The organism is Paenibacillus pectinilyticus (genome assembly GCF_001700435.1).
GTDB classification, from domain to species: domain Bacteria; phylum Bacillota; class Bacilli; order Paenibacillales; family NBRC-103111; genus Paenibacillus_E; species Paenibacillus_E pectinilyticus.
Window position 1 is genome coordinate 241,021 of sequence record NZ_LYPC01000020.1, and the last position, 57,671, is coordinate 298,691.

Consider the following 57,671-nt stretch of genomic DNA (forward strand, 5'->3'; position numbering starts at 1 on the left):
AGGCAAAAATATGGCGAAACCACTGGAACTAGATGAAGTTTGGGTAGGACGCATTAAACAAATTTTGGACGGATTAGAATATGGTTCAGTTCAAATTGTTGTTCATGATGGGAAGATCACACAAATTGATAAAACAGAAAGAAAAAGATTTGAGACCGCGGCAGCCCCGCAGGCTCAAGCTCCATTGCAAGCAGTTAAATCAACGAAGCAAAAAAGTAAAGTTTAGTTATCCTTTGCACTCATACAGGAGCCCTCTTTCTTCGGAAAGGGGGCTGTTTTCATGCGTCAGAAGACTTATACTAAACAGAGAAGGACAGTGGAATGTGGAAGGGGAGTCTTATGCGTAAGGGGCACTTTATTTGGGAAGATGCGCAGGGAATCAATCACTATGTGTACGAATGGCTTCCTTCAGAAGGCATCAACGTAAAGGGGATCGTACAAATTGCCCATGGCATGGCAGAAACAGCTGCCAGATATGAGCGATTGGCAAGTGTTTTAACGGATCAAGGGTATGCAGTGTATGCCAATGATCATTTGGGGCACGGTTTAACAGCAGGATCACCCGATGCAGTGGGCAAATATGGTAAGGACGGGTTTCATGCCATGGTGGCTGTGATGGGGCAAATCACGTTACAAATTCGTTCGCTTTTCGAAGATAAATGGCAATCTGGTGAGTCCACAGAACGAGGAATAGAGTCCAAGCACCTGCCTTTATATGTACTAGGGCATAGTATGGGGTCATTTTTGACACAGCATTATCTCGTATCTCATATGGAGAAGTATCCTGACCATGTTCAAGGCATTCTTCTTTCAGGGTCAAATGGCAAAGAAGGCGCCGCGCTGAATGCCGGTATTGCTATTGCAACCTTGGAGGCTGCTTTCCGAGGCGATCATTTTCGCAGCTTGCTGCTAACCGCACTTTCATTCGGTTCATTTAATAATCACTTTAAGCCGAATCGCACACCATTCGATTGGTTGAGCAGGGATGAGCAGGAAGTCGATGCTTATATCGATGACCCCTATTGTGGGGTTGTGTTTACTTCAGGGTATTTTCGAGATTTCTTCAAGGGACTGAAAGAAATTCATCAAGCCCAGCATGTGAATCGAGTTCGGAAAGATATACCGATTTATATTTTCTCAGGCGAGGATGATCCCGTTGGTGGACATGGCAAAGGTGTGCGAAAGCTAATTAAAGCCTATGAGGATCTTGGCGTTCAAGATCTCAGTTATAAATTGTACCCTGGTGGCAGGCATGAAATGCTGAATGAGATCAATCGGGCCGAGGTTATGCAGGATATTACAGCTAAGCTGGATGAATGGGTTGAGAAAAATAACAAGTAGCTAACACGAATAAAGCTGTTCCTTTGGGCAAAATGCCTGTGAGGGACAGCTTTTTTGTGTTGAAACGAGCTGATTACGATATGTATGGAAGACTCGACTGGGAAAGGGGAAAGGGGAAAGGGGAAAAAGGTGTAACTATTTCGCGTTACGCTCGAGTTGTACGCGAATACCTTCGCGGTCAATTTGTATCCAATACTCGACGATTCGCTCATTCGCGATACGATAAACGGCGCTGGCGATTTCGATAATTGTTTTCCCTGTCGGAGCATAGCCATCTACTTCTCCGATATGTGTACCTGTTTGTTTCCAACGGACATACACGCGATCCTCTTGTGCGAGCAGTTCCTGAATTTCTAACTGAAAGGAGCCGTAAGCTTCGATCATTTCTCTAACGTGATCAGCGTAATTCGTAGGCGAGCGATGTACGGTTGTTTCTTTCTCGGCTGTCATTTGATGGGCGAGAACTTGCTCTGCCATGTAATCGTGTGCTGCATCGGGCTGCTTGCCGGAACGAACGCGTGCGAAAAATTGATGAATGACTTCTTGTGGTGTTAGTGGCATCTAAGTTGCTCCTTCGAAAGTAGTTAATTTTGTTCGGTATGGACTTCTGAATTTCGGGCTACTCAATTGGCTCTATCTTTGTACTTTCCAGAGTGTACGACTTGAACCTTAACCGTGATTGTATCAAGGGAATTGGCATTCAAATGGAAATCATTTTCCTTGTTAAGTTCATGCCACTTTTTTGGGTATTTCCTATAAAGTCTTTCACCAAGTTGCAGCACATCTATCTTCTTTTTCAGTCCAATCGCGTATGTACTTCTAAGTTGATCCTCAATCACTTGCGCTGCTAACAACTCCATTTCTTTAATAGGGGTATCTTTTACAATTTCATCGATATAGGCATTAATGTGTAATTTAATCGTGTAGTAGACTTGACCATCCCGAATAACAGGAATTATACGCGACTTTGGCTTAATCAAGACAAGTGCCGCGACAGGATTATTCGAATCTGGAATATTAATGGAAGTACGCTGCAGTTTTTCTTCCAGCCATCGAAATCCTTGGAGCTCATGTTCAGACATCCAACCTAAATATTTGTCTTGTGAATAATAAAAAGCCCCGTCAATTCTATACATCGATTTGGGATGTTCGTCTTCGCTCCAGGCATGTTTATCAAGGGAGATGGAAGGCATCAAAGCGGATTGGCCGGCTTCATTGATCTCTGAAATCACCTTGAATCCCTCATGAGGTGTAATGTAGGAGCGCTGCGAATAAATTTGCGAAGGGCTGTCTAATAAAGAATCGATAGGTGATAAATTCAGGATTGATTTCTGTACAAATATATCCTTCATCGACTCTTTTGTACCATAAAACAGAACGTTATAGCGGATTTCTCGATACCTGTTTACCATATCATAAGCTTCTTTAACTCGATCCGTATTTTTTAGGAATCGCTCTGTGCAAACAATCGCCTTCACATGGCCCCAATACACGCGCAACTGAGAAGTTTCGTATATCGCATTAAAAGTTTCAGTAACCGTTACGCCTTCGCCTTTCCCAATCCATGAAGGGATATTTTTCCCCATCATGGCGGACTCGCTTTTGGCAAAACTAGCAAAATTGAGAACTTGTACATAAGTCACGTATTTACCGTTCTCGTAATCCATGCCAACCGCCGTTACATAGGCCATCGTTTGGATATCTTTTGAATTCCAGCAACCCGTCAACAGAAATAATTGTACCATAATGAGAATAAATAGACCTATTTTCCTCATTCTGTATCTTTTCCTTGATGATCTGAATCGAGCGTATGCAGCTCTTGAGGACGCGATTTCATTTTATCCCAAGGATACTTTAAATAACTCCTAAATACGTCTTTAAAAATAAGTGGAGACCACGGTGATAAGAAAGGGATACCGAATGATCGAAGTCTGGACATGTGCAAACCCAACAAAATCATGCACAAAATAAGTCCGTACATGCCAATAACGGCAGAAATAAGAAAGACAATCAGTCGAATGATACTAACAACAGTACCTAACGTCTGATTGACAAGCGTAGCTCCCATAATTGCCGTTATGGCTCCAACAACAACAACAGAGGGCGATACCAACCCTGCGCGTATCGAGGCATCGCCAATGACTAAACCGCCAATGACGGTTAAGGTTTGACCAATAGAGCTAGGCATTCGAACACCTGCTTCTCGGAAAACTTCAATGAGAAACAGCAAGGTGAACATTTCCATTTGCGCAGAAAAGGGCAACCCAATGCGAGCGAGTGATATCGTCGACATAAGCCGAAAAGGAATTTGATCTTGATGAAAGGCCGTGAGGGAAACCCAAAATCCAGGTAAACATACACAGATCCAAAAACTTAAAAACCGAATCACACGTGCGAATGCGACATATTGAAAGGGAAAATGAATATCCTCAGGAGATTTTAAAATTAAAGAAAAGGTTGCAGGTGCAATTAGAATCACGGGATTGCCATCGACAATAAGGACAAACCTCCCCGCCAGCAAAGAACTAACTGCATAATCGGGCCTCCCCGTCGTATCATTTAATGGGAATAGCGCATATTTCGAATCGGCAATGGCTTCTTCCAATTGGCTGATACTATAAATGCCATCGACATCGATTTTATTCAAGCGGGTACGGATCTTTGCTAGTATATCGGGAGCCAGAAGGTCTTGGATATACAGTATGCCGACTTTGGTTCGCGTTCTTCTGCCGAGGATGAAGGTTTCACAGCATAACGAATTACTCCGTATTCGTTTGCGAATCAGGGCAATATTCGTTGTCAAATCTTCAACAAACCCATCTTTTGGCCCTTTAATGGAGATTTCGATACTCGATTCCTCGGGTGATCGCTGTGGACGATTGCAAATATTAAGCTTGTACATCGCATCCGAAGCTAAAAAAATGAGCAGAAGATCCCCTTGAAAAACGGCATCTGTCATTTCTTGCTCCGATGCTTCTCCGTTATAGGAAATGAGCGGTAAGGCACCGAGTACATAGCCGTTCTGCAAATATTCGAAGCCATTTTCTTGATAAATCGCATTCAATTCTGGCAGGACGGTATTCCCTATTTGAACGGAATCGCACAATCCTTCGCCATAGATCATCATAACCATAGATGACGGATCATCTTCAGCGAAGAGGTGGACCTCAATTTGCACATCAGCGCAATTTGCAAATACTTGCCGCAGCATTTGCTCCCTGGTTATATCGTTTGTTCGTGTACCACTCATACGGTTCCCTCCTTCTCAGCTTTGCTCATCCATGCGAGGACAGTCAAAACGATCGTAATGATCATGCTGGTAGTCAAAAAAACAGGGAAATAGATTTTATACATCCATAAATAGAATGTAGTAAATTTTGTTACAATCAAAGAGAAAGCAAGATAGCAAAGTGATATAAGCAGAATGAAGCGACTGCGCTTGCTGGCGTTCTTAAATGAAAATAAATCGGCCAGCATAAACTGTGCTAGGCTTATTCGCACAGTTGCCCCAGCCAACCATTGATAGACCGACAAGAAATCGAGGTGCTCCATATACGAACCAATTTTGACAAGACGCCACTGTTCATAAGGGGAAACCATCTGTTTGGCTGCTTCTTGAGGGCCGAATTCCGTGATTGCACCGATCAGTGGTCCTAGTGTGATGAAGGCAAGAATGGCCCCTAGCAAGATCATTTGCCATACACGCATCTGCGATTTCAAACGGTGCTGGAGTATGAGCATCATGATGATTTCTACTAGTGCACCTCCACAATAGATCATTCCGTTCATCGCTGGTTTCCAACCATGCTCAAGAAATGGTTGAAGCAGTCGCCAATCTTTCTCTGAGGTATTGGCAATAGAAACGAAAAATCCCAGCATAACGACAGTGGGGAGCAAGATACCGGCACATATAGCGATCGTTTGAATACCATGCTTGGCTGAATAATAACAAACGAAGAGCAAGGCAATGATCAAAACATAGGGAGGAGTCGCAGGCAAATAATTCGTAATGGTCCAAATCTCTGTTTGAATAACGGTCATTCCCCCGATAAAAAACAACTCTAAACAGATTGGTGCTAAAATCAGCCAAGCGATCCAAGGCTTTGTTTGGTTCGACAGCCATGTCTGTAGCTGCTGTTGGCCTGATTTCTTCATAATATAAACAATAAGGGCACACCATGGGAGATAGACGACAGCCGTCAAGATGACAGTTATCCATGAATCTCTACCTGATGCATCCAGAATCAACGGATTAGCGATCACATGACTGACCATTCCATTGAACAGCATCATGACCATAATGATAGATACTAAACCGATTTTTCCTTTTGATTGATCCATATCGACTTCCCCATCTGTGCTATGAATAGCCTATTAATCCGGAAATATTTATGTAATATCTGCCTTTTATGCATATTTTATGCGTGTGTCACGATTAGTGGCTTTCCTCAAAAAGTACAATCACAAAAAGCCCATGCCATTGGCATGAGCTTTTTGTGATTGATGTGCTGATGTATTAGCTCAGCAGCTTCCTGAATTCTTCGGTCAGCAGCGGCACGACCTCGAACAGATCGCCGACGATGCCGTAGTCAGCAACTTTGAAGATCGGCGCTTCAGCATCCTTGTTGATGGCAATGATGACGCGCGAAGAGCTCATCCCCGCCAGATGCTGAATGGCGCCGCTAATGCCGCACGCGATGTAAATTTCCGGCGTCACAACCTTGCCGGTCTGGCCGATCTGCATCGCGTATTCGCAGTAGCCCGCGTCGCAGGCTCCGCGGGAAGCCCCAACCGCGCCGCCTAGGACGGCAGCCAGCTCTTCGAGCGGCTGGAACCCGTCGGCGCTGCGCACGCCCCGTCCGCCGGAGACCACGATCTTGGCTTCTGCCAAGTCGATGGCGCCGGACGTTTTCTTCACGACCTCTCGGATGATGCTGCGCAGGGAGGGGGCGGGATAGGCAACATCGATGATGGCAGCTTGGCGCGAAGCGTCAGGCTCGGCGGCTGCGATGTTGTTCGGTCTTACCGTGACGACCCATGGTGAAGCTGGGTCGGTAAACGCTTTCTTTTCGATCGCTTTGCCAGCATACATCGGTCGCGTAAACAACACGTTGTCGCCAGTCCGTTCGATGGCGGTAACGTCGGAGATTTGGCCGGCAGCCAGCGAAGCTGCGGCCAGTGGTGCAAGATCGCGGCCCACCGCGGTGTGGCCGAAATACAGAGCATTAGGCCCCGCAACCGCGACAACGGCCATTAACGCACTTAGGTATGCTTCCGAGCTATAGCTCTCAAGCTGCGCATCTTCAATAACATAGATCGTATCCGCGCCATAAGAGGCGAGCTCACCAGCCAAAGCTTTGCTACCGATGCCGCCAATGAGTACTGCGGCGAGAGAATCCCCGTCCTCAGCAGAAAGCTGCGCAGCACGTAACGCCTCAAAGGATACTTGACGAAGCTTGCCACTGCGAGCTTCTGCCACTGCGAGAAATTGTTTAGACATCGTTGTAGCCTCCCCTTACATTTTCATAGTTTCGGAGTAACGTTGATGAGTACGGTTAGATCACTTTGGATTCGTTACGCAGTGCTTGCACAAGTTCGGTTACTTGGCCGGCAAGCTCACCTTTGAGAATACGGCCAGCTTTACGCTCAGGTGGTAGGGATAAGGATAGACGTGCTGTTTTGCTGACAATGGCATCTGCACCAGCAATATCATCAAGAGTTAAGTGTTGAAATGGCTTTTTCTTCGCTTTCATGATGCCGGGGAGGGAAGGATACCGTGGTTCATTCAGCCCTTGTTGTGCTGTAAAGAGGGCAGGGAGGGGCACCTCAATGACTTCAATGTCGCCTTCGGCGTCGCGGTGAACGAGCGCTTTATCGCCAGTAATGTCCAATTTGGTAATCGAAGCAACGTGAGGCAGTTGGAGCAGGGAGGCAAGACGTATCGCAACTTGACCTGCGCCATTGTCGACGGAGAAATTTCCGCCTAACACAAGATCCACAGTCTGATCACGTAAATACTGTGCGAGTATTTCTGCTATTTCGTATTCATCGCCTTGGATGCGATCATCGGAAATTAAGACAGCTTCGTCAGCACCCATCGCTAGCGCTGTTCGAAGTGCTTCTGCGGTACGATCAGGCCCGATCGAGAGAAGAGTCACTTTACCGCCATGCTCATCGCGCAGCTGAATGGCTTGCTCAACCGCATATTCATCATAGGGATTGATCACAAACTTCGCACCATCTTCTTGTACGGCGCCATTCTGTAAGACGATTTTCTCCTCTGTATCAAACGTTTGCTTCAATAATACAAAAATGTCCATAGTGAGGCTCCCTCCTGAATATACATGAAATAAGAACGTTACATGGTTGTTCTTGCATCCATTTTCAGACTTCAATTCCTCTTAAGAAAAAATCAAGTGTAGGGCCAACCTGAGCCGTTAGTGAATATTTCTGGCCGGAAATGAGCCAAGAAGTAACGACTTCATCCATGCCGCCGAAAATAAGAAGCCTCACGAGTTTCACATCTAGATTGGGACGGAAGCTGCCATCCTTCTTACCTCTTTCTAATATATTTTCGATGAGGATAATATATCTCTTGAGGGCAAGCCCAATCTCTTTGCGTAGCTCCAAATCACTTTGGCGCAGCTCAATTTGTGTGAGGTAGGCCATATGAATGTTCGTTTCCAGCTCGCTGAAATGAATTTCACAGATTTTGCGAAGCGCATCCTTCGCGCTGGCGCTTTCATCTACGGCACGATTGAATTTCTCAACGAGCTCGCCTAATTTTTCCTGGAACAGACTAGTCAGGATATCCTCCTTCTTCTTGAAGTAAAGATAAATGGTACCATCAGCGACGCCAGCTTCTTTGGCAATGCGAGAAACTTGTGATTTATGGAAACCATTTTCTGCAAAAACCTTCATGGCGCCCTCCAGAATCGCGTAATACTTGTCTGGTTTTTTGCCACTTGTCAAGGAGATCACCTCGGTGTTAGAATACAGATATTGGTGAATGAATACTCATTCATTTCGTAATTTCATCATAAAATACGCAGTACGCCTTGTCAACGACTTATTCCGCTTAACCAAGCAAGTAGGGAGGTTTGTCGGCTTACTCTTCACAATGAAGCACGTTTCTACTCTTATTTGAAAAAGGGATGATGGAAATTTGCTTTTTTCTGATAGGGTGATGAAAGCGCTAACAATTAAATAATAAGGAGGCTCCTCCATGACCGGTACGCTGATTCAATTTCTCCTTTTTCTGGCGGTAACGGGTTTGGCGCTCTATGGGTTCGGCCGGGTCGTTTACCACCGATATTTATATATCCAGTTGGGGAAATCGGTGAATTTGAAAAAGGAAGCGAAGATACGGCTTCAAGGATTTATGGTTCAAGTGTTTGGCCAGACGAAGTTATTGAAGGATAAAAAGAGCGGCATTATGCATATCGTGATCTTTTATGGCTTCATTATTCTACAGCTAGGCGCGTTGGACCTTATTTTAAAAGGATTAATTGACCGAGGGTTACCGATACCGGGGTACAAATACTTCACCCTCATCCAAGAAATAACGGTTGGGTTGATCGTGCTGGCAATGGGATATGCAACCTATCGTCGATACGTGGAGAAGCTGAAACGTCTCAAACGTGGCTGGAAACCAAGTATTGTTGTGTTTTTCATTCTGTTTTTGATGTTATCCGTTGTCGTGAGCGGGGGCTTTGAACGGGTGCGGGAAGGTCTTCCGTCATCAGGCTACGCTCCGCTAACATCAGCTTGGGCAGCCATATTCGATGGGATATCTACATCTGCGGCAACTGTGGGTTTCTATACAGGCTGGTGGATGCATCTGATGATTCTGTTTTCTTTCCTCATCTATGTGCCGCAGTCCAAGCATTTTCACATCATTACGGCTCCAATCAATATCTTGCTTCGGCGTACGGAGCCGACTGGCAAGCTGACTTCACTGGATTTGGAGGATGAAGAGGCGGAGTCATTCGGTGTAGGTAAAATCGAGGATTTTACGCAAAAGCAGATGCTGGATTTCTACTCTTGTGTAGAATGCGGCCGATGTACGAGCGTGTGTCCTGCAAATACAACAGGTAAGCTGTTGTCACCGATGCACCTCATTACCAAGCTTCGCGATCATCTGACGGAGAAAGGTGCAGCCATTACTTCGAAATCTCCTTGGGTACCTGCGATGGTGTTCGCGCCAGAGTCACATGGAAACCCGTTAGAGGTCGAACTGATCGGCGATGTGATCACTGAAGAAGAGCTTTGGGCTTGCACGACTTGCCGGAACTGTGAAGATCAATGTCCTGTTGCGAATGAGCATGTGGATAAAATCATTGATATGCGCAGGCACTTGGTGCTAACACAAGGCAGTATGCCACATGATGGGCAGCGTGCACTGCAAAATATCGAGAGACAAGGCAACCCGTGGGGTATCTCTCGAAATGACCGTGTGAAATGGGTCAAAGAGGTGGACCCTGAAGATGCGCTTGAAGTAAGAACCGTCAAAGAAAATCCGTCGTTCGAGTATCTATTTTTCCTCGGCTCAATGGGAGCCTATGATAATCGCAGTCGCAAGATCACCCATGCATTCGTGAAATTAATGAAGGAGGCTGGTATTTCTTTTGCCATATTAGGAAATGAGGAGAGGAATTCCGGCGATACCCCGCGCCGTATGGGGAATGAATTCCTGTTTCAGCAGTTATGTGCAGATAATATTGCGACGTTCCAGAAGTACAAGGTGAAGAAGATCGTCACGACATGCCCGCATACGTATCATACGTTCAAAAATGAGTATCCCGATTTTGGCTTAACCGCCGAGGTTTTTCATCATACCGAACTGCTGGACCTGTGGGTCAAAGAAGGGCGCTTAACGCCGCAATTTGAGGTGAAAGAGCGCATTACGTACCATGATTCCTGCTACTTAGGCCGCTACAACGAAGTTTACGAGGAGCCACGGAATGTGCTGCGCGCTATTCCTGGCGTGGAACTTGTGGAACAATCGCGTTCGCGTGAGAACAGTATGTGCTGTGGTGCTGGTGGCGGCATGATGTGGATGGAAGAAACGGCGGGTACCCGAGTGAATGTGGCGCGTACGGAGCAGCTACTGAGTGTTCAGCCGACGATAATCTCCTCAGCGTGTCCCTATTGCTTAACGATGGTGGAGGATGGCACGAAGTTGAAAGAAGTAGAGGAAAGGGTAAAAGCGCGAGATATCGCGGAAATTCTTGCACAATCGGTGTTTGGCTTGACTGAAAAAACGGGATAGTGATTGCTTTTCGAAGCTAGTTTTTCCAAAGAAAAACGGAATGAATGCTTTCCAAGCTAGTTTTCTACCGAAAACTTTAAAGGAGATGTGCGCATGACAACTATTCGTACAGCAGCCGTCATCGGCTCCGGAGTGATGGGTTCCGGAATTGCGGCTCATTTGGCCAATGTAGGTATTCCTGTTTTATTGCTGGATCGTGTACCGGAGCAGTTAACGCCGCAAGAGGAAGCCGCAGGACTCACGCTTGATCATCCTAAAGTGCGCAATCGATTCGCGGTAAGTGCCTTGGAGAAACTTGCCAAAACGAATCCAGCTCCGCTGTACAGCGAAGCTTTTGCCTCACGAATCACGCCTGGGAATATTGAGGATGATTGGTCGAAGCTGAGTGGTGTGGATTGGATTGTTGAAGTGATCATTGAAAATTTGCAAGCCAAGCAGGAGCTCATCACGCGTATTGAAACTGTGTGGAAGCCGGGCACGATCGTCTCCTCCAATACTTCAGGAATTTCGATTAATGCCATGGTGGAAAACGCTGGGGCAGCTTTTAAGAAAAACTTTCTTGGGACTCATTTCTTTAATCCTCCGCGGTATATGAAATTATTGGAAATTATTCCGAATGAGGGAACGGATCCAGCAATTGTTGCGTTCATGTCCGAATTTTGTGAGAAAAAGCTGGGGAAAGGCGTCGTGCAAGCAAAAGATACTCCGAATTTCATAAGTAATCGGATTGGTACGTATGGGCTCCTCATTACACTTCGGGAAATGTTGACTAAAGGATATACGGTCGAAGAAGTGGATGCAGTCACGGGACCTGCCATGGGCCGGCCGAAAAGTGCGACCTTCCGCACACTGGATTTGGTTGGTTTGGATACTTTCGTTCATGTCGCGAACAATGTATTCGACCTTGTAACGGATCCAGTTGAGAAGGGTGTCTTTGATACACCGACCATTTTGAAAGAGATGGTAGCCAAAGGCTGGATTGGTGAGAAGCAAGGCCAAGGATTTTATAAAAAAGTGAAGTCAGCGGAAGGTAAGGAAATTCAGGCTTTGAATTTAACGACGATGGACTATGCGGCTAGTCGTAAAGTGACTTCGGCGTCTTTGGAAGCTTCGAAACAGGCGAAGGGAACGATTGCGAAGATCAAAGCGCTTCTGAGCGGGAAAGATCGTTATTCCGAGCTGGCGTGGAACATTTTGAAACCTGTACTCCTCTATGCCGCTGAAAAACGTGATGAAATCGCAGATCACATTGTGGACATCGATAACGCGCTCAAATGGGGCTTTAATTGGGAGTTAGGGCCATTTGAAACATGGGATGCGATCGGTTTGAAGCGTTCTGTGGAACGCATGGAAGCAGAAGGCGACACAGTCCCTGCGTGGGTAAAAGCTTGGATAGCGGCGGGCCATGATAGCTTTTATGAACGGAAAGAAGGCCGAACCTTTGCGATTCGACATGAGGAGCTTCGTGAAGTCGAATCAAGTCCTGAGATCATATCGCTAGCAGCGCTCAAACAGCAAAACAAAGTCATCCGTTCCAATAGCGGCGCGAGCTTGATCGATATCGGTGACGAAGTAGCTTGCTTGGAATTTAATTCACCTAACAATGCAATTGGTGCGGATATTCTGACGATGATTCAGCAAAGTGTGGATGAGGTTCGCAGTAATTACCGTGGGCTTGTTGTCGCTAATGAAGGTAAAAATTTCTGCGTAGGAGCCAATTTGATGCTGTTGCTGATGGAAGCGCAGGATGGTGAATGGGACGAAGTGGATGGCATCATTCGATTGTTCCAGAACGCGATGCTAAAGCTGAAAAGACTGGATAAACCGGTGGTTGCTGCTCCTCATAAAATGACACTTGGCGGCGGTGTAGAAGCGTGTATGCCGGCGGATCAAACGATTTTCTCGGCGGAAACATATTATGGACTCGTTGAAACGGGGGTAGGCCTGATACCTGCTGGCGGTGGCTGTAAGGAGCTGGCTCTTCTTGCCAGCCAACAAGTAAAAGACCCTGAGGTCGATCTGCAGCCTTGGATCAATGCGGTTTTCGAGACGGTGGCGATGGCCAAAGTGTCCACAAGCGGCCATGATACGAAACGGCTCGGCTACATGCGAGCGCAGGATTCGGTTGTTGTTAATCCGGATCATCGGATTTACGAAGCGAAGCAGGCGGTGCTTCGTATGGATGCAGCGGGATATACGCCACCGGCGCAAGAGAAGATTCGCGTCGTTGGCGAGAATGGGAAAGCGGTTATGCAGGTTGGCGCATACACGATGCGGAAAGGTGGCTATATCTCTGCGCATGACCAGCTGATTGCCAATAAGCTTGCGCATGTGTTGGCGGGAGGGAATATACCAGCGGGGACGTTAGTCAGTGAGCAATATATGCTCGATTTGGAGCGAGAGGCCTTCTTGAGCTTATGTGGGGAGCAGAAAACGCAGCAGCGGATGCAGTATATGCTTTCCAAGGGGAAAGCTTTGAGGAATTAGGTTGTTAGTAATGATGGGAGAGAGTTTCGGCGTGCAGTATAAAGCGAGTATTACGCAGTGATATGGAATTTATATCCAATTATTCCTGAAGAGGTGAGTTCGATGAAGGAAGCCGTCATTGTATCTATAACCCGTACCGCCGTTGGGCGCGCGAAAAAAGGCAGCTTCGCGCAAACACGCGCGGAAGATCTGGGCAAAGCCGTACTCGAAGAGGCAGTACGGCGTGTACCGGGACTCGACAAGGGTGATGTCGAGGACATTATCATTGGCTGCGCGATGCCCGAAGGCGAGCAAGGGCTGAACTTCGCCCGCACCATGTCGCTGTACGCGGGCTTTCCGGTGACCGTGCCAGCGATCACGGTCAATCGCTTCTGTTCCTCCGGCTTGCAAGCCATCGCATATGCGGCAGAGCGCATCATGCTCGGCCACGCCGAGGTGATCATCGCCGGAGGCGTGGAGAGCATGAGCCACGTCCCGATGACGGGCTTCAAGCTCTCGCCGCATCCGCGGCTGGTCGAGACCATGCCCGAGGTGTACATGGGCATGGGGCATACCGCCGAAGCCGTAGCGGAGCGCTTCGGCATCTCGCGCGAAGCGCAGGATGGCTTCGCGACGCGCAGCCATCAGAAGGCGGCGGCGGCCATCGCAGCCGGCCGCTTCGTCGATGAGATCGTGCCGGTGAGCACGAGCGTGAAGGGCGTTGACGAACGAGGCAAAGCCTACGTTCGGGAGTACGTGTTTGCCACGGATGAGGGTGTTCGCCCCGATACATCCGTGGAGACCCTGAGCAAGCTGAAACCAGCGTTCAGCTTGGGCGGTTCTGTGACGGCGGGTAACGCGTCACAGACGTCGGACGGCGCAGCGGCGGCCGTGCTGATGAGCCGTGAGCGCGCGGAGGCGCTCGGGCTGAAGCCGATGGCGACGTTCCTGTCTTTCGCCCTTTCCGGCGTGGAGCCGGAAATCATGGGTGTCGGACCCGTCAAAGCGATCCCTAAAGCGCTGCAGATGGCCGGGATTACCCAAGATCAAGTCGATCTCTTCGAGATCAATGAGGCCTTCGCTTCCCAATGTGTTCATATCGTGCGCGAGTTAGGTATAGATGAAGAGAAAGTGAACGTGAATGGCGGCGCGATCGCCCTCGGTCATCCGTTAGGCTGCACAGGAGCGAAGCTCTCGACAAGCTTGATATACGAGCTTCAGCGGCGAGGCGGCGGGTATGGCGTTGTATCCATGTGTATTGGCGGCGGCATGGGAGCGGCTGGCGTTTTTCAAGTGCATAGCCCCGAGTAGCGGCAGAAAGATCCTTTAGCATTAGCGTGTATCTCATCATGAACAGCGGATTCATCTCAATCAACCTTTATGCATAGAACCACCCCATTCAAAGGAGAGTTGACTCATGACGAACAAAATCGTTGGCGGAAGCTTTGTCATTTCAGACCTTGATTTTCAATCGATTGTAACGCCGGAGGATTTCACCGAAGAACATCGTATGATTGCCGAAACGACACGTGACTACGTGAACGGGGAAGTCTTGCCGAATGACGAACACTTAGAGAAGCTGGATTATGATTTAACCGTGAAATTAATGCGCAGCGCAGGCGATCTAGGATTACTCGGTGCAGATGTGCCTGAGATTTACGGCGGCCTTGGTTTAGATAAGGTCAGCTCCACCATCATAAGCGAGAATTTAGCCCGAGCTTCCTCGTTTGCCCTATCCATTGGTGCACACGTCGGGATCGGCACACTCCCAATCGTTTTCTTTGGGACACAAGAGCAGAAGAAAAAGTATTTGCCTGATTTAGCCACAGGTGCCAAAATCGCCGCTTATTGCCTGACAGAGCCAACCTCAGGCTCGGATGCCCTTGGAGCGAAAACAACAGCTCGCTTATCCGATGATGGGAAGCACTATCTGTTGAACGGATCCAAGCTCTATATTACAAATGCCGGATTTGCTGATATTTTCATCGTATACGCCAAAATCAATGGCACGGACTTCACCGCGTTCATCGTGGAAAAAGGGGATCCTGGCTTTACAATGGGCCCTGAGGAGAAAAAGATGGGGATTAAAGGCTCATCGACACGCCCGCTCTTTTTCGAAGATGTGAAGGTTCCTGTAGAGAACTTGCTCGGAGAAATCGGGAAAGGTCATCTGATTGCCTTTAATATTTTGAACATCGGACGCTATAAATTAGCCGTAGGCTGCCTCGGTGCATCCAAAGAAACGATTGAACTTGCCGTGAAATATGCGAATACGCGTCAGCAGTTCCAAACACCGATCTCACGTTTCCCTTTAATTGGTAAAAAACTGGCGGAAATGAATATCCAAACCTATATTCTTGAAAGCATGGTATACCGTACGACAGGTCTATTTGACAACATCCTTAAGGATATTGATCACACGAGTCCCGATGCAGGGAAGACGTCGGCCAAAGGCATTTCCGAGTACGCACTCGAATGCTCCATTAATAAGGTATTTGCTTCAGAAGTACTTGATTTCGTAGCCGATGAAGGGCTGCAAATTCATGGCGGTTATGGCTTTATTCAAGAATACAAAGTCGAGCGCATTTATCGCGATTCCCGTATTAATCGAATTTTCGAAGGAACGAATGAAATTAATCGCTTGCTCATTCCGGGGACCTTGGTGAAAAAAGCGATGAAAGGCGAGCTGCCTTTGCTGCAAAAAGCACAAGAACTGCAAGCGGAATTACTTTCATACCTGCCAGGTCAGACGTTCGAGGGTACGTTAGCCGAAGAGACGCATATGGTCAGTATGGCGAAGAAGGTATTTCTCATGGTTGGGGGGCTTGCTGTTCAGAAATATGGGATGGCTCTAGAGAAAAATCAAGAGGTGCTTAGTAATCTTGCGGATATGATGATCCAAATTTTTGCTGCAGAAAGCGGTTTGCTCCGTACGCAAAAGCTGATACACAAGAATGGCGAAGCCAAAGCGAACAATGCGATTCAGCTTACAACCGTGTTTGTTCATGAGGCTTTTGACAAAATAGAGGCATATGCGAAAGAAGCGCTCAGTACGATGGAAGAAGGAGATGTGCTTCGAACTCAGCTTTCTATGCTGAAGAAGTTGTCTAGACGGAGCAGTGTGAATACAGTGGGGTTGAAGCGCGACATCGCTGCACGTGTAATTCAGGGTGAGAAATTCATCGGATGATTCTCGTTGTCATGAACCTGAAGGGGATGGTTTTGTATGAGGGAGACAAAGCCTTGGCTGCGTCATTATCCATCGGAAGTGGCGCCGACTTACGAGTACCCGAAACATAATCTGGCACGTCTGCTGGTTGATTCCGCAAGTCAATATCCCGAACGGCCTGCTTTATATTTCATGGGAAAAAAAATATCGTATCGCGAGTTGCTCACCGCGTCTTATCAATTTGCCCACGTGTTGCTGGATCTTGGGGTACGTCCTGGAGAACGCGTATCGATTATGCTGCCGAATTGTCCTTCGGCGATTATTGCTTATTTCGGCACGCTGATGATGGGTGGCATTGTGGTCATGACGAATCCGCTGTATGTGGAGCGAGAGCTGGTTCACCAGCTCTCCGACTCGGAGGCGACGGTCATCGTGACTCTGGATCTGCTGTTCGATCGCGTACAGAAGGCGAAATCAAGAACGTATTTGCGTCATGTGATTGTTACATCCATCAAGGACTATTTGCCTTTCCCTAAGAATCTTCTGTATCCGATTAAAATGAAAAAAGATGGCGCTAAGCTCGATGTCGCCTATGGCGAAGGCGTGTATGCATTCAAGAAATTGCTGCGCCTAGCCTCCAAAATGCCCATCTGTGAGAATGTGAATGCGGACGAAGATATCGCACTTCTTCAATACACAGGAGGGACGACGGGGCTCTCCAAGGGTGTTATGCTGACGCACACGAATCTTATTGCCAATACCTACCAAACGAGTAACTGGTGCTATCGTGTACAGCCTCAAGGAGATCGCTTCCTAGGTGCAATTCCTTGCTTCCATGTCTTTGGATTGACTGTACTGCTGAATCAAGCGATCTATCGTGCGGGAATGCTCATTCTAATTCCGAAATTTGATATTGATTTGATTTTGGACACGATTCATAAGCTCAAACCGACGATTTTTCCAGGAGCTCCTACGATGTATGTAGCGCTGATCAATCATAAGCGAGTGAAGGATTTAGATATTTCCTCCATCAATGTTTGTGTAAGCGGTTCAGCGCCGCTGCCGTTAGAGGTTCAAGAACGATTTGAATCACTGACCGGAGGTAAATTAATCGAAGGCTATGGTCTGACGGAAGCTTCGCCCGTTACGCATGCGAATCCCATTTGGGGTTATCGTAAAATAGGGTCGATCGGCGTCCCGTTTCCAGATACGGACACCAAAGTGGTGGATTCCGCTACGGGTGAGGAACTGCCGATAGGTGAAATCGGTGAGATTATCATCAAGGGGCCTCAAGTGATGAAAGGGTACTGGCGCCGGGAACCAGAAACAGCTCTGACGATCAAAGACGGTTGGCTCTATACCGGAGATATGGGACGTATGGATGAGGATGGTTTCTTCTCCATTGTGGATCGGAAGAAGGATTTGATAATTGCGGGCGGATTTAATATTTATCCGCGGGACATTGAAGAGGTGCTCTACGAGCATCCAGCGATTCTGGAAGCGGCTGTTGCAGGCGTTCCAGATGAGTATCGCGGTGAAACGGTGAAAGCTTTTATTGTACTGCGTGAAGGCATGACGCTGACGGAGAAGGAATTAGATGTCTTTTGCCGAGAGCGATTGGCAGCTTTTAAAGTACCTCGCAAGGTGGAATTCCGCCAAACCCTGCCGAAGACAATGATTGGCAAGGTGCTGCGCCGTCAATTATTAGAAGAGGAAGCGAAAAAGTGAAGTGAGCCTCACTTCGCTTTTCGATAAAGGGGCAGCCCTTTACAAAGAAGTGGAGGGAGTCCAATGGATGATGGAAATGATCGTATAACGAGAAAATTGCAGCAGCTCGCCGCCGCAGCGGAGTCCACCTTCTGGGGGTATCTGGGCTGTGAATTTGTCAGCATGGAGGGCAATATCATTACAATTGCTTTAGATGCGAAGCCGCATCATCTCAATCCGATTGGGATGGTACATGGCGGTGTGACGTCTTCTCTTTTGGATACGGCGATGGGAATTATTGCGATGATTGCGAGACCCGAAGAGAAGGTGGTAACGACGAATTTGAGTGTTCATTTCGTATCCCCGCTCTATGAGGGAAGATTATTTGTAACAGCGGAGCTAGTACATCAATCGCGTAAAATGATCACAGCGCAGGCTCGTGTAGTTGACAGTGAAGGCAATCTAGGTACGATGGGCACAGGCTCATTTCGGGTGATTTAAGGCTACACGACATTGTGAAATGGAACCTTCGAAACCATGAGGTCTGTGGTGGTGAGGGTTCTTTTGCGTGCATTAATGTCATATTATATGACATCTAATAATGAAATTTCATGAAAATTTCATAAATACTTTGTAAATGTCATGTTTCATGACACAAACTCATTGACTGGACGTATCAGGTCATCCTATAATCGTTAAAAAGGCATAGGGGGGAAGCACGATGCATCTTACCATTCGTGAAGCGTTAGCGATTTATCCTTTAACAGAAGCAAAATTGGTGGCCGGCAAACAAGGGGAATCTCGTATCGTTAAATCAGTCAATGTGATGGACGCGCCGGATATTGCGGATTGGACTAAATCAGGTGAGATGTTGTTTACAACTGCTTTCGCCATGAAAGATAGCCCGCAAGAAACCGTCAACCTCCTGCGCAAATTAAATGACCGCGGAGCCGCGGGTCTAGGAATTAAGCTCGGGAGATTTTGGACGGAGCTGCCGCAAATTGTGATGGACGAAGCGGATCGGTTACATTTTCCAATTATTGAAATGCCGTTTCAATTTACCTTTTCCGATCAAATGAATGCGTTATTTAATGCGGAATACCGCCGAAATACAGAGCTGCTGCAAACCGTACTCGATAAGCAAAAGAAGCTGATGCAATTCGGTCTTAAGCAAGATAATATGCAATCGATGTTTCAACTTATCAGCGAAATTCTAGGCTATCCCATGGCGGTTGTCGGAGCAAGAGGGCAGATTTTATATAATACAAGTGCATGGAGTTCTGATCAATTAGCTCAGAATTGGCCGAAGAAACGGAAGTCAGGCTGGGTGTATGCAGGCAAAGACCGTGCGTATCGCGTTGGCTTGCAACAACAAGATGATGAGCCGTTAGGTCATTTGCTCATAATTCCAGATGCAGTGCTCCTAGCTACAGTGGAGGAAGGGCTTTTCCAACAAGCTGCCGATATTCTTACTTTTCATATGAGCTACACATTCCGCTCTCACGTTGAAGCATCCGCAGAGCGCGATTTGCAAAATAATCTGATCCGCTATCTCGACAAAGGAACATCTCTAGAGGAGTTTATGGAACAGGCTGAAGCGAGAGGCTTATTCATCTTCACGGGCGCGTATCAATGTGTCATCGGGAAAAATAAGAAAGAGAGTCTAGTAGCGGACTCGACGAACGAGAAGCTGAAGGATTTGAAGCATTACATGGAAGCTCATGCGAAAACAAGTAATTTGCGTGGTCACCATTTTATACTGAAGGATCGCATGTTCTCGATTTATTCAACGACGCAAGCGGATGGATTCCCTGAAGAAGAGCTGTCGCAGCTGTTAAGTAAATATGATGGAGATGCGGGGAGTATATCAGATGGGGATGGCATGGTGTTCTACACTTCTTCATTGAAAGTGAAACCAACTGCTTTGCGCGAAGCGTATCTGGAATGCGGCGAAACGCAGCGGATGTCCGATAAGTTGAATTTGCCGGATCGCGTTCTTCATTATGAAACGATCGAATTCGCTCATCTTTTTCAACATTTGTCTTCGTCCATGATGGAAGATTATTGTGCTAAGATTCTACGCCCGCTCTTGGAGAAAGACCCCGAGTATTCACAAGAAATGATTCGTACACTGGAAGTATTTATTCGTAACGACGGCCAAGTTAGTGAGGCTGCTAAGCAATTATTCATTCATCGTAATACGGTTACGTATCGGTTAGAGAAAATTAGTGATCTTCTGCAAGTGGATTTTAAAAAGGTTAATGATTTATTGAAGCTGAAGGCTGTCTTCCTTTTCCGTCAGTTCCTGCATGTGAGATAATCATCGAACGAACCCCTAAGTCGCCGCATTGGCGCTTAGGGTGTTTTTATTTCGATGACAATCGAAATAAGTTGCATAAGCCTAGTCATTACTTTATAATTTTAAAGAGTACAAGGAAGGAGATGACTGACATGTCTGCATGGAAAGAGCTAACAACGTTAACAGAATGGCAAGAAGTGCTTGATCGCTCCAGCGAAAAGCCTGCCGTCATTCTCAAACACAGTACAACCTGTCCAGTAAGTGCGAGTGCACTTGAGGAATATGAATCCTATTTATCCGGTACACATAACGAGGGTGTGGATTATTACTTGGTGAAAGTAATTGAATCCCGTCCCGTATCGAACCAAATCGCGGAAGATCTAGCTATTAAGCATGCTTCACCGCAAATTCTTTATTTCAAAGATAAAGAATCGATCTGGAATACATCGCATTGGTCCGTTACTACCAAACATATCACTGCGGTTTTGGACTAATCCTACCGTGAATACAACCCTTTGGTTTACCTGCATGTCGCGGGTGAAATCGAAGGGTTTTTCTTGTTTCTCAATTAATTGAACGCTGATCAAAAAACCATTGGCAACTGCAACTTCCTCCTATATACTTATTTGATGCTAACAAGAAGCAAGTTTTCATAGAAGGAGTACGTACGATGAATGCCATGAATAAAACGAAAATACCGATCCCCATATTTCTCCTAATCGGCATTATTGCCATTTCTTTCTCCTCCATTTTCGTCAAATGGTCAGATGCTTCGGCTTCCATTATTGCGATGTATCGGTTATTTATGACCAATATTTTAATGCTGCCCTTTATTTGGAATTATCGCAAAGAGTTTCAGAGAATCGCATTGAAAGATTGGCTGCGCACAGCGATTTCGGGGCTAATGCTGGGGCTGCACTTCTTATTTTGGATGGATTCACTGAAATATACAACCGTGGCGAGCTCGACCGCGATTTTGACCTTGGAGCCAATCTTTGTGCTTGTTGGCGCCTTTCTTCTTCATGGCGTACGGACAAGCCGTAAGGCGATAATTGCGATGTGTATCGCGATTGTAGGGGCGGTTTGCATCGGATGGGGCGATTTTCAATTTTCAGGCGAAGCGTTAAAGGGTGATGTGCTTTCCTTCGTAGGAACGATCGCGGTTGCCGTTCATATGTTACTTGGCAAAAGCTTGCGCGAACGGATTTCAGCCTATGTATACAGCTTTCTCGTGTTCTTATTTGCGGGGCTGACGCTGGCAGTTACGAATGTTTATACAGGTGAGGCATTCACGGGCTATCCGCTAAAAGAGTGGGGCATTTTCTTCCTTTTGGCCTTCGTGTCCACGATATTCGGACATTATGTTTTTAACTGGCTGTTGAAATACATGAAAGCCTCCTCCGTCTCGATGACGGTGTTAGGTGAGCCGCTCGGGGCGTCGATTTTGGCTTATTTCTTGCTGGGTGAAACGATTACAACGATCCAGTTGCTAGCGGGGGGACTGCTCTTGATCGGCGTTGCGTTGTTCTTGCGCAGTAATGAGAAGACATAACCTTCTCATTCCTTTTAATTGAACGATGGTAAATAATTGCAATTCCGTGAGCTGCTTTTCAAAATGAGGTGGAGAAGGAAGGAGGCTGCACATGAGGTTTCGAGATTTCCATTCCAATGTCCAGCTTCGAATTGGTCTTTCCTTTATTTCAGGTACAGCCAATAATATGGTGCTTCCCTTTATGTCGATTTATTTTTCGGGGAAATTAGGGGATACCCTTGCAGGTATGGTCGTCATACTCGGTATTCTCGCTGGCGTCGTTGCCGGCATCATAGGCGGTCATTATTCGGATCGGTTCGGACGGAAGAAGCTGATGCTTGGAGCTGAAATTGGCTGGATGATCTGTTTCTTGCTCATGGCGGCTGCGAATTCACCGTGGTTTGAATCTGCGGGACTAACATTTGTCCTCATGATCCTGGTTAGCATGTTCTGGGGAATACACGGTCCAGCGAATGAGGCCATGCTCTTGGATGTGACGGCTCCTGAGGAACGGAAATTTATGTATGCGATCATGTACTGGATGAATAACTTGTCTTTTGCCATTGCGGGAATCGCGGGTGCTTTCTTGTTTAAATCGTATTTGTTCGAGTTGTTTCTTGGTTTGGCCATAGTAGGTTTGCTATCCGTTATTATCACTTATTTGTTTATTCAAGATGAATATCAGGCGCGAATGGCGAAGAAAAACGAACTTGGCAGTCAGAGAAGCCAGCCTTCGATTTGGTCCAACTACCGCAAGGTGCTTCGCGATAAGACCTTTATGGTATTTACGATGGCGTCCTTGTTCCTTGTTTCTGTGGAATTTCATCTAGGGAACTATGTGTCTGTTCGGCTGGGGAAAGAGATGGCGGATGCGCCTTTTTTACCTTGGCTTACGAATGATTGGCGGATTGATGGGTTTAAAATGCTAGGGTTTATGCGAACGGAGAATACGGTGTTAGTCGTCGTGCTCTCTCTGTTTATGGGGATTATGATGCGGCGTTTTCCAGATCGGAAAGTGCTTTTCATTGGGTACACAGGCTATATTGCAGGCTACAGTTATTTGGCTTATAGCAACCAACCTGGTCTGCTTCTGCTTGCCATGTTTATTGCTACCGTTGGTGAATTGATGTATGTACCGATTAAACAAGCCTACCTTGGCAACCTTGCTCCTGACCATGCGCGCAGCTCCTATATGGCCTTATATGGCATGGTCTATAAAGGAGCTACGTTTCTAGGCGGAATTGGGGTTATCCTCGGCGGCATGCTGTCCTCATGGTTAATGGCCCTACTGATTGCAATTAGCGGGATCATTGGTATGGTAATGTTCTATACGATTCTCGCACAGCTGGAAGAACGAAAACATGGTCATTTTCCAGCCGCGAATTCTTCTTTAATCGACGCTAGTAAATCTGGATTAGAAAGCACTTCATAGGCTGTATAAGCCAGCGCTTTTGCGGTGAAGATCATGCTGTCTAAGGCAGGTTCATCTAGTGCAAGATCACGGAATTCCTTCGTATGAAGCAAATATCGCTCATTAACGACCTTCACGAACGGGTGAATGGTCGGACATTGGGTCGAGACATTGCCGAGATCCAAGGAACCGTGATCTTTGCCGATTTCAATTTCCTTCGGATCAACACCCAGTTCAAATAATTGTTCCGTGAACACGTTGGATAAGGCTTCGTTGGTACGAAGTTCGTCATAAGAATACTCGTAGAACGAAGTTTTTAGCGTGCAGCCCGTCTGGAGAGCTGCGCCTTCTGCGCAGTGAAGAACCTTCTGAACAAGCTCATTCGTGTAGGTCCGTGAGGCCGAACGTACATAGAAACGGGCGACCGCATGGTCCGGGATAATATTCGGCGCTTTGCCGCCTTCTGAGATAATGCCGTGGATGCGGGCATCGGTCTTGAGCTGCTGGCGCAGCGCGTTGATGCTGTTGAAAAGCTGTAACACCGCATCCAGCGCGTTGATGCCTTCATACGGCTGTGCAGCGGCATGTGCCGAGCGGCCGAAGAACTCGTACTCAATAGCGTCCATCGCCAGCGATTCGCCTGATTTCTCAAAGCTATGATAAGGGTGTGCCATGAGGGCGATATCGACATCCTGGAAAAGACCCGCTGCTGCCATAGGGACCTTGGCTCCTTTGGTTTCTTCTGCAGGCGTGCCATACACGCGGATGCTGCCGCCGGTTTCGGCTAGGACCGCTTTGAGGCCGATTGCAGCCCCGATACTCATCATGCAGATGAGATGGTGGCCACACGCATGACCGAGGTCAGGAAGCGCGTCGTACTCGGCCATGAAGGCAACGACAGGACCTGGCTTGCCGGAGTCGTAGGTCGCGATAAAGGCAGTAGGGATGTCTAAGACGCCGCGTTCAATTTGAAAGCCGTGAAAGGCTAATTCTTCGGTTAAACGGGCAAAAGCAAGAAATTCTTCATGCCCAAGTTCGGGGTTGGCTCCAATGAAACGGGAGATGTCTTTGAAACGGTTAGCATTGCTTTCTATGGTTTGAGAGATGATTGATTTCATGAGATGTGAGCTCCTTTGTTGAATGGTTCTTCACTCCATTGTAGTATATAGAAGCGCGAAGTGCCAAATGCAAGTAAACCGCTTGAAGGCGAGCAGTGATTTTTTGACTAATAGAAAGGGTGAGATCGACGATGATGAAATATGGGGCAGAGCACGAGGAACATCGCTTTAGCTTATCTTTTTTGGAGGCAGAAAGCCGTGGTCAATGGCGGGATATTTTCTTAGGAATCCATTTGGCTGAAGGGGAAAAGCTCCCGGAAGGCTTGGAGGCACCTTCGATTCTTGTCATTTGCAATACAGATGGGGATATTATACAAATTGTGCTGCATGATGAAGGATGCGATAGTGAATTTCAATTTACCTATGCCGAGAAAGCGCAGATTGAAGCTTATGTGGGCGAGCTTGAAAACGTTTAAAAAAACCGCGAATGTCCACGTGTAGCTATCCCTTCCCAAAATGGGCGGTGACGCATATAGTACTATACGTCATGCTTTAGGGAGAGGATAGCGATGGGGAAAAGTATTCATTATTTGGCGTTTGGCGATTCTTTAACCGTTGGTTATGGTGCTGAGGAAGGTCACGGCTTCGTTTCGATCTACCGACAATGGTTAGAGAGTATGTTCCACGAACCTGTTTCTTTGCAGCATGCTGGAACGAATGGAGCAACGACGGGAGAATTGCTGGAGACGATTGAATCTGATCCGCAGATTCGCAAAGCGATTCAAGAAGCGACGCTCATCACCATCACGGCAGGCGGGAATGATTTGATTCAAGCGGCGATTCCTTTCTTCTATGATGGCGATAATTCAATTCTCAAAAAAGCACTTCACACCTATGAGTCGAATTATAAGAAGCTCATTCATGAAATTAAGAAGCTGCGCAAAGGCATTCATGCTCCGTATTTAATCGCCATTATCGGCTTATATAACCCACTGCCACAGATACCTGATGCGGCTTATTGGGTGCAGCGGTTTAACTTATTTCTGCGAAAATTAGAGCAGCCGCATATTCAGATTGTTCAAGTGTACGATGCCTTTGTCGGGCAAGCGGCACGCTTCATCTCAGAAGATGCCATTCATCCGAACCAACTCGGTTATGAGAAATTGGCTGATCAGTTAGAAGCGACGGTGACATTGCAGCAGCTTCAATCGTTACTAGTTTAGAGTTATCTGACTTAACTGAATATGGAAATGAAATGACAGGCGCTGCCGGCCAGTACAAAAACGTGCCAGATGGATGGCATGATGGTAAGGGATGCGCCTCCATACATAGAACACGTGTAAGACATGCCTGTTTGCGAATTTTAGCGAAAGTTGTCTAAAAATGTAGGATTGAGCTTTTTTTATCGTTCTATTATACTGAACACAACATACGACTGATAACGTTCTCATTTATAATAGGATATTGATAGATAAGGTGGTAGAATCAAATGTCTCGAGTTCGTATTTTTACAGATAGTACGTGTGATTTAAGTGAAGAGTTACTGCAGCGTTTTCAAATCGAGGTCGTTCCTTTATATGTGATTTTTGAGGAACAGTCCTATCAGGATCGCGTGAATATAAATGCGCAGCAGTTGTTTGATTTTGTAACACATACCGGTAAATTGCCCAAAACTGCTGCTCCAGCGCCAATCGATTTCGAGAAGGCCTTTGCTCCGTTTATCGAAGCGGGAGAGGATATCGTCTATATAGGTCTGTCTTCTGAGCTTTCCTCGACCATTCAGAATGCAGCTATCGCAGCTGGTAGTTTCCCAGATGGTAGAATTTTGGTGATCGATTCTCGGAACCTATCAACCGGAATTGGCGTATTAGTAGTGAAGGCCGCACAAGCCGCCTTAGAGGGACGTAATCAGGCTGAGATTAAGGCCATTATAGAACCTGTAATAGGTAAGATCGAAGTGTCATTCATCATTGATACGCTGGACTATTTACATAAAGGCGGCAGATGTTCGAGTGTACAGGCTTTTATCGGAAGTCTTTTGAAAATAAGACCGATCGTTACCGTCATTGGCGGTGCAATGCAGTTAACGGACAAAGTGCGGGGGAAACGAGAAAAAGCGTTAAACCAACTGCTGCAAAATGCCTTAGCTTTTAAAGACGAAATGGATACGGATTTCATGTTCATCACACATGCGCAGGCACATGAAGAAGCTGCTTATGTGAAACAACAATTTGAATTACATACCAATGTGAAAAACGTATTTTTGACGGAAACCGGTTGCGTCGTTTCAAGCCACTGCGGACCACATACGGTAGGTATTGTTTTCGCCAAAAAATAAGAAATGAGTGGACACCTATGACGACAATCAAGATTATCACTGACAGCAGCTGCGACCTCCCGAGTACGATTATTACTGAAATTGGCGTATCCATTGTTCCTTTATCCGTGCAATTTGGGGAGGAATGTATGAAACCTGATATGGAGCTTGCCGATTTCTATGCAAGGATGAAACGGGAGAGTGCGCTGCCTAAGACCTCAAGCCCATCCCCTGGGCACTTTCTGAGCGAATATCAGAAATGTGGTGCTGATCAGGATATTCTTGTGCTTTGTCTTTCATCGGCTTTAAGCTCTACCTATCATCACGCGGTAATGGCGAAAGAGATGTTGATCGAGGAAGGCTTTACAGGCCGAATTGAAGTCATTGACTCGAAGACAACCTCGCTGGGATTAGGTGTTATCGTGTACCAAGCGGCGCAAATGGTTGCTTCAAAGGTACCTTTTGAGAAGATGGTGGCATCCATTGGACAAGCGGTAACGCGCTCTGGGACATTCTTTTTCCTAGATACCCTGGAAAATGTCATCAAAGGCGGAAGGCTGGATCGAGTACGTGGCGCTGTCGCTTCCGTGTTAAATATTAAGCTGCTGATGAAAGCCAGCGAAGAAGGCGCGATTGAGGTTGTAGAGAAAATTCGCGGCACGCAGGGAGCGTTGAAGCGGTTGATCTCGTTCCTTAGTGATAAAGAGCATGATTACGAGAAAGATGTCATTGCCATCGCACATAGCAATTGCGAGCCAAGGGCGCGTGAATTTATGGCGCAGCTGTTAGAAAAGCATCCGTTCCGGAATGTGTTATTCTCCAATATGGGGACTGTTATTGGCACCTATGCGGGGGAAGGCGGCGTTTTGGTCGCTTATTGAGTTATTTAAGAGGCTTCTAAAGTTGAAAAAGACACCTATTCCCTGATCCAAGTGATCGGTGGGTAGGTGTCTTTGTTTGCATTTGCTTGGCTCATTGAGCTGATAAGGCTACGCAGGAAATTCCGTCGTCGTAATGTCCGCTTGGTCGGCGTCGACTAGCGGCGAGAGTTCGCCGGTTACGACCAACCATAGTTCGTGCAGCGCACGCGTACAGCCAACATAGAGGAGCTTCGCGTCCATGAGCGTTGTCTCATAGTGGTCCGCGGTAACATCCATCAGAATGACAGCGTCGAACTCTAAGCCTTTGGTCAAATAGATAGGCAGCACAGAAATTCCGCCGCGATAGACGCGTTGCTTGGACGTGATCAAATTCGTTTCGATCCCGAGAGCGGTGAGCGCCTCGTGCAGTTCTTGCGCTTGCTTCTCCGTACGAGCGACAACAGCGATTGTACTGGAGCTGCCACCTTGCAAGCTAGTAAGCGCTCGCTGCAACAGTGGCAATCGCTCTTTCAGCGAAGTTTGCAGCACTCGTACTTTATTGCCACTGCGGAAGACGGGAACTGCAAGTAAGGGATTCTCAACGCCGCGCTTCAGCACAGAATTCGCGAACTGAATAATTTCCATCGTGGAACGATAGCTTCGTTCGAGTTCGAAATATCCGGTTTCTTCCTCTTTAAATAAACTGGAAAATTCCTTCCAATCCTGAATGCCTTGATACGCATGAATCCCTTGCGACAAATCCCCCAAGATGGTGAAGGAACTATTGCGTGTGTATGCATCTAAGACAGTAACTTGGAAGGGTGAGAAATCCTGCGCCTCATCAATGACCACATGATCAAACATACGATCTGACGGGATCCCATGAAGACGTGTGTGGATATAGAGGAGTGGAGCGAGATCCTCTAATTGAACTTCCTTCTTTTTGAAAAGCTTCGCAGACGCGGTCACGATCGATTCTGGTATGCCCTGCAACAAATCGGCAGGCAAGCTTTCCGGGCGGCTTTTGTCCGTGAACAGCATTTTATAGAAAGTAAATGCCGTGTATTCAGGCCAGCCCGTGAGGTAGGTGCGAAGCTTTTGCGCTGATTTCTTCTTGAGTTCTTTCTTCAGGCTTTGCTCCCACACCTTATCGAGCTGCATTTCCATCCAACGCTTGATTCGCGCGACTACACGTTCCCGACGTTTAACGAGTGGATAATGTTTGTTTTCGACGAAAAACCACTCACGAATCGTAGCAATCGGAAGCTTTGCACCATCCCAAGGCGAGAAATCCGCCACAGGCACGTAAGTTTTCTCAAGTTTAGTCAGGCAATCATCTAAGTAAAGCTTGAAGTCCATAGCCCCCTTGAAACGTCCAGGGGCGTGATCATCAACGGGAGGTCGCTTACTCCCGAGTGCGAACCAACGTTGAAGCGTGAGCTCTTGATCAGCGATCTGCACTTCATTCTCAAGTACATCGAGTGCCCAATCGGTGAAAGTGCTTTGCCCAATATTGCCCACACCGAGTTCAGGCAGAACGCCCGAAATATAATCTAAGAACATGGAGTTGGGAGCGAAAATAATCATACGTTCCGCCCGAACCTGTTCGCGATACTGGTAGAGTAAGAAAGCGAGTCGGTGCAAGGCGACGGTTGTTTTGCCGCTTCCTGCGACCCCTTGAATAATAAGTGCAGTATTCTTCGCGGCACGGATAATGCGATCTTGCTCCGCTTGAATCGTAGAGACGATATCGCGTAGTTTATTATCTTTATTTTCGCCCAGCCGGTAGAGTAAGAACTCATCGCCGACGGAGAGGGAGTCTTCGTTGCGGTCGTATGTATCGACAACCCGTTGAAGAATTTGCTTGCGGACGACAAGATTTCGCTTCAAATAGACGAGTCCATCGATGATGCCATCCGGCGAATCGTACGATGCGGCGTCCAAGCCGCCAGTGAATGAGTAGAATAAGCTTGCGACCGGTGCGCGCCAATCAATGACGAGAAGATGTCCGTTGCGCTCGTCTTCAACACCTGCTTTGCCTATATACAGCGGTACAGGTGCGCCAGCTCCCGTTTCTTCGAAATCAAGGCGTCCGAAGTACGGTTCATCAATCGCCTTAGCCAAATTATGTCTGCCATTTTCGCGTAAAGCCTCAAGGGCCTGCTCGGTTAAATCGGGACCGTAATAAACTGGAGTAGCGCGCAGCCGCTCCAATTGTTTATCGATTTCGATATTCGTTTGTTCGAGCCGATGAAGTTCTTCTTGATAGGCACTTTGAGTCTTTGTGTCCAAGATCAGTTACCTCCTAAGATCAGATGTTGTTTATTGAAATGTCATAAACAGGTAAACACTATAACACACCTGCTCGGAGATAGAAAGTCATTTATAAGAAATGAGTTTTTCGTCGGTTTGGGCTTCTGCGGCATGGGGTGGTATACTTAAAAGGTAGTTATTACAAATTTATGGAGGCGAACCTCATCATGTCTATTTATGATATTAACGTACAAACCATTACTGGCGAAACACAGTCACTTTCGGCATACAAAGGGAAGGTTCTGCTCATTGTCAATACAGCGAGCGCATGTGGTCTTACGCCGCATTATAAAGGGCTCCAAGAGCTTTATGACCAATATCAAGATCAAGGGCTTGTTGTACTCGGGTTTCCATGTAATCAATTTGCTGGACAAGAGCCAGGCACGAACGAAGAGATCCAAGCTTTCTGCGAGTTGAACTACAAGGTGACGTTCCCATTGTTTGATAAAATTGAAGTGAAAGGCGAGGGTCAGCATCCGCTTTACGCTTATTTGCTTAGCCATACACCAGCACCGTATAACACAGGTGATATCGAGTGGAATTTCGTGAAGTTCCTGGTGGATGCTGAGGGTAATGTGATTAAGCAATACGGTGCTCGTACGGAGCCTGCTGAGATCAGCGGAGATATTGAAGCTTTATTAGCATAAAAAAGGAATGGAGGACGTGCAATGGGGTCTCGACACGGGTTTATATATGCCCATCCGGATGATGAAACGTTCTTAAGCGGATGCCTCATTCGCCGTCTTGCTGACGAAGGGGAACCTCCCGTTCTATTGCTCGCCACGCGTGGCGATGCGGGTAGACAAGGGCTTGAACGGGCCAAGAATCGCCAAGAACTCGCCGAATTGCGGGAACAAGAAATGGCAGTTGCTGCGGACATATTAGGCATTGCTGCCGTAGAGCATCTAAAGTGGCCGGATGGTCAGTTAGATGAGGTTGATTTCGGGACGTTGGTTCAAGGCGTGATTTCGTTTATACAGCGTCACGAAGTAGAAATTGTCTATTCCTTTGCTGAGGACGGTGGAAATGGGCATCGTGACCATATCGCCATCTCCAAGGCAACGACGGCAGCGGTGCTAAGCGGAGCGTGCCCAAGCGTAAGGAAACTTTATTATGCGAACTCTCCTTTTATTAGAGAGAAGGGGCTTAAGCCATCCATCATGATTGACACTGAGAGCATGTGGCCTGTCAAGGCTGCTGCACTACGAGCGCACGAAACCCAGCATGTAACGATTAATAGGACTTTCGGGAATTTGGTCGATTTTCCAGAAGAGAGACGCTGGGAAGCCTTCGTGTTAGGTTGGCAGGATGGCGTGCTTTGGCCTGAGCGAGAGGAAGTTGAGTCGCAATGCCCCTAATCGCTCGAATTGAAGCGATTCTTATCGCAGATGATCCATCGACGTTCGTAACACGAGCGCTGGACCGCGTAGCACTGCAGTTTGGCGGGATTGAAGGTGACCGGCATTTCGGAATTTTCGCCAAAGCGGGTGTCCGACAGCCGATGTATAAGCGCGGCCAGGAGATTATGAATCGACGCCAGCTCAGCATTGTTTCTGTGGAAGAACTGCAAGGCATTGCAGAGCGGATTGGCGTAGATCACATCAAACCAGAATGGTTAGGTGCTAATCTTGTGGTGAGCGGAGTCCCGGAGTTAACGAAGCTGCCGATGGGCATCCGGATGATGCTCCCGAGTGGTGGCGGGCTCGTCTGTGAAGGTGAGAATGAACCGTGTTCTGGTCCAGGTCGTATCATTGCGAGTCACTACAACGATTCTCTGTTGACGAAGCTCTTCATCCAAAAAGCGCAGCAAGCAAGAGGCATTGTGGCTTATGTAGAACGGCCGGGCGAGATCCGGGTAGGTGATTTGGCAAAAATACATATGGAATGACATCGACCCCCAGAAAACGGGTTAACCTTACGAATGTCACTAAGGAGAAGGTTATTTGTCGAATTTGGGGGAGTGGAGAGATGTCTCTTTGTAATTGTGATAAATGTGGACGCTTATTCCTCGCGAAATGGGAATCACGTTGTACAAGCTGTTCACAGCTCGTGCTTAAGGATACACATAAAGTGAAGGATTTTGTTCGTGAGCATCCACGAGCAACTTTGATTGAAATCTACAATATGACAGGGGTTCCCCTGCAAACGATAAAAGAATTAATGAGAGCTTAAACGTGTAAATTGCTGGAAGAGGAGTTTCGATCCATGCCTCACATGATTGTTCGAGGAATCAGTGTTCTAGACATCCAATCGATTAGCTCAGCGCTAATTGCTGAATTAGCCGAAGTGTGTGATTGCGGAACAGATAACTTTATGCTGGAATGTCTCTCGACGGTGTCTATTTTCGAAGGTGAGATCTGCGCGACCTATCCTTTTATTGAAGTGGGTTGGTTCGAGCGGGGGCCTGAAGTTCGTGATGCGTATGCCGGCGTATTGACGAAACACATCTTGTCACTGGGTATACCAGAAGTGGAAATTGCCTTCAAGGTGTACAAGGAAGACAGCTATTATTGGAATGGTAAGCTAGTTTAGATCGTCTGCCTATGCTTGGTTATGATAAGCCACCAAATCTGCTTAAACAGCAGGTTTTGGTGGCTTTTTTGCTGTGTCATTTGGAGCAAGTCATTCGCCCTTTTTCATAAAAATACGGCTTGGAATGGGGGACTAGGGCAAGGTCTAACGAACGCTTTGGCCTTGTAGGACATATAAATTGAATAAGGATGAAAGGAGTTGACTTCATGCGGAATCGTCTTGCAAAAGTAACTCTCTCTATGATTGTGAAAAACGAAAGCCATCGCTATTTACGATCTGTACTGACACAGCTGCGAGATTGGGTCGATGAAGCCGTTATTGTTGACGATGGAAGTACGGATGATACGGTGGATATTTGTCAAAAGGTATTGGCACATATCCCGCTCAAGATCATTCGAAATCAGCAATCGCAATTCTCGAACGAGGTCAACCTTCGCAAACAGCAATGGGAAGAAACGATAGCCACGCAGCCTGAATGGATTCTCAACTTAGATGCGGATGAATGGATGGAGAGTCGATATCAACCTCATTTGGACGCTATTCTAAGTAGCTGTACACAGGATGCAATCTACTTACGGTTGTTTGATATGTGGAGTGAGACGCATTATCGAGATGATGTTTACTGGTCGGCTCACAACACGTATCGCCCCTTTCTGATCCGGTACAAACCGGGATTTCCTTCTGTCTGGCACGAGGTTCCACAGCATTGCGGGCGTTTTCCAGCTTCGATTCATGTACTTCCCTACTTCTTGCACCCTTGCAGAATCAAGCATCTAGGCTGGTCGAATCCCGCTGATCGGATCGCGAAATATCGCCGATATATGGAGCTGGATCCTAACGCGAAATACGGATGGAAAGAGCAATATGATTCCATTTTGGACGAAAGTCCGCATCTTGTGGCGTGGCAGGACGAATAACAACTTAGATAAAGGAGGCCAGAAGGTGATTTCAATTAGTCTCTGTATGATTGTCAAGAATGAAGAGCAAGCGCTGGGTCGGTGTCTTCACTCGGTCAGAGATGTTGCCGATGAGATTATCATCGTGGATACAGGTTCTACCGATCGCACAAAGGAGATAGCAGCTTCATTTGGTGCGGTAATTTACGATTTCGCATGGATCGACGATTTTGGAGCGGCACGTAATTATTCTTTTTCCAAAGCAACACAATCCTATATTCTTTGGTTGGATGCGGATGATGAATTTGAAGAAATCGACCGTATTAAATTAGTTGCACTGAAACAAACCTTAGATCCAAGTGTCGACAGCGTCTCGATGAATTATCATTTAAGCTTCGATGCTACGGGGAAAGTGACTTCCAGTCTGCGACGGAACCGATTAGTAAAGCGTGAACGCGACTTTCAATGGGAAGGTCCAGTGCATGAAGTGCTAATTGTTGGCGGTAAGATTCTTGCTGCTGATGTTGCAGTGACGCATAAGAAAGATAAAGAGCATACCGACCGTAATCTTCGTATTTATCGCAAAAGGGAAGAAGCCAAGGAAGATTTCTCTCCACGTGATCTGTACTATTTTGCAAATGAGCTTCGAGATCATGGGCTGCATACAGAGGCGATTGCCTATTACGAACGCTTTCTGGATACGAAAAAGGGGTGGATCGAGGACGTCTACTCCACCTGTTTGAAAATCGGAGACAGCTATGGTGTTTTGAAAAATAACGAGGCGCAAATTCGCGCTTATTTCCGAGCCTTGGCTTATGATAAGCCGCGAGCGGAGATGTGCTGTCGGGTAGGCGCTTACTTTTTAGAGCATCATGCAGTTGGTTTAGCAGCTTACTGGTACGAAACGGCAACCACGCTAGGGACACCTGAGGGATTGATGGGCAGAGTGGATCATGCGGCTTGGACGTGGCTGCCACATCTGCAACTATGCCTCTGTTATGACCGATTGGGTGACAAGGAGCGAGCAAATGTACACAATGAGAAAGCTTTTGAATATCAGCCCAACCATCCGAGTATTCTGCATAATCGCGCCTATTTTGCGAAGGTCCTGCGTAAGGGACCAGCCGAATGAGCCATAAACGCATACTCATAGGGAGTCCGATCAGACAAACGGCGAAAATACTGCAAGCTTTCTTGGATTCACTCGTGGAGCTAGAGCAAAATACCTGTGAAGTCAGTTATTTTTTCATAGATGACAATGTATCCGGTGAATCGCGTGAAATCTTACGTCATTTCCAGCAAAAGAATGAAAGAACGTTCATACAAGATATGCCTTTAGAACCAGTCATCTATGCCAAAGATGAGCGTACCCATTATTGGGAAGAGGCCACGATGTGGAAAGTCGGAAGCATGAAGGATGACATTATTGTTTATGCGATAGAACATAATTTCGACCACTTATTTCTCATAGATTCCGATCTTATCTTACACCCCAGAACATTGGAACAGCTCATCTCCACGGAAAAGGATATTATTTCCAATATTTTCTGGACGAAATGGCATCCGGATCAAATCGAAATGCCTCAGGTGTGGTTGACGGACCAGTACACATTGTTTCGAATGACGCGGAAAGAGACTTTAACGGAAGAGATCATTACACAGCGTAAATTGGATTTCCTCAAACTTATGCGGACCCCAGGCATTCATGAGATCGGCGGACTTGGTGCGTGCACCTTGATCAGTCGGGAGGCGATGGTACGCGGAGTGCGATTTGCGGAAATCCGAAATATATCTTTCTGGGGAGAAGATCGACACTTCAGTATTCGTGCGCAAGCTTTAGGCTTCTCCTTATACGTAGATACACATTACCCTGCGTTTCATGTGTTTCGACAATCCGATTTTGGGGGAATTGACGTGTATAAACGTTCTTACAATCCCATTGAAGATAAAGATCGCAAGATCACCGTAAGCTTATGTATGATTGTGAAAAATGAAGAGCATGCACTGCCCGAATGTTTGAAATCCGTGGCAGGTATTCCCGATGAAATTATTATCGTGGATACGGGATCGACGGACCGCACGAAGGAGCTTGCTGGCACATTTACCGATCAGATCTTTGATTTCGAATGGATCGACGATTTCGCGGCTGCACGGAATTTCGCCTTTTCCAAAGCGACGAAACAATATATTCTCTGGCTGGACGCGGATGATGTGATCACAGATCGAGACCGTGCGCTCTTTCTGGAGCTCATTCGAACCATGGATCCGCTTGTGGATCGTGTGACGATGCCCTATAACCTTGGTTTTGATGCAAATGGCAAAGTGTCGACCTCCTTACGGCGTAATCGACTTGTTCGTCGAGATTGCCAATTTCAATGGGTAGGCCCCGTTCATGAATATTTAGCTGCCTATGGCAGTGTGCTCAATAGCGATGTGGCAATCACACATCAGAAGGATAAAGCATACACCGATCGAAATTTACGTATCTATCGCAAGCGTCAAGAGATGGGGGAGACTTTCGGGCCGAGGGATTTATTTTATTTCGCCAATGAGCTTAGAGATCATGCCCACTATGAGGAAGCCACTGGGTATTATCAGCAATTTCTTGATAGTGACGGTTGGGTCGAGGATAAAATTAATGCCACAATCAATTTGGCGGATTGCTATGCTCACCTGAAGGATCGGGATGCACAAATGGTCGCTTTGATTCGCGCCTTCGAATTTGATCGGCCTAGAGCTGTTACTTGCTGCCGGATCGGATTTATTTTTGTCAGTGAGGGGAGCTATGAGAAAGCGATATACTGGTATGAAAAAGCCTGTCAAAGTCCGAATGTCGGCGATATGACCGCCTTGACAGACCATAGCGCTTGGACGTGGCTGCCGCGTGTACAGCTGAGTCTCTGTTACGACAAACTTGGTGATCCACTTAAAGCGAAGATGCATAATGATGTTGCATATCATTACAATCAAGCCCATCCTGCGATTCTTCATAATCGGCTTTATTTCGAAAAGCTATTTCCGAAGGAATCCTAATCCACGTTACAACTAAAGCCCTCAGGGGCTTTTTTTCTATGCCAAAAGTCATTTTTCACAGGATCGATATTGCAGGCGCTTATAAAGTGGGATACACTGAATCGACAGAATCTGATTTCTAAATGAGCTTTGGAAATCAAAGGTTAGGAGCGATTAGTGGTTGAAGACATTAATTATTGCGGAAAAACCCGATATGGGGCGAAATATTGCTGCCGCAATAGAACCAAAGGCCAAAAATATGAGGTCCCATCTTGAGGGCGAACAGTATATCATCACGTGGGCTATTGGGCATTTGATTGAGCTGGCTGAACCTGATCAATATGATGATAAATATAAGAAATGGAATATCAATCACTTGCCGATCATTCCGACTGAGTTTAAATTGATCCCGAATCCGCGCACCTATGACCAACTTAAAGTCATTGCTGAGCTTGCGAAAAAGTGTGATCAGCTGGTCAACGCCTGCGATGCGGGACGTGAGGGTCAGCAAATGGGAAGTAGGCAATGAAATATATAGAAACCCCTTCTGTTATCTAACGGAAGGGGTTTATTATTGTTGTAAGGATTTAAGTCTTTGTGTAGAATTAAGGGAGAATATGTAAATGAAAATAGGGATTGGATTAGTATACCTCATTGTTATATACAATAAAATGAATAATGATACAAAAAGGAGAATGGGATTGGGATATAAAGAACTCTTGAGTAGGGCGGCGCTAATGACTGAAACAGTCAGATTAATTGCATATGCACGATACTACAAGTCGCTTCAAATAAATGGATTGTATTACGTACATCAAGTAGATGGAAGCAATGCCATTGCCATATGTGGACCTGATCATAAAACACATCATGAATCAACTACATTTTTATTGAGTCAACTGCATGACAAGAAGTGTCAGATTAAAACAGTGGAGGGACATGCTCGTAATTTAAAGAAGTTCTTAGACTTTCTAATGTTTTGGTTATTAGAAGACGAAATGGAAAGTATTCATCATGTTCCAGTAAAGTCTGGTGGTACTTATCCACTTGAAGTAATTCTCTTAGGGTTTGCAGATTATCTACGATGTATACCAAATGGGTATAAGCCCTTTTCAGAATTAAAGGGTTCAAATCATAGTATACAGTGGTCAATGTTAAAAAGTATACCTCTCAATAAGTATGCAATGGCTGAAGGGAAAGTAGTGCCAGCAGTTCGAAATGATCATAACCAACTTAGGAAAGTAGACTGGTGTGAATATTCCCCAGGTGCACTTGCACCTATCCTATATACAGCTTGTGCCTATTTGGAATTTTTACGAGAACGTACAAAACGGTATGTGAATTTACCTATAGAACAAATACCTAGAAAAGAAATAAGAGAAAGCTACTCTTTGATATCTGGTACTGCGGGTAGCCGAATACGCATTGTTTTTGATGTTGAGAATCTAGCACATGATTCTGGAACCGCAGGTCCAAGCGGTGGAAAGGGTCGTCAGGGTACGCCAATTGATCGTTCTGAGGTTATAAGCGAAGCTGAAGCGAACAGTTTCTTCACATTTTTGAACCCTTATGAAGATGCACAAGACCTTCTATTATTTACTATTCTAAGATACTTTGGTTTACGACCTGGAGAAGCAGCTAACATCCAAATTGACGAGTCTTCTGTCCCAACAAATCTTGAAATGTATCATAGCTCAAGAGAAGCATTAGTTTTATCTTTGCTTGGGAATATAAAATTCATTCAAGAGAAAGGGTTACATGGAAACTGGGTCATACATACTGGATGGAAAACGAAAGCGTCGCAAAGAGAAGTACCGTTAATAAATCACAAGGCAATTGATCCCTACTCAGGAGCTGAAATTCATTTTCCTACACAAGATCAGTTTACAGATATACTTTACTGGGCACTTGTTCAGCGAAGTGACTTGATGTCGCATAACCATGGAAAAGATCATGGTTTTTTGTTTGTCTCGTCTTCTAATAATTCAAGAGGAAAGCCATTAAGTGAAAAGGGAGTATATAGCAAATTTAATAAACTAGTCAATAAATTATGGGTAAATTCTCAGAATTCAATAGATTTACGATCTTATTATCCTCATACTTTCAGACACCTTTTTGCCACCTCATTGTGCCTTAGATATCGCAGACCAATCGAGGAGATAAGCAAATGGCTTGGGCATTCATCAGTAACAATAACGCAAAATAGTTATATTCACTGGATTCCAGAAACAAATACAGAGATTGAAAAAGGTGAAGTAGCGCATATGAGTAAATTATACAAGGAACAAGCTGATATTTCTGAACGGGCAATGTTGAGTAGAGGGGAAGAAGTTTAGTGTCATTAGAATGGGTTCCTTTGGCTGCGTTTCGTAGATTTCTGAAAGAAACACTCAAATTAAATAATGTGGCACAAAAATTTTTTCCAATGAAGAATGCTGTAATTCAACTTCAAGCCACCTATCCTAACCCACAAGATTGGCTTGCTACCAATCCTGAGCTAAGATTGTCATTTCGAGCAGGGGGTTCTCATGAGCTCTGGTACATTATTTTCTGGGTTTGGGATACTGGCTACTGCGATGGTGATGATCAAGAGGCACTCATTCGACGTACAGATATTATAAGATTTTTATCGACGAGAGGGCGTGTAAACCTTGCTAATTTTCCTGTAAAGTTAGGACTGCTTTCGAACTCTGAAGAGGAGTTTATAAGAAGTAAGGATGTTTCTAAAAAAGGTTTGTTGAACAAACTAGCTATTCATATGATAAGTGTCATGAAGCCGTTAAAACAATTTACAGAAGAAGAGATAAATCTAGCAGATCTGATGCGACCAAATGATCAACGCTATAATGCCAAGAATTTAAAAGATCTAATTTTTGAGTTGGGACATTCTGAAATACCAGGGAAAAGAAGACATAGGACATATTTGGATAACTGTTGTTTACATCCCATATGGGGTAAAGTGTCAAAAGAATATCGTCAACATTTGATTCGTGCAGATGCTTTAGACTACTACATGCGTAAGGCTGGAGCAGCTTTATTAAAATTTTTTGTTTGGCTTGATAAACGAGGGGAGCGTGATGCTTCTCTTCTTGATTATGAAGACTATCTAGATTTGTTTGATTATTTTTCTCTAAATGAAGATGGTAATAAATACTCTAACAAATACATCGGTAACAGCTTAAGCTTTATTAAAGCATTTATGATGTGGGGAGTGGGTCTTCAATCCTTTTTTCCGAATCAATTGGACTGGCCGAATGACGTGTATTCAGGTATACACCGTGATGCTCAAAGAGAGACGTATGCTGGCGACGGATTAGCATTTGATGACCCTGATTTTCCTTCACTAATGAAAGGAGCGATTGAAAATTACAAACCAGAGGACGATTTAGAATCATTATGTCGTGCTTTCTGGCTAATTATAGCTTCTTCGCCAGTACGTAAAACGTATTTGCTTAACTTACAAGTTGAAGATTGTGTGTTACCACTACCAAATGCACCAGCTGCAATTGGGTTATACAGTCCTCATGCAGGTATTGAGAAGGCTAAGCATAGAAATGGTCAGTTTCCAATTTTAGATTCTAGCGGATTAATGGCATTAAATTTTTTAAAGAAGAGAGCAGTGGAGAATGAATTACGTCCAATGTGGAATGAAAGGGCAGAAGCCTCTTATGTTCATTTGTTTCAACTCAAAGAATTCCCTTGGCTATTAAATGAAAAGCAAATATACAAGTTTTTTGATAAAATCGCGGAATTTATTGGACATAAGGATAAAAAAGGGAAAGCTCACGGATATAGACACTACCTTATTACTCATATTTCGATTGAGACTGGAAGTAGTGCTTTAGCACGATTAGCTGCAGGACACGAAAATGATGCGATGTTAAGTCGTTATCTTAGAAGTAATCTTTCTCGTAAAGCCTTGTTATTCGCAACAATGAAGAAGTATCAGGATGGTGAAATTGCTGGACGATTCATTTGGCGTATTTTTGAAGCACTTACCGATGACCAATCTGAACCAGATGAGTTGATAAAGGCACTAGGATCAGAAGAAATTACTTTAGATGAATTTTTTGCAAACTATGGTTTACCCGCACCAACAGGTGTCGGTAGGTGTCTCATTCAGGGAGCATGTGAATTTGAGGCGAAATGCTTTTCCTGTCATCATTACGCTATAAGAAAGAGTGAAGTAGATCAAGCTTTCCAAAAACTTGCTAGATTGACCAAAGGGATGTGGAACATGATGAGAGGAAGTAGAGACTTTACTACTCAAAATTCGAAAGCAGCTGGGTTAATGACACAAATAGCACTGCTCGGAGATATGATTCGACACTTCGGGTACTCGGAAGACCAAATTCAAGAGGAAATTGTTCATAGAATCTCAAATGTTTAGACTAGATAGGAGGAAAACATGTCTTTGTCATTAGCCCGTACAAAAAGCAACGCTATACCTATTATTGCTAAAAGAAAGGGATCTAGTGATACATGGAAACATCTAACTAAATCAGAATACATAAAGTATCGAAATCAAAATAAATGGCCATTTATTGAAGTTCTGCTGTCATCACCAGTAGTAGGTCTATCACAACCTAGCAATTTCCTCAAGTTATTAGCAATACAAAAAGATTACATCTTACTTCTTGCTTTTTTACAACGTGGAATTCTTCCTATTGAACTAGCTTTTCCTCAACGTATCAATCTTAATAAATTTCCATTCTCTATATTACCCAATTTTCTTTATTTCGATGAATTATTTGAACGTCACTATCCTTCGATCTATCAGATGAGTAGTGGAAAGTGGATTATGAAAGTAAAAAAAACTTTACTCCAAACGGTTGCATGCTTGTGGTTTGCAGGTTATGCACTTAAAGATGGTCTTGGGGGAAATAAAGTAATAACAACAACGACGTTGAAAGAGGCAAGAAAGATTGCAAAATATCATAAAAGTAGCCTGGCTATTCTTGGTAAGATGCTAGCTATGGAGGTGGATTCCTATGTTGAAGGCAAATCTCTGGTGAGATTCAATGACGCTGAGAAGAATCTTTGGATTGCCGCGGGGATATTATCTACCGAAGCGTCTTTTGGAAAGAGTTTATTCAATTTTGTATTCTCCTACTTGGTTGGACGAGTGAATGGAACGGTAACCGATGATCATTTTGATGACGAGGGCATATTACTATTTCGATATGGCAAGAAAACGATAAGTCAAAATTATTGGAGATCGATTGCTAAGTACATTCGATACTTCGCAATTCAAGCTAAGTCTTTATGTATTAAAGACCTAAATGAAGATTCTATAATTAAGGTATACAACGAATTAATTAGTCAAATGAAAGGACGAGTTAACAAAGCATCGTTTAGAGTGGCAATTCGGCAATGGCTTCGTTGGTTAAACAGAACAACAAATAACCGATTCAATATTGATCGCATAATACCTACCCCTAAGCGAATTTTGTCAAAAAACCATGGGCGCGTATTCAGCATGTCAAAAGCATACATTTTTGTTCAAAATCTACTTAATAATCAAAGTGCTCTATTTAATGAGAATGATTTAATGGACTATCGCTATAGAAGAGGTTGTTTGCTTATCTTATCAACTGCAGCTAGGCCAAATGAGGTTGTTAATCTTCTTCAAGAGGCAATAACGATAGATTCAAAGGGGGAATATTGGATAAGATTTCAAAAAACTAAAACAATTCGAAATCAACCAGTCAAGAAGTCATTCGAATGGGTTCATCAAGTTGCGCTTAAATCTGATGCAGTGAAATGGTTTAATGAATTATTGCATTTTTCTCCATCAAAACCTTTGCACTTTCCTGTTGAGTGGGGAGGGGACGATCTTACTGAATTACGTTTATTAGCTACAAGACATAATGATGCTCCAATTCGAGCCGGCAGTTTTTATAAATTCTTAGCTCGTATTCAGAGAAAGCTTTGGCCAGAGCTTACTAAACCTTATTTCACGCCACATAATTTAAGGGCACTTCATCTTACATATCGTCAAATAATAGGTGATAATGGCTTGTTATTGGAACGTCAAGCAGGGCATAGTCATGCTTCTTCCAAAAAGCCATATACACAAACAATGTCAGCAGAAGAAGTGGGTAAGTTTGCTGAAATTTTAAAAAAAGGCGTATGGGGAACAACAAAACATGAAACTACAAAAGGTGATTATCAGAGTTTTTCAGTGGATGCGAATACTAATCTCGATGAGATTACAAAGATATCTACCAAGTTTATGGTTACACCAACAAAGCTTGAGGAAGTTTTCAAACTTACACAGAAGGTCATGGAGGCTGCTCCTCTTAAATTTCGAGGAAATGTACTTGAATTAGATGCTGAGCTCTCAGAGAGTGTTGTAGGAGGTTATACACATAACTGCAATGCGCATGTTTTGCTTAATTGTGGCCACACACCAGGGCATTGTCGAGCATGTGATTATTATAGTCCAGATAAAGATTCGGAGGATGCACACCGAGTAGAAGTTTTCAGAGAAATGTTACATTACTTTTACTGTATTGAAGCTGAGAAGGAATTGAAATCCACAGGGCAACGAAGAATGGTATTCCAGAAGGCTGATGATATAAAAGATCGTTTAAGCACAACAGAAAACAAATTGTGGGTTGATAAATTTGGAATGAAGCAAAATGAAGCGAAGAAGTTGCATGCTATGCTCTGGAAAAAGGCAAAAACCTATTTTAAACAAGATTCGAAAATTCAACCAAAATCAAATAAACCTATACCTATACCAAGTACAGAGGAGATACTAAAGTTCATAAACAGTGAGGAGATGGGATGATTGGCTCGCACTTCATCTTTTTCCAATAGTGATTTGTCCTGGGAATGCTCGCAAGTGAAAAGAAAGATACTGAATGATGCCAAGAAAGGTCGAATAACCCGTATTTCCAAATCCGTTGTTTTTGAATTGATTGCTGCACGACCACGAATTGGTTTGAAAAGCTCTCGAATGTTGTGGGCAGGCCCACAACGAGAGTACCTGGAAAGTTGGTTCGTCAAATTGGAGGAAGAACTTCAATTGATTTTCGACTCACCTCCTGATGCAGACCCAACTCAAACTCGATCAGAAGAGCTGTCAAAAAATTATTCAATACTAGAAGCGAAAGTGACTCATTTGACTGATCTGGTTGCAACGTATAGGGATGCCTTGGAGAAATTACGGTTAGAAAATGTAAAGTTAAGAGAACTTACTATCCTTCGCTTTGGACATATTGATACTGAAGCAAATTAAATAGGGGTGGGACTCAATGGTCCCACCCCTTCTAAGAAAGCATACGTTCTTCAAGATCCATCGCCAAGCTTTTAGATCCATTCATTCCTTTTATATATTTTAAGGGTCCTGAAGCTGACCAATCAATTTTACCTAATTTTATAACTGCTTTAGTAATTCCGTTATAGTCGAATTGACGCTTAGACTCAGTCGAGCAGTTAGCGAGTATAGTAGACCCTGCAATGGAAAGTGCATCTAAACAAACAATATGTGTTAATCGATAACTGCTGTAATCAAGCCACTCTTGTGGAAAGCATTCCTTTACAGCATTGTAGAAAGTCAATGCCATTGTTAATTTATCTTCTCGTGAATAGAATGAAACCTTAGGATTTTTGCTTAATAAATGTAAGGTTCTATACAAATTCTGTAGAGTAATATGACGTCCTTTGTTTCTCTTTCCAATAATACTCCCAATATTATAAAATGGACTTTCAGATCGAATGAGTAGCTCAGTAGCTATCCAGCTCATGTCATCTGAATCTCTACGTAAATATTTACTTAATGAGGAGCCAATTCCTTTAGCTTTTGTATTTATCGTATTGAAAAGCCGTATTTCTTCATCCTCATCTAGACAATGAAAAGCAAGAAATGGAATGTTTATCTCGGCATTGGTTTCTTGTGTATATCTTTTAATTCCACCTAGTCGGTGCTGACCGTCCATTAATGAAGCTTTACCTTTACTAATGATTCGACCAAAAGCAGGACGTTGCTTATCATATGCTGAGAACTCCCATTGACCTCCTGCGTTGAGTAAAATGGGGGTAAACAAGGCATCCTCGCCTTTTGATAGGTAAATTGCAAAATCATTACATCTTTTTGGATCAACTGGCCTTTGGTAGCCCTTACCTGAAGGATCGTCAAAAGGTTTGACAAAAGTCATGTTTAAAGCGACAGTAGCTGGGACATGACTTTGATATGCTACTTTTCCACGAATTTTACATTGAATAATATTTTCAATCACAATTGGACTTACTAGTGTGCTGTTCATGATGTCTTCACTCCTGTGATTTACCGTTATTTTATCTTATCAGTTACTTTTGGAAATGGTCGTATTACCATATCGAGTATAATATTACCAGATTGATCTGATTGTTGAATTAGGAATCCAAGTTGAAGAAACAAATCGATAACTTCTTCCATCGTATTTGGATAAGAAAAGCCATTTTTTTTCAGATTTTCTTTGATCATAAGTTCACGAGAGTAGATAAGATAATACTCGTTTATTTGATATTCTGTGCCGAACAATATATCTGCATTTTCAAAATTACAAAAAAGTTGATTGCTTTTGTGTAAGCTTAGATACTGTACAGTATCTTCTCTTGTAAATTCCTTAGAGACACAGTAGCTTATTTGAGGGAGTGTACTAATATTCACTAAAGGAAGCCATTCCGCCCATCCGTATTCGTAGAAACCTTTAGGTAAAATGCATTGATTAGCGGTTATCAAATTTAATTTACTAAGCAATCTAACTGTGATTTTCCCTAGATTCATTCTAAAGAAAACCACCTCCCTCATTAAAATCACCATATTCGACGTTATGAAAAAATCTCAACAATAAAACTCACCTCGATAACTATATAGGATACGAATACATATATTGTATCACTTAAAAGGTTTGTTAACAATTAAATTAATACCTTATAAGTGATAGTAAATAATGGGGGTAACTGGATGTCAAATTTACAAGTGATTGTAGGGGAAAAGATAAAGAATTATAGAAAGATAAAAGGATTAACGCAACTGGAGTTAGGAACCAAAGCTAATATAAAACAAGGATATTTAGGTGATGTAGAAAGAGGTGCAAGAAACATATCTTTGGAGTCATTAGAGAAAATTATGGGTGCACTCGATCTAAAACCAAGTGATTTATTTGGTTATCATGAAATTGATCTCAAGGATGAAAATTATGAATTAGAATCAATTATTCAGAAGCATAGTGAATTTCTTAGAACCAAAAGAGTTGAAGATGTAAAGATGATCCATAGGATCTCTCTGGAAATTTTCAACTCATTGGAACGGAAACCGATTGAATGATGCATGAAAATATGTTTTTTAATATAGATTTATTGTTTAAATGTGATTTCGGGTAAATATGTAATTCGTATATTAACTAATGAAAAGGGAAATACCGCTTCTTTAGGGATCGGTATTTGGCGTATTATATTTAAGGAATCTAACGAGAAACGATAGTTAAATGTAACACTACTTAAATGTTTTTTTCATAAGGCATAGTATAATTTTAATTCGCCCCCTTTAAATATATAACATAGACCCTCAGCCCATTGCTGGGGTCTCTTTTTGTTATTTTCAATTAAAGGACACTTAAATACAATAATCCAATCCCAACGTAGGGAAATTCGTTCGATTCACCTAGTTGCTTCGTTGTGCATAAAGTTAATAAAGAATTTTTTGGGGAAGAGGCGAGGGAGATATGAATGGCATACATTTGGCAACCCTATGAGTCAAAATCCAATTGATCAGCCAGCGTTCGTGTCGCAGAGGCCGGTAATGCATACACAAATTATTCCAATTACAGGAATTCCTCAGCCTAATATGTATATCACACAACTTAACCCCGTGTTTGTACAGCATATAAGCAGACACCAAGGTCAAGAAATTGCTATTATGACGACTGCTGGAAAGGTAGAGGGAGTTCTCGCTGGAGTTGCTGTAGACCACGTGCAATTGAATTTGAAAGATCGTGCCATACATATTCGAATTTCTCAGATTATATATTTTGAAGGTCCTTTAGCCTCATATCGTTAAATAAAAGCCATGTAAAATGGGCTTTACTTTATTGAATTATAAAGCTCCACTTTTATTGGTGGAAGTGCATGACGGGGGTGTACGGCTTTAAACCAATGAGTGAAAAAGATAATAAGGATACAGATGTCGATGGCATCCCCGCCATAATACATGAGCTTAACGCCGTTTTCTGCTTGGATTGCTGAAATACCCTCTGGTGAGTTTGCATACATATATTTTGATAAAATCCCGTGTGCAGCCATAGTAATTACAAATGCAATGGAACGGTAAACGAAGCTTGTTTGATGCGAAGGTTTGTCGATGTAAATCACCGAAATCGTGAATAAGTAACCCGCCGAGAAGACATGAAGATGCACAAATAGAAATAATATTGAGGAATGGTGCATCCTCGCATATAGGTCTGTTGTGTATAAAATAAAGAGTCCGCCGATATTAAAGAGGGAAGCTACGTAAGGATCACTAACTATGCGGAAAGGCAAGCTTCTGAGAATACGTGCGAGTCTGCGTGAAAGACGTACGGGCAGGGTCCTTAAAATGAGGGTTACTGGTGCAGAAAGTGCTATGAATAGGGGAGCCAACATTCCAAGAAGTAAATGTCCTAACATGTGAGCCGTGAAATCCATATGAGAAAGATGGGCTAATGGGCCAGCAATAGATAGTAAAGCACAAAGTGTGCCAAGAAACCAATAAAGAGTGCGCGTGACTGGCCATCTCCTGTAAGTACGACTGGAATTAACCGCGGCGTATAGATAGAGAATAATTGCACTTAGAGCTAGCAATATGAGGAGTAAGTCAGAATGAACACCGATTCCATGCGAAAGGTGTTCATTCGACATGTGATGCATCTCTCCCTATATGTCCATTGCGTAATTCTTTCCATGAGTGCAGTGTAAGAATGATTCCAACTAGTAGCATGATACTAGCTCCAATATTCCAAACCATATCGTAAATAATCACATTTGGGGTGTAGCGGATTTGGTGAAGACGCATAATTTTGTGTTGGATGGTTCCATCATAGAGTTGGAAGGCGCCACTGCCTAGGAAAACACCGCCAAACCATCTTTTGAGGTGTAAAGCTTTTCGACGACGTAAGTCCGCAAACATAAATAGTGATCCAATGGTAGCAAACCAACTGAACGCGTGAAACAGACCATCGGAAATCAAGCCGATTTGGGTCGTGGATTTATCGTAGAAATGATGCCAATGCAGAAGTTGATGAAATACCGTTTCATCAATAAAACCGACTAAACCGAGGCCAAATAAAATACCAGACCACAGATTGCGGTTGGCATATGAAGTGAAATTACGATCATTCTTAATTGGGTTCACAGTATTCATTCTCAGAACTCCTTTACTCTCGTTTTTCACCTTTATTTCCCTGCTAATTTGCCCATTTATTGGAGTTATAACCACGTTTGGCTTCAAAATGATAATAAAGAAAGCAGGGGAGGAGAATAATGACATATAAGAATGGAGGGATACAATGAAAGCGTTAACCTATCAAGGGATTCGGAATGTGAAAGTTAAAGAAATACCTGATGCCACATTACAAAAATCGGATGATATTCTGGTTCGTATCACGATTACTAGCATATGTGGCTCGGATCTTCACCTCTAAAATGGGGAAATGCCAAATATGCGAGACGACTTTATTATCGGTCATGAGCCTATGGGAATCGTGGAGGAGATAGGAACAGATGTAACCAAGGTGAAAAGGGAGACCGCGTCATCCTTCCTTTTAACATCGCATGTGGCCAATGCTGGTACTGTACCCATCAATTAGAAAGCCAATGTGATAATTCGAATGATTTTTTACATGGTGATACAGGTGGGTACTTCGGCTATTCGGATATATATGGCGGATATGCAGGCGGACAAGCTGAATTGTTGCGTGTTCCTTATGGGAACTTCATCCCTTTCAAAGTGCCTGAGGATGCTGAAATGGAGGATGAGAAAATCCTATTTCTCTCTGATATTATTCCTTCTGCCTATTGGAATGTGGATCATGCAGGTGATACCGTCATTATTCTCGGCTGTGGGCCCGTTGGTTTGCTGACACAGAAATTTGCTTGGTTAAAAGGTGCAAAAGTGGTGGAGCGAATGTAGTTATCGATGCTGTAGGGTTGGATTCTGAGAAGACTTTTGTGGAGAAAATAGAAACGATGCTTAAAATTCAAGGTGGTGGACTTGGCGCATTCCGAATGGCTACTAAGCTGGTGCGCAAAGGCGGCACGATTCAGGTTACTGGGGTTTATGGAATGAATTACAATGCTTTCCCTTTTGGTGACTTGTTTAGCCGCAATATTACGCTAAAGATGGGGCAGGCTCCAGTCATTCACTATATGCCTGAATTATATCGCCAAATCAAAGAAGGTGTATTTGACCCAACCGATATCATTAGCCATCGAATGAAGTTGGATGATGCGGAGCATGCATACAGCATTTTTAATAAGAAAGAGGATCAGGCTATTAAAATAATTTTGAAACCTTAGTTGTATCGTGTTAAAAAAGTGAGCAGAATCCCATTGGGATCCTGCTCACTTTTTTATCTTTAGGCATTAACAGTCTCAGGTCTTTTAATTTGTAGTGGTGGAGGAATGAGCCAACCTTTATCTTTACTCATTTCAAGTATTTTTAATCCTTGGGCCGCTTTTGTGATATGGTACTTTGCAAAAAGAGCGCCGATATCTTCTCTAATCGCTTGTCCCATAGCTTGACTACAAGCAACTAGTCCAAGTGAAGCATCAGCAGCAATTTTAGCTGAAATTTCAGGATCTGAAAATCTTGCACCAACGGGAATATCTTCAAGTTTAACTGACGGTCTTTCAGGAAGTACAGGAATAGGTGGAATTCCGTTATCAATAAGAATATTATCCAGTTCTTTAATCTCCAGTTTTGCTTGGTCAATAAGACCATCTAGAATTTTTTTTAGTTCTTTGTCACCTGAGTGATTTAAATAAGCTTGATAGCAAGATACAGCCCCTTTAGCTACTGTGGATGCCTGCCAAACACTAAAAATTTCACCGTAGTGAAGAGGTTCATCTTTAGGATTTCCACTTAAAATTCCCATTTTATTATATCTCCTCATAGATCAAATTTTAACTTTACTATTATGTCTGAATGCCCATTTATAATTCATGGATGCTTGAATCGAACTAACATAGGGTTAGCTTATCTTTCTCTAACGTTATTTCTTGATCTCATTCCAGCTAAACCAATCAGACCAAGCAATCCAAGCCAACCCCAGTTGGAAGCTTTCGACCCCGAATTTGCGGTATCATAAGCGCGGATAGGATTTGATTTATTAGAGTAAGAATTAATCCCATTGCTGTAATTTGTTTGGTTTAGATTAGCACTGGGAGACGCAGAAGGTGAGCTAATCGTTCCTGTATTTGTGCCATAAGCACCGTAATTATTCATATTACTATTTGTATTTATACTTGTTGAGCCTGTTGAAGAGTTCATTCCAACACCTGTATTTTCATGTGCACCAACGGTTCCAAAACTTAATGCTGATGTTAATAAAATAGCTAACGTAAGAGTTTGAACTTTTTTCATAATGACCTAACTCCTCTCAACTCTTTTTTGGTTTCGCTTGTTAGTTTGTTCAATGGAGGCGCTTTTTAATGGGGGAGTTAGTGGAATTAATCATAAACTCAAAGTCCATTTGGTTATATATTTCTTTTCAAGTTTTAATGTCGAGACAACGTTTTGGTACTGGAGAATCTAACAAAATTAAAGTAGAATAAGTGATTTTGGTCAAGTTATAACGCAGATAACGATTAATAAAGGCTTTGAAAAGGAGGAGACGTATGTACTCTCCGCCTGGTCTACCGCAATTTAGTCCGTATGAAGCTTTACAAATAGGAACATCATTATGGCCAGCGCTATATGGACCCTATCCAATGGTTCAGGAGAAGCCTAGGGAGGTCGAACAAACATGAGTCACCATGTGCTTCCCAATTCCTATTATTCGCAACTATGCGACTTGCAGGCTGTGGATTTTGTCTTGGGGGAGTTGACGCTCTACTTGGATACACACCCTGATGATCTAAGCATCATTCAGCAATACAATCAATTTGCTCAGAAACGCATGCACACAGCTGAAAAGTTTGAAATGGAATTTGGTCCACTGATGCCCTTTGGTCATAGCTTCACGAGGCAGCCTTGGCAGGTGGGTGGAGACACCATGGCCTTGGCAAGTTTGAGAAGGAGGTCAGTTGATGTGGATTTATGAAAAGAAGCTTCAATTTTCCGTAAAAGTTAGTAAATGCATTCCTCGAATGGCTAGAATGCTTCTTGAGCAGTATGGAGGTGCGGATGGGAACTCGCCGCGGCCCTTAGATACTTAAACCAACGGTATACAATTCCAGATAAGGTTGTGGGATTGTTGACAGACATTGGCACAGAGGAATTTGCCCACTTAGAAATGATTGCAACGATAGTTTATAAACTTATGAAGGACGCAACGTTGGAGCAAATCAAGGCAGCCGGTTTAGATGATCACTATGTGGCCCATGATAAGGCGCTGATCTATTAAAATGCTTCTGGCGTTCCATGAACAGCAGCCTACATACAAGCTAAGGGAGACCCGATTGCTGATCTATATGAAGATATAGCTGGCGAGGAGAAAGCAAGAGCGACATATCAGGAAGGTAAGGGGATATTATAAAAGAGGACCTTCATCTCTATAAACATTAGAGATGAAGGTCCTCAATTTATTTATTCGACTAAATTAGTTACTGGTATATCCGTAGTGCGCGATGACCGGTTGTGATGATTGTATTGATCCTTGTTGTGGATATCCACTATATTGGGAATTCTGATCTTGGTAGCCGCCATAATGAGAAATGACAGGCTGTGAGGCGTAATGAGAGTTAGAATTAAACTGGGATGCATAGTTAGGCTGAATGCTGTGCTGGGAATTCTGTGCTTGATAGCCACCGTAATGAGAAATGACAGGCTGTGAGGCGTATTGAGCGTTAGCAAATATTTGAGATGCATGGTTAGGCTGAAAGCTGTGCTGGGAATTCTGTACCTGGTAACCGCCATAATGAGAAATGACCGGCTGTGAGGCGTACTGAGAGTAAGCATTCATTTGGGATGCATGGTTAGGCTGATTGCTGTGCTGAGAATTTTGTGCTTGGTAGCCGCCATAATGAGAAATGACAGGCTGTGAGACGTATTGAGAGTAAGCATTGATTTGAGATGCATGGTTAGGCTGATTGCTGCGCTGGGAATTTTGTGCTTGGTAGCCTCCGTAATGAGAAATGATCGGGTCATGCGAAGTATTAGAATTAGCATATCCGTTTGTAAAAGACGATTGAGATGCATTGTTGAATTGATTCATTTTGAAGTCCCTCCCAAAATATCTAAATTGGCCTTAGAAGCCTACATTATTATTAGGATTCAGCCTGCTTTTATCCTGTGAATAATTGGTTATTTATCCGTACAGGATTACTTGATAAATCGATGTTATGAAGAGAACTTCCCACTTCCCATGGTATTGTAACAGAGGGGGATGTAACTAAACCGAGTAAATATGAAAATAACCCAAGGAATTAGCATCCTTTGGGTTATTGTTTGTTTAGAATTGAATTGATTCCTAACTACATCGTATAACAGTATATTCGCATTTATTTTCCCTTCATAGCAAAGTAAATCGGAAAAGATACAGCTGTTGCAATTCCCAATGAACTAGCAATTAAACGTGCAGAGATGAACGATTTATTTTTCAAATTGAAAAACCTCCTGAGAATATGTTGTATCAAACCCACCACCCGTTCTGAAGTTCATTCAGACTTCAAATCATCGAAAGTAATTGCTTCATACATTGGCCGCTTGTTTAAATGACTCCGGTAAAGCATAACTTCATTTGATTTCCACGAAAGTAGGTCTTCTGGGGAAGAATTAAGCATCGTTAAAGTACTCAACTTATTACGATCAAATGAAGTCTTGCTTATGTAATTGCGTGCAAGTGTTAAGTGTGGGTGAAAATTACGATCTTCAATAGAAAAGCCAAGTGGCGTAAGTGCCTCGGCTACCCGTTTCTGTAAGTTGCGAAGCGCCTCTACGTCGCCGCCGACACCGGCCCACAGCACAGAAGGCTGGGTCGATCGACCGAAAAAGCCGAGGGGTTCCACACGAAGAGAGAGTGGACTAGTTACTGTCATTATTTCATGCAGAACTTGGTTAATGCGAAGGACACTTCCTGACGGTGTATCCCCGAGAAACTGCAGCGTAATATGCAGGTCCCCAGGATGAACCCATTTACGAAAAGACAGATGTGGTTTGATTTGATCGATCCAGCTGGCGAATGCATGCTTTATTCCGGGCGGGACCGGTACAGCAACAAATAATCGCACTAGATTGACTTGATTCATTATAGCCTCGCTCGCATTCATCATAGGGTGTTTTGTTCAGTTGTAGCATACCCAATATTTGCTCACACCAATTCATTTCTCAATGCATGAACACTTCATAACTGCTTTTAGTAACTTAAAAATAACATAACCTAGTACTCCAATACTGTGCCTGTATTTTTGTAACTAGTCACGTGTTTGTTATCTATTACACTGTTATCTGGCAAAGGAGAATAGTCTGTATTCATCGTAACAGCTCTCGTACTACTTTTTATACTTAAGCTATTAACCGCATAAAAATTGAATGTTAATGTTAAAAGAATAGAAATTGTAACTATGATGATCTTTCTCATTGAGTGTCTCCTTTTTAACCATGATATGAATTCAATGTTAGCATGTCCAAATTAAAGATCTTTTAATGTCGCGAGATATCGACCAGATCCCCTAGTTGTGTAACAAGGGCAAGGGAATTGTCAATATGTATATGAAATAGGAAAAAGACCTCCATAAATTGGAGATCTTCATTACTTTGCAGTCTTTCCTTCTTGAATTGGTTTTATAGCGAATAAAGCAAGAAGCGCAGCAACTACACAAGTACCAGAGATACAATAGAACATAAGTTGAGGTGAAAATTTCACAAGAACTGAAGCCAGTGGGGGACCAACTGCAACGCCAATGAACCTCATAGAGCTATAGATGGAAGTTATTGTACCTCTTTCTCCTTTATCTATTCCTTCCGTTATCAAGGAATCTAAGCAGGGTAGAGTAACACCTATCCCAATGCCTGCAATACTAATTAAAGTGATTAACCAGTATAGGGATTGAACCATGCCAGATACGACAAGTGAGGCAGTAATAATTACTACTCCACATAGAGTGATCCACTTCATTAATATCTTATTTTCACCAATTTTTTTGCCAGTAATGAATGACGCAAGGCATAGCACGGCAGAAGGGATGGCAATCACGCATCCTTTCCATATGCCTTTAATATGGTATTTGTCCTCAAGTGTGTCTGATAAATAGAACAGTGTCCCAAAAATAACAAACATACAGATGCAACCTATAGCAAAAATAGCGGATAACCACCGGCCATTGTTCATAAATATTTGCTTAAGGCTTTGAAGAAAGTGCTTAAAGGTTACTTTTTCTTCATTCTTATCTTTTTTCTTGGGAGATTTAACTAGAAAGGCAACTAATATAGTAGATACTACACACAACACAGGGATGGTTAGAAACGGAAGAAACCAAACCACGGAAGCCAGTACCGAACCTAAAATAGGACTCAGAACTTTACCCAGCGTGTTGGCTGTTTCTACAATTCCTAGGTTTTTACTAACTTCACTTTCATTTTTGTACATATCGCCGACAAGTGGAAGCACTATAGGGAACGCCCCCGCGGCTCCAACCCCTTGTAACGCACGGCCTAGCATAATGACCACATAGGGGTGTTCTAGCCAACAAGCGCCTAAACCAGAAATCAAACCACCAATTCCAGTGATGAGTAAACTCGGGATAATGATGATCTTCCTGCCAAAAACGATCCGACAAATACCCAGCAATCGGAATGAGTATGATAGCAACTGCAGAGTAAACGGTAATTAATAAGCTCACTTGAAACGACGTTATTTGTAACTTGTTACGAATTGAGGGAAGAACGGGAATTAACATTGAGTTTCCCAACGTCATAATTAATGGGATGGATGCAATTGAAAGTAGGCTCCATTTATTTGTTTCAAGATCCTGTGCCTTGCCATAAGGAATACACATTATCACCTCTGGTTTAATTTCTGCAATCATTATCAAATCAATCCAATGAGATTTAATATTTTTAAGTAAATTCTCATACGGTCAACAACCCATTTACTGAATCTTGTTATCTACATAACGCCCATGGTTTGGGACAGCTATCCGTTTGAAATCGGCCACCAATTGAGACAATCCACTTGTTAATTCCTCGCCAGAGATAGATACTCCATGGCCGGTAATGGCTACGCTCGGCTTTAAAGCTTCTAGCTTTCTGACCGATTGCTCAGCCTCATGCCAATCAGTTGTAAAATATACCGGTGGCCCTGTTAGCTGCTTTTTCTGAATTAGAACTTTGTACAGTGAATCCTGCTCAACCGTTACAAAAGCATCACCTGCAATAAGCGCCCTGTCCTTATCCCGAAAAAGCGAGACATGCCCAGGCGTATGGCCTGGTGTATGGATCCACCGCCATCCTGGCATGCCAGGGATACTGCTATTAGAGGGGAAAGTTCGTACATGACTCCCAAGATTAATAGGTTCATTAGGAAAGAATGGTGAGATCTTGGCTAGAAGTCCGCCTTCAACAGAGCCGTCAGGTTCCGGATAACTGGCTTGGCCAGTTAAATAAGGTATTTCTAACTCGTGGGCATACACCACTACATTCCAAACGTCAACGAGATCAATAACAGCGCCAACGTGATCAAAGTGTCCATGTGTTAGAAGAATGGCCTTTGGTATCGAGCCTGCACCAAAACGATCTTCTACGGCTTTCAGAATATGTTTAGCGGAATGCGGCATGCCAGTATCCACTAACACCCATTCTTCGGCAGTGCCAACCATACTTATGTTGACGATCTGGTTGGTATAGCAGAATAGATCGGGGCTAACCTCTTCACCTTCACCGCTTCTAACGGAAGTCATAGGTATATAATGATTTGCCATATTATCTTCCATATCCCCAAGCTGATGATGATGCATTCTAATAACTTCCCCCTATTGTAATGTGACTTGAAATTTTAGATAGTATGTCCAAGCAAACTTGATAGTTATAAATAGAATTAAATTACTGAAAAAGTAAATTTTGATTATTTTTAGGACATAATACAACAGAGGTGATAACATGCGTTGTTTACTTTGCGAAAATGAGCAAATGTTAAAAGGTAAAAAGACGAAGTGTTTTATATGTACCATTATCAATGGGCGAAACTCACCTAGAATTTAAGCATAAGCGATGGAGGTTTTTTTTTTTGAAATCGATCCAGGATAAGCTATCAATCGTAGCTCTTGGTGGTGTGAACAAATTTGGAAAAATATGTACATTCAATATAACGATGTCATCATTGTTATCGACTGTGGTTCCAAATTTTCCAGATGAAAGCCTGTTGGGCATTGATCTAATTATTCCTGATATCTCATATTTGCTTAAAAATAAAGATGAAGTGAGATGTTTGATTATTACACAATGACACTAAGATCATATTGGCGGTATTCCCTATATTATTAAACAGTTGAACTTGCCCATTTATGCTACGCGACTTACCCTTGGCCTAATTAAGGAGAAATTGAAAGAACACGGACTTCTGGGCACGACTACACTACACGAGATTGATGCAAATACTAACCTTACATTAGGTGGGTGGGATTCCGCTAAGTTTCTTTCGAACGAACCACAGCATTCCTGATTGCTTAGGTATCGTCTTCGATACCCCGCAAGGCGTAGTTGTACATACAGGTGATTTTTAGTTTGATTTAACTCCAGTAAACGAGCAATATGCAGATATTCATAAAATGGCAGCGATCGGTCAATGGTAACGGGCATGCATGTATCCGGTCATGCCAGTCAGGAAGAATTAAAGCTCATGCTCACATTAATAAAATCTACATACTTTATCCCAATTCATGGCGATTATCGGATGCTGTATCAGCATCGTTTATTAGCTGAAGCTGTTGGTGTGAATTCGGATAACATTTTTATTATCAATAACGGCGCGGTAGTTGACTTTACAGGCTCTATCGCTCGTCAAGAGCGTCATATTCCGAATGGGAATACGCTAGTAGATGGACTTGGTATTGGAGATATTGGTCATATTGTTTTACGAGATCGGAAAGTGTTATCTGAAGATGGCATCTTGATTTTTTTGCTTTCACTCAGTAAATCGGATTGCAGTAACGACCATCACACAGCTGCAAGAGACAAAAACGAACCAATGGGGGCTCTACAAACAAGCGCTTAAAGAAGCGGTTGGCAAATATTTATATACCCAGACTAAAAGAAGGCCGATGATATTGCCGATTATCATTCAGGTTTAATATACGCCGAGAATAAGAGTGGAAAATAACGCCATAATATAGCTGGAAGTCTATTTACCCATAAAGGAGGATACAACTACGATGACATCAAGTAGAGGACATCAAGGCGCACATGGGGCTGGTCAAATTGTTGAACAACTGAACAATCAAACCGAAGCTGCAGAACAAATTCAAGGAAGTAATCAAGTAGATCAAGAGATCCAGGCAGCCGCGAACGAACATAGTTCAGAGTTGGATGAAATCTTCAATAATGATAATGATAGCGACTAGTTAAAGTACTTTAAAGTGAATTAGGCTTACTCCTGCTGATTTAGGAGTAAGCCTATAAGTATAAATGCTTTTAAACAAACATATCTTGCAATCCTGGACTATGCTCATTTGGCATGTCAGGTAGTTGAGGAACCGGGAATCCCATCGGCGGCGGGGTTACTAAAAGCTGGCCTTTATTTCTACTTGGTGAAGCACCTTGGTAGACCTCAGCGATTCGTGTATCATCTAAACGAAAGTTAAACTGAATATTATGATAACCCATCTCTACAAATTTTCTGCATTCTGGATACTTGTTAATATCGTAATTAGGAACAGGGAACAGTTTCCCCCAATCAACACCTAGGGTTTCTAAAGCTTTGGCAAAAGCATTTTGGTGTGCATTATCACGAACGATGAGGAACCCAAGCGTCTCTCTTAACGTTTTATTCGAACTCATTTCATAAATTCTGGTTTTTTGAAGGACTCCTGTTGATTCGAGAACTAAATTATTTAATAAATCAGCAATCAGATTACCATGTGAGTATACCCAGGAACCATTCCAGGGGTTGCCGCCAGCATCTACGGGTAAAGAGGCTTGAGCGCCGACAATGAAATGGTGGGGATTTGCATGTTTGAGTGCTTCATCAAGTGGTGCGGCATCGATACCTGCGTTTCCTACACCAAAGGATTTACCAGAATCGTTCAGTAATTGATTTATCGTATTTTGAACCAGTTCAACGTGAGAAATCTCTTCTAGAAATACCCCG

Annotated in this window: 49 protein-coding genes and 6 pseudogenes (1 of these 55 running past the window's edge); 35 read left to right on the forward strand and 20 right to left on the reverse strand. The window is 43.8% G+C overall.

Annotation, left to right across the window (positions count from 1 at the left end; all coding sequences use genetic code 11):
* Positions 1-10 precede the first annotated feature (10 nt).
* Positions 11-226, forward strand: a complete 216-nt coding sequence (locus A8709_RS14940) for a YezD family protein (RefSeq protein WP_065853160.1) — start codon at positions 11-13, stop codon at positions 224-226.
* A 113-nt stretch (positions 227-339) separates the two neighbouring features.
* A complete protein-coding gene (locus tag A8709_RS14945) occupies positions 340-1,341 on the forward strand; it encodes an alpha/beta fold hydrolase (RefSeq protein WP_065853161.1) in 1,002 nt (333 codons plus the stop codon).
* Positions 1,342-1,476: 135 nt separating this feature from the next.
* Here A8709_RS14945 and A8709_RS14950 read toward each other — a convergent pair whose 3' ends face one another.
* From A8709_RS14950 to A8709_RS14980, 7 genes are all read right to left on the reverse strand, one after another.
* Complete coding sequence (locus A8709_RS14950; protein ID WP_065853162.1) at positions 1,477-1,902, reverse strand: ester cyclase; 426 nt, start codon at positions 1,900-1,902, stop codon at positions 1,477-1,479.
* Positions 1,903-1,964: 62 nt separating this feature from the next.
* Positions 1,965-3,116 carry a Ger(x)C family spore germination protein gene (locus A8709_RS14955; protein WP_084224951.1) on the reverse strand — a complete coding sequence of 384 codons (1,152 nt, stop codon included), beginning with the start codon at positions 3,114-3,116 and terminating at the stop codon, positions 1,965-1,967.
* Positions 3,113-4,591 (reverse strand): spore germination protein, encoded by a 1,479-nt coding sequence (locus A8709_RS14960; RefSeq protein WP_065853163.1) that lies wholly within the window; start codon positions 4,589-4,591, stop codon positions 3,113-3,115. Before A8709_RS14960 ends, A8709_RS14955 begins: the two co-directional genes overlap by 4 nt.
* Positions 4,588-5,682 carry a GerAB/ArcD/ProY family transporter gene (locus A8709_RS14965; RefSeq protein ID WP_065853164.1) on the reverse strand — a complete coding sequence of 365 codons (1,095 nt, stop codon included), beginning with the start codon at positions 5,680-5,682 and terminating at the stop codon, positions 4,588-4,590. Before A8709_RS14965 ends, A8709_RS14960 begins: the two co-directional genes overlap by 4 nt.
* A 175-nt stretch (positions 5,683-5,857) precedes the next feature.
* Positions 5,858-6,841 carry an electron transfer flavoprotein subunit alpha/FixB family protein gene (locus A8709_RS14970; protein ID WP_065853165.1) on the reverse strand — a complete coding sequence of 328 codons (984 nt, stop codon included), beginning with the start codon at positions 6,839-6,841 and terminating at the stop codon, positions 5,858-5,860.
* 55 nt (positions 6,842-6,896) lie between these two features.
* On the reverse strand, positions 6,897-7,661 hold the full coding sequence (locus A8709_RS14975) for an electron transfer flavoprotein subunit beta/FixA family protein (protein WP_065853166.1): 765 nt from the start codon (positions 7,659-7,661) through the stop codon (positions 6,897-6,899).
* Between the two features lie 64 nt (positions 7,662-7,725).
* Positions 7,726-8,313, reverse strand: coding sequence for a TetR/AcrR family transcriptional regulator (locus tag A8709_RS14980; RefSeq protein ID WP_279615865.1), 588 nt, complete (start codon positions 8,311-8,313; stop codon positions 7,726-7,728).
* Positions 8,314-8,566: 253 nt separating this feature from the next.
* On the opposite strand from A8709_RS14980, the gene A8709_RS14985 reads away from it, so the two are divergent.
* The 10 genes from A8709_RS14985 (at position 8,567) to A8709_RS15030 (ending at position 23,216) form a co-directional block, all read left to right on the forward strand.
* Positions 8,567-10,612: a (Fe-S)-binding protein gene (locus A8709_RS14985; RefSeq protein WP_065853168.1), complete on the forward strand. Its 2,046-nt coding sequence runs from the start codon at positions 8,567-8,569 to the stop codon at positions 10,610-10,612.
* Between the two features lie 93 nt (positions 10,613-10,705).
* Complete coding sequence (locus A8709_RS14990) at positions 10,706-13,099, forward strand: 3-hydroxyacyl-CoA dehydrogenase/enoyl-CoA hydratase family protein (protein ID WP_065853169.1); 2,394 nt, start codon at positions 10,706-10,708, stop codon at positions 13,097-13,099.
* A 102-nt stretch (positions 13,100-13,201) separates the two neighbouring features.
* Positions 13,202-14,389: an acetyl-CoA C-acyltransferase gene (locus A8709_RS14995; protein WP_065853170.1), complete on the forward strand. Its 1,188-nt coding sequence runs from the start codon at positions 13,202-13,204 to the stop codon at positions 14,387-14,389.
* A 106-nt stretch (positions 14,390-14,495) separates the two neighbouring features.
* Positions 14,496-16,268 carry an acyl-CoA dehydrogenase family protein gene (locus A8709_RS15000; RefSeq protein WP_065853171.1) on the forward strand — a complete coding sequence of 591 codons (1,773 nt, stop codon included), beginning with the start codon at positions 14,496-14,498 and terminating at the stop codon, positions 16,266-16,268.
* A 36-nt stretch (positions 16,269-16,304) separates the two neighbouring features.
* The gene (locus A8709_RS15005) at positions 16,305-17,975 is read left to right on the forward strand and encodes a long-chain-fatty-acid--CoA ligase (protein ID WP_065853172.1); all 1,671 of its coding nucleotides are present in this window, start codon (positions 16,305-16,307) and stop codon (positions 17,973-17,975) included.
* 63 nt (positions 17,976-18,038) lie between these two features.
* Positions 18,039-18,455, forward strand: coding sequence for a PaaI family thioesterase (locus A8709_RS15010; RefSeq protein WP_065853173.1), 417 nt, complete (start codon positions 18,039-18,041; stop codon positions 18,453-18,455).
* Between the two features lie 220 nt (positions 18,456-18,675).
* Entirely contained in the window at positions 18,676-20,274 is a 1,599-nt protein-coding gene (locus A8709_RS15015; RefSeq protein WP_065853174.1) for a PucR family transcriptional regulator, read from the forward strand.
* 131 nt (positions 20,275-20,405) lie between these two features.
* Positions 20,406-20,747 (forward strand): bacillithiol system redox-active protein YtxJ, encoded by a 342-nt coding sequence (gene ytxJ / locus A8709_RS15020; protein ID WP_065853175.1) that lies wholly within the window; start codon positions 20,406-20,408, stop codon positions 20,745-20,747.
* Positions 20,748-20,923: 176 nt separating this feature from the next.
* Complete coding sequence (locus A8709_RS15025; protein WP_065853176.1) at positions 20,924-21,805, forward strand: DMT family transporter; 882 nt, start codon at positions 20,924-20,926, stop codon at positions 21,803-21,805.
* Between the two features lie 91 nt (positions 21,806-21,896).
* Positions 21,897-23,216, forward strand: coding sequence for an MDR family MFS transporter (locus tag A8709_RS15030; protein ID WP_065853177.1), 1,320 nt, complete (start codon positions 21,897-21,899; stop codon positions 23,214-23,216).
* On the opposite strand, the gene A8709_RS15035 is transcribed toward A8709_RS15030, so the two are convergent.
* Positions 23,150-24,313, reverse strand: a complete 1,164-nt coding sequence (locus A8709_RS15035) for a M20 family metallopeptidase (RefSeq protein ID WP_065853178.1) — start codon at positions 24,311-24,313, stop codon at positions 23,150-23,152. The two genes, A8709_RS15030 and A8709_RS15035, sit on opposite strands and share 67 nt — an antisense overlap.
* Before the next feature lie 119 nt (positions 24,314-24,432).
* Here A8709_RS15035 and A8709_RS15040 point away from each other — a divergent pair, with 119 nt between their 5' ends.
* The 4 genes from A8709_RS15040 to A8709_RS15055 all read left to right on the forward strand — a co-directional run bounded on the left by A8709_RS15040 (position 24,433) and on the right by A8709_RS15055 (position 27,451).
* Positions 24,433-24,729, forward strand: coding sequence for a hypothetical protein (locus A8709_RS15040; RefSeq protein WP_244163195.1), 297 nt, complete (start codon positions 24,433-24,435; stop codon positions 24,727-24,729).
* 93 nt (positions 24,730-24,822) lie between these two features.
* On the forward strand, positions 24,823-25,476 hold the full coding sequence (locus tag A8709_RS15045) for a GDSL-type esterase/lipase family protein (protein ID WP_065853180.1): 654 nt from the start codon (positions 24,823-24,825) through the stop codon (positions 25,474-25,476).
* 266 nt (positions 25,477-25,742) lie between these two features.
* Positions 25,743-26,591, forward strand: coding sequence for a DegV family protein (locus A8709_RS15050; protein WP_065853181.1), 849 nt, complete (start codon positions 25,743-25,745; stop codon positions 26,589-26,591).
* 17 nt (positions 26,592-26,608) lie between these two features.
* On the forward strand, positions 26,609-27,451 hold the full coding sequence (locus A8709_RS15055) for a DegV family protein (RefSeq protein ID WP_065853182.1): 843 nt from the start codon (positions 26,609-26,611) through the stop codon (positions 27,449-27,451).
* Between the two features lie 108 nt (positions 27,452-27,559).
* On the opposite strand, the gene A8709_RS15060 is transcribed toward A8709_RS15055, so the two are convergent.
* Positions 27,560-29,722, reverse strand: coding sequence for a HelD family protein (locus A8709_RS15060; RefSeq protein WP_065853183.1), 2,163 nt, complete (start codon positions 29,720-29,722; stop codon positions 27,560-27,562).
* A 188-nt stretch (positions 29,723-29,910) separates the two neighbouring features.
* Here A8709_RS15060 and A8709_RS15065 point away from each other — a divergent pair, with 188 nt between their 5' ends.
* From A8709_RS15065 to A8709_RS15125, 12 genes and pseudogenes are all read left to right on the forward strand, one after another.
* Positions 29,911-30,390 carry a glutathione peroxidase gene (locus A8709_RS15065; RefSeq protein WP_065853184.1) on the forward strand — a complete coding sequence of 160 codons (480 nt, stop codon included), beginning with the start codon at positions 29,911-29,913 and terminating at the stop codon, positions 30,388-30,390.
* A gap of 21 nt (positions 30,391-30,411) precedes the next feature.
* A complete protein-coding gene (locus A8709_RS15070; RefSeq protein WP_065853185.1) occupies positions 30,412-31,101 on the forward strand; it encodes a PIG-L deacetylase family protein in 690 nt (229 codons plus the stop codon).
* The gene (locus tag A8709_RS15075; protein WP_065853186.1) at positions 31,092-31,631 is read left to right on the forward strand and encodes an MOSC domain-containing protein; all 540 of its coding nucleotides are present in this window, start codon (positions 31,092-31,094) and stop codon (positions 31,629-31,631) included. Before A8709_RS15070 ends, A8709_RS15075 begins: the two co-directional genes overlap by 10 nt.
* 317 nt (positions 31,632-31,948) lie before the next feature.
* Positions 31,949-32,275 carry a DUF1904 family protein gene (locus tag A8709_RS15085; protein WP_065853188.1) on the forward strand — a complete coding sequence of 109 codons (327 nt, stop codon included), beginning with the start codon at positions 31,949-31,951 and terminating at the stop codon, positions 32,273-32,275.
* A 206-nt stretch (positions 32,276-32,481) separates the two neighbouring features.
* Entirely contained in the window at positions 32,482-33,192 is a 711-nt protein-coding gene (locus A8709_RS15090; protein ID WP_065853189.1) for a glycosyltransferase, read from the forward strand.
* 25 nt (positions 33,193-33,217) lie between these two features.
* Positions 33,218-34,303 carry a glycosyltransferase family 2 protein gene (locus A8709_RS15095; RefSeq protein ID WP_065853190.1) on the forward strand — a complete coding sequence of 362 codons (1,086 nt, stop codon included), beginning with the start codon at positions 33,218-33,220 and terminating at the stop codon, positions 34,301-34,303.
* The gene (locus tag A8709_RS35585; RefSeq protein WP_065853191.1) at positions 34,300-36,204 is read left to right on the forward strand and encodes a glycosyltransferase; all 1,905 of its coding nucleotides are present in this window, start codon (positions 34,300-34,302) and stop codon (positions 36,202-36,204) included. Before A8709_RS15095 ends, A8709_RS35585 begins: the two co-directional genes overlap by 4 nt.
* 160 nt (positions 36,205-36,364) lie before the next feature.
* Positions 36,365-36,703, forward strand: a pseudogene (locus A8709_RS15105) (toprim domain-containing protein); the annotation flags it as partial.
* A 103-nt stretch (positions 36,704-36,806) separates the two neighbouring features.
* Positions 36,807-38,519, forward strand: coding sequence for a tyrosine-type recombinase/integrase (locus tag A8709_RS15110; protein WP_065853193.1), 1,713 nt, complete (start codon positions 36,807-36,809; stop codon positions 38,517-38,519).
* Entirely contained in the window at positions 38,519-40,573 is a 2,055-nt protein-coding gene (locus A8709_RS15115; protein WP_065853194.1) for a site-specific integrase, read from the forward strand. Before A8709_RS15110 ends, A8709_RS15115 begins: the two co-directional genes overlap by 1 nt.
* An 18-nt stretch (positions 40,574-40,591) precedes the next feature.
* Positions 40,592-42,979 carry a site-specific integrase gene (locus tag A8709_RS15120; RefSeq protein ID WP_065853195.1) on the forward strand — a complete coding sequence of 796 codons (2,388 nt, stop codon included), beginning with the start codon at positions 40,592-40,594 and terminating at the stop codon, positions 42,977-42,979.
* The gene (locus tag A8709_RS15125; protein ID WP_065853196.1) at positions 42,980-43,429 is read left to right on the forward strand and encodes a hypothetical protein; all 450 of its coding nucleotides are present in this window, start codon (positions 42,980-42,982) and stop codon (positions 43,427-43,429) included.
* A gap of 31 nt (positions 43,430-43,460) precedes the next feature.
* Here A8709_RS15125 and A8709_RS15130 read toward each other — a convergent pair whose 3' ends face one another.
* Positions 43,461-44,456, reverse strand: a complete 996-nt coding sequence (locus tag A8709_RS15130) for a DGQHR domain-containing protein (protein ID WP_065853197.1) — start codon at positions 44,454-44,456, stop codon at positions 43,461-43,463.
* 26 nt (positions 44,457-44,482) lie between these two features.
* A complete protein-coding gene (locus A8709_RS15135; protein WP_065853198.1) occupies positions 44,483-44,959 on the reverse strand; it encodes a DUF6042 family protein in 477 nt (158 codons plus the stop codon).
* A 180-nt stretch (positions 44,960-45,139) separates the two neighbouring features.
* On the opposite strand from A8709_RS15135, the gene A8709_RS15140 reads away from it, so the two are divergent.
* Together A8709_RS15140 and A8709_RS15145 are read left to right on the forward strand one after the other, a co-directional pair.
* Entirely contained in the window at positions 45,140-45,502 is a 363-nt protein-coding gene (locus A8709_RS15140) for a helix-turn-helix domain-containing protein (RefSeq protein ID WP_065853199.1), read from the forward strand.
* A 423-nt stretch (positions 45,503-45,925) separates the two neighbouring features.
* Positions 45,926-46,234 carry a DUF2642 domain-containing protein gene (locus A8709_RS15145; protein WP_065853377.1) on the forward strand — a complete coding sequence of 103 codons (309 nt, stop codon included), beginning with the start codon at positions 45,926-45,928 and terminating at the stop codon, positions 46,232-46,234.
* Positions 46,235-46,257: 23 nt separating this feature from the next.
* Here the strand turns inward: A8709_RS15145 and A8709_RS15150 are convergent, their stop codons facing one another.
* The gene (locus tag A8709_RS15150) at positions 46,258-47,070 is read right to left on the reverse strand and encodes a cytochrome c oxidase assembly protein (protein ID WP_065853200.1); all 813 of its coding nucleotides are present in this window, start codon (positions 47,068-47,070) and stop codon (positions 46,258-46,260) included.
* Positions 47,060-47,572 (reverse strand): DUF2243 domain-containing protein, encoded by a 513-nt coding sequence (locus A8709_RS15155; protein ID WP_065853201.1) that lies wholly within the window; start codon positions 47,570-47,572, stop codon positions 47,060-47,062. Before A8709_RS15155 ends, A8709_RS15150 begins: the two co-directional genes overlap by 11 nt.
* A 145-nt stretch (positions 47,573-47,717) precedes the next feature.
* On the opposite strand from A8709_RS15155, the pseudogene A8709_RS15160 reads away from it, so the two are divergent.
* A pseudogene (locus A8709_RS15160) lies at positions 47,718-48,726 on the forward strand (alcohol dehydrogenase catalytic domain-containing protein).
* 59 nt (positions 48,727-48,785) lie between these two features.
* Here the strand turns inward: A8709_RS15160 and A8709_RS15165 are convergent.
* Positions 48,786-49,304, reverse strand: coding sequence for a DUF3231 family protein (locus tag A8709_RS15165; RefSeq protein ID WP_065853202.1), 519 nt, complete (start codon positions 49,302-49,304; stop codon positions 48,786-48,788).
* A gap of 101 nt (positions 49,305-49,405) precedes the next feature.
* On the reverse strand, positions 49,406-49,792 hold the full coding sequence (locus A8709_RS15170) for a WGxxGxxG family protein (protein WP_065853203.1): 387 nt from the start codon (positions 49,790-49,792) through the stop codon (positions 49,406-49,408).
* A 382-nt stretch (positions 49,793-50,174) separates the two neighbouring features.
* Here A8709_RS15170 and A8709_RS15175 point away from each other — a divergent pair.
* Together A8709_RS15175 and A8709_RS34915 are read left to right on the forward strand one after the other, a co-directional pair.
* A pseudogene (locus tag A8709_RS15175) lies at positions 50,175-50,442 on the forward strand (spore coat protein CotJB).
* 15 nt (positions 50,443-50,457) lie between these two features.
* Positions 50,458-50,885: pseudogene (locus A8709_RS34915) on the forward strand (manganese catalase family protein); the annotation flags it as partial.
* Between the two features lie 84 nt (positions 50,886-50,969).
* On the opposite strand, the gene A8709_RS15185 reads toward A8709_RS34915, so the two are convergent.
* From A8709_RS15185 to A8709_RS15205, 4 genes and pseudogenes are all read right to left on the reverse strand, one after another.
* Positions 50,970-51,584: a hypothetical protein gene (locus A8709_RS15185; RefSeq protein ID WP_065853204.1), complete on the reverse strand. Its 615-nt coding sequence runs from the start codon at positions 51,582-51,584 to the stop codon at positions 50,970-50,972.
* A gap of 442 nt (positions 51,585-52,026) precedes the next feature.
* On the reverse strand, positions 52,027-52,617 hold the full coding sequence (gene thpR, locus A8709_RS15190; RefSeq protein WP_065853205.1) for an RNA 2',3'-cyclic phosphodiesterase: 591 nt from the start codon (positions 52,615-52,617) through the stop codon (positions 52,027-52,029).
* A gap of 503 nt (positions 52,618-53,120) precedes the next feature.
* Positions 53,121-54,366: pseudogene (gene bcbE / locus A8709_RS15200) on the reverse strand (bacillibactin exporter BcbE).
* 93 nt (positions 54,367-54,459) lie between these two features.
* The gene (locus A8709_RS15205; protein ID WP_065853207.1) at positions 54,460-55,323 is read right to left on the reverse strand and encodes an MBL fold metallo-hydrolase; all 864 of its coding nucleotides are present in this window, start codon (positions 55,321-55,323) and stop codon (positions 54,460-54,462) included.
* A 269-nt stretch (positions 55,324-55,592) separates the two neighbouring features.
* Here A8709_RS15205 and A8709_RS15210 point away from each other — a divergent pair.
* Positions 55,593-56,655, forward strand: a pseudogene (locus A8709_RS15210) (ribonuclease J).
* A gap of 81 nt (positions 56,656-56,736) precedes the next feature.
* Positions 56,737-56,925, forward strand: coding sequence for a hypothetical protein (locus A8709_RS15215; RefSeq protein WP_065853208.1), 189 nt, complete (start codon positions 56,737-56,739; stop codon positions 56,923-56,925).
* Between the two features lie 70 nt (positions 56,926-56,995).
* On the opposite strand, the gene A8709_RS15220 is transcribed toward A8709_RS15215, so the two are convergent.
* Positions 56,996-57,671 carry the 3' portion of a manganese catalase family protein gene (locus tag A8709_RS15220; protein ID WP_065853209.1) on the reverse strand. It continues 182 nt past the right edge of the window, so 676 of the gene's 858 nt are visible here — the last part of the coding sequence; the start codon falls outside the window, past its right edge; it ends in the stop codon at positions 56,996-56,998.

Bases quoted from the DNA above. Each gene is read 5' to 3' on its own strand.
- ytxJ (WP_065853175.1), top strand. From the start codon at position 20,406: ATGTCTGCATGGAAAGAGCTAACAACGTTAACAGAATGGCAAGAAGTG.
- A8709_RS15035 (WP_065853178.1), bottom strand. From the start codon at position 24,313: ATGAAATCAATCATCTCTCAAACCATAGAAAGCAATGCTAACCGTTTC.
- A8709_RS15135 (WP_065853198.1), bottom strand. From the start codon at position 44,959: ATGAATCTAGGGAAAATCACAGTTAGATTGCTTAGTAAATTAAATTTG.
- A8709_RS15005 (WP_065853172.1), top strand. From the start codon at position 16,305: ATGAGGGAGACAAAGCCTTGGCTGCGTCATTATCCATCGGAAGTGGCG.
- A8709_RS15170 (WP_065853203.1), bottom strand. From the start codon at position 49,792: ATGAAAAAAGTTCAAACTCTTACGTTAGCTATTTTATTAACATCAGCA.
- A8709_RS14975 (WP_065853166.1), bottom strand. From the start codon at position 7,661: ATGGACATTTTTGTATTATTGAAGCAAACGTTTGATACAGAGGAGAAA.
- A8709_RS15215 (WP_065853208.1), top strand. From the start codon at position 56,737: ATGACATCAAGTAGAGGACATCAAGGCGCACATGGGGCTGGTCAAATT.
- A8709_RS15045 (WP_065853180.1), top strand. From the start codon at position 24,823: ATGGGGAAAAGTATTCATTATTTGGCGTTTGGCGATTCTTTAACCGTT.
- A8709_RS15075 (WP_065853186.1), top strand. From the start codon at position 31,092: ATGCCCCTAATCGCTCGAATTGAAGCGATTCTTATCGCAGATGATCCA.
- A8709_RS15050 (WP_065853181.1), top strand. From the start codon at position 25,743: ATGTCTCGAGTTCGTATTTTTACAGATAGTACGTGTGATTTAAGTGAA.
- A8709_RS14960 (WP_065853163.1), bottom strand. From the start codon at position 4,591: ATGAGTGGTACACGAACAAACGATATAACCAGGGAGCAAATGCTGCGG.
- A8709_RS15070 (WP_065853185.1), top strand. From the start codon at position 30,412: ATGGGGTCTCGACACGGGTTTATATATGCCCATCCGGATGATGAAACG.
- A8709_RS15010 (WP_065853173.1), top strand. From the start codon at position 18,039: ATGGATGATGGAAATGATCGTATAACGAGAAAATTGCAGCAGCTCGCC.
- A8709_RS15140 (WP_065853199.1), top strand. From the start codon at position 45,140: ATGTCAAATTTACAAGTGATTGTAGGGGAAAAGATAAAGAATTATAGA.
- A8709_RS14955 (WP_084224951.1), bottom strand. From the start codon at position 3,116: ATGAGGAAAATAGGTCTATTTATTCTCATTATGGTACAATTATTTCTG.
- A8709_RS15205 (WP_065853207.1), bottom strand. From the start codon at position 55,323: ATGCATCATCATCAGCTTGGGGATATGGAAGATAATATGGCAAATCAT.
- A8709_RS15150 (WP_065853200.1), bottom strand. From the start codon at position 47,070: ATGTCGAATGAACACCTTTCGCATGGAATCGGTGTTCATTCTGACTTA.
- A8709_RS15130 (WP_065853197.1), bottom strand. From the start codon at position 44,456: ATGAACAGCACACTAGTAAGTCCAATTGTGATTGAAAATATTATTCAA.
- A8709_RS15165 (WP_065853202.1), bottom strand. From the start codon at position 49,304: ATGGGAATTTTAAGTGGAAATCCTAAAGATGAACCTCTTCACTACGGT.
- A8709_RS15065 (WP_065853184.1), top strand. From the start codon at position 29,911: ATGTCTATTTATGATATTAACGTACAAACCATTACTGGCGAAACACAG.
- A8709_RS14945 (WP_065853161.1), top strand. From the start codon at position 340: ATGCGTAAGGGGCACTTTATTTGGGAAGATGCGCAGGGAATCAATCAC.
- A8709_RS15085 (WP_065853188.1), top strand. From the start codon at position 31,949: ATGCCTCACATGATTGTTCGAGGAATCAGTGTTCTAGACATCCAATCG.
- A8709_RS14985 (WP_065853168.1), top strand. From the start codon at position 8,567: ATGACCGGTACGCTGATTCAATTTCTCCTTTTTCTGGCGGTAACGGGT.
- A8709_RS15030 (WP_065853177.1), top strand. From the start codon at position 21,897: ATGAGGTTTCGAGATTTCCATTCCAATGTCCAGCTTCGAATTGGTCTT.
- A8709_RS15015 (WP_065853174.1), top strand. From the start codon at position 18,676: ATGCATCTTACCATTCGTGAAGCGTTAGCGATTTATCCTTTAACAGAA.
- A8709_RS14940 (WP_065853160.1), top strand. From the start codon at position 11: ATGGCGAAACCACTGGAACTAGATGAAGTTTGGGTAGGACGCATTAAA.
- A8709_RS15185 (WP_065853204.1), bottom strand. From the start codon at position 51,584: ATGAATCAATTCAACAATGCATCTCAATCGTCTTTTACAAACGGATAT.
- A8709_RS15145 (WP_065853377.1), top strand. From the start codon at position 45,926: ATGAGTCAAAATCCAATTGATCAGCCAGCGTTCGTGTCGCAGAGGCCG.
- A8709_RS15025 (WP_065853176.1), top strand. From the start codon at position 20,924: ATGAATGCCATGAATAAAACGAAAATACCGATCCCCATATTTCTCCTA.
- A8709_RS15155 (WP_065853201.1), bottom strand. From the start codon at position 47,572: ATGAATACTGTGAACCCAATTAAGAATGATCGTAATTTCACTTCATAT.
- A8709_RS35585 (WP_065853191.1), top strand. From the start codon at position 34,300: ATGAGCCATAAACGCATACTCATAGGGAGTCCGATCAGACAAACGGCG.
- A8709_RS15110 (WP_065853193.1), top strand. From the start codon at position 36,807: ATGAAAATAGGGATTGGATTAGTATACCTCATTGTTATATACAATAAA.
- thpR (WP_065853205.1), bottom strand. From the start codon at position 52,617: ATGAATCAAGTCAATCTAGTGCGATTATTTGTTGCTGTACCGGTCCCG.
- A8709_RS14970 (WP_065853165.1), bottom strand. From the start codon at position 6,841: ATGTCTAAACAATTTCTCGCAGTGGCAGAAGCTCGCAGTGGCAAGCTT.
- A8709_RS15055 (WP_065853182.1), top strand. From the start codon at position 26,609: ATGACGACAATCAAGATTATCACTGACAGCAGCTGCGACCTCCCGAGT.
- A8709_RS14995 (WP_065853170.1), top strand. From the start codon at position 13,202: ATGAAGGAAGCCGTCATTGTATCTATAACCCGTACCGCCGTTGGGCGC.
- A8709_RS15090 (WP_065853189.1), top strand. From the start codon at position 32,482: ATGCGGAATCGTCTTGCAAAAGTAACTCTCTCTATGATTGTGAAAAAC.
- A8709_RS14990 (WP_065853169.1), top strand. From the start codon at position 10,706: ATGACAACTATTCGTACAGCAGCCGTCATCGGCTCCGGAGTGATGGGT.
- A8709_RS14965 (WP_065853164.1), bottom strand. From the start codon at position 5,682: ATGGATCAATCAAAAGGAAAAATCGGTTTAGTATCTATCATTATGGTC.
- A8709_RS14950 (WP_065853162.1), bottom strand. From the start codon at position 1,902: ATGCCACTAACACCACAAGAAGTCATTCATCAATTTTTCGCACGCGTT.
- A8709_RS15000 (WP_065853171.1), top strand. From the start codon at position 14,496: ATGACGAACAAAATCGTTGGCGGAAGCTTTGTCATTTCAGACCTTGAT.
- A8709_RS15120 (WP_065853195.1), top strand. From the start codon at position 40,592: ATGTCTTTGTCATTAGCCCGTACAAAAAGCAACGCTATACCTATTATT.